Origin of the sequence: Microbacterium sp. Mcb102 (assembly GCF_024519805.1) — a bacterium.
GTDB lineage: Bacteria > Actinomycetota > Actinomycetes > Actinomycetales > Microbacteriaceae > Microbacterium.
The window spans coordinates 57,179-107,141 of the sequence record NZ_JALJRG010000009.1; the positions used below are offsets into that span (position 1 = coordinate 57,179).

Genomic DNA, 49,963 nt, shown 5'->3' on the forward strand with positions numbered 1-49,963 from the left:
AGACGCGGTCGTCGGTGAGGTTCGGGGCGATCAGCTGCTCGACCTCGGCGACCGGGCGGGCAGCGGTTTCGACGTCGACGACGGTCCAGTCCGGCAGGGCATCGCGCACTGCGGTCGTGAGGGCGGGGACATCGACTCCCGGGTAGGCGTCCACCAGCAGCACGGGGGCGGTGCCGGTCACGCGGGCGCAGGCCTCGGCCAGCTCGGCGGCGGCGTTCCAGCCCTCGGCGCCGCGGAGGATGCGCTCGCCCGGGGGGAGCGCCACGGTGGGCTGGGTGTCGTAGCGACCTCGGGTCGTGTGCCCTTCGTGCATGTCGCTGATCGGGGTGGTCACTGTTCCTCCTGCGGTGTGGCGGTGTGAATGGTCGTGGCGCGGGCGAGGACGCTGAGTCCGCGGGCGACGGAGAGCTCAGGCTCTGGGGGGACGACGAACTGCGGCGGCGTCATCGAGGGCCAGAGATGTTGGCGCACGTGGGCTTCGATCGGGGCGCGGACCGCATCGCCCGCGCGCAGGATCCCGCCGGACAGGATCACCACCGCCGGGTCGTAAGAGTGCACGAGCGACGTGACGACCGCGCCCCACACGTGCAGGAAGCGGTCGCGGATGCCGGGGTGCGCGTCGGTCGTGAAGACCTCGGTCATGGTGGTGCCGGAGGGGAGCGCCCAGGTGCTCGCCAGCGCCTCGCCGCAGCCGATGTTCCCGCACGGGCATATCGGTCCGTCGAGGTCGACCGTGAGGTGTCCGCCGAGGATGCCGGCGTGCCCGGTGCGTCCCCGCAGGGGCAGGCCGTCGATCATGGCCGCGGTGCCGATGCCGGTGCCGAGGGTGACGAGCACCGCATCGCCCTCGCGGGCTGCGCTGCCCGTCGAGGTCTCGCCGATCAGCGCCGCCCTGGCGTCGTTCTCGACCACGGCGGGGAGGCCGAACTCGGTGAGCGCCCAGCTGTTCAGGTCGAGGCCCTCGAGGAAGTCGTACTTCGCGTTGGCGTGCAGCATCCGTCCGCTGGTCGGGTCGACGACGCCCGGGACGGCGATGCCCACGGCATCCGCGGGGCGCGTGGTCTCGGTCAGGAGTCGGCGGGCTTCGGCGGCGGCGGCGGCCAGGTCGGCGGGGCTGCCGAGCACGGGGATGCTGCCCGAGGCGACGACACGGGTGCCGTCGATCACGGCGAGCTTGATCTCGGTGCCCCCGAAATCGATGCACAGCTCCATCCGGCCTCCTCGTCGCCTCATCCGACTGCTTCGTCGATGATTGGTAACGTTATCAACGCGGTGTGGGGGTGTCAACACCCGATCGGATGCGGGGAGTCCGGGCTCAGCGCACGGAGCGGAGCCACCCCTCATCGGCACACCTGCATGACCCCGCGGCCGCCTGCATGACGGTGCGTCGGTAATCACTCATGCATCCGGCGTGGAGTCATGCAAGTGGTGTCCGGATGGAGCGGGTGCCCGGACGGAGGTGCCTGGGCGCGGAGGAGGTCAGCGCACGGAGCGGAGCGACACCGGGAGCTCGACCTCGCGCGGCGCGGCGTCCCGGTCCCCGCCGTCGAGGCGGTCGAGCAGCAGGCGGGTGACCGTGCGGCCCAGTTCGCGGGGGTCGTGGTCGATCACGCTGATGGGCACGGGCGACAGCTCGGCGAGCTCGAAGTCGTCGAAGCTCATGATCTCGGGGAAGTCGGCCGCGGCGCGGGACCCGGCGTTGAGCTGGGCGCTGATCTCCTTGAGCGCGCCGATGGCGTTGCGGTTGTTCGCGCAGAAGATGGCGGTGGGCGGATGCTCGAGGCCGAGCAGTGCCCGGGTGGCTCCGCGGGCCTGGTCGACGGTCTGCTGGTTCGCGGCGACGATGCTCGGGTCGACGGCGAGTCCGCGTTCTTCGAGTGCACGCACGTAGCCCGCGTATCGGCGCTCACCGGTGAAGATCGACAGCGCATTGCCGAGGTAGCCGATGCGGGTGTGGCCGTGGTCGATGAGCGCGATCGTGCCGCGGTGCGCGCCGTCGTCGTCGGCGAGCACGACGCTGTCGACCGCGAGTCCGTCGATGCGGCGCGAGGCGAGGACCACGGGTACGCCCTGGCTCTGCGAGTGCGCGAGGTGGGCGGAGGTGGGGCCGGCGGGCACGACGATGAGTCCGTCGACTCGGCGGCCGAGGAAGTCGCCGACGAGGTCGGCTTCGCGCGCGGCATCCTCCGACGTGTTGCCGAGCAGGATGCGGCGGCCGGTGAGCGCGGCCTCCTCTTCGACGCCGAGCGCGAAGGTGCTGTAGTACGGGTTGGCGATGTTCGTGATCGCGACGCCGATGAGTCCGCTGCTGTGGCCGGGGCGGATGCTGCGCGCGTTCTCGTTGCGGTGGTAGCCGAGTTCGGCGACGGCTTCCATGACGCGCTGCTGCACGTCGGGCTTGACGTTGAGCCCGCCCGAGAGCGTGCGCGACACGGTCATGGGGCTGACGCCCGCTCGGGTCGCGACCTCTTTCACGGTCGGGCGGCGCGCTCGTTCGCTCATCACTGCCCTCCGGATGTCGTGCGTGCGATCTAGGGAACGTTACCAGCGGGCTCCGGGATCCGCGGGGTGCTGCCGGCGTCGTCCGTCGCGGTGCGCGTGCATAACTCAGGAAAATCCCGCCGATGGGGTCCGTCGGCGGGGATTCGGGCCGGATTCGGCACAGACTTCCTGAGTTGTGGGCGGCCTCGATCGCGCCCTCCCGCCCGGCGCGTGCATAACTCCTCAGAATCTCCGCCGGAAGGTGTTGCGAGCGCCGATTCCCGGCACAACGCGGCCGTTCTTGAGGAGTTGTGCACGCGGGCCGGGCATGCCCACCGTCACGGACGGAAACGCGAAGTGCGACCGGGCGAGACCGTCCGTAGATTGGTCGGACCCCGCTGTGAATGGAGTTTTCCCGTGCCCGAGATCCGTGCCCCGCATCTGTCCTGTACGGACGCTGTCGGCTGAGCCGGCGCGAACCCACGACCATGACCGCACATCCCTCCCCGCATCCGTTCGACGAACGTACCCGCCTCTTCCTCGACAGGCCGCAGAGCCGCAAGTGGAGTCTGCACCCCGGTCGTATCGGGGCGTGGGTGGCGGAGATGGACTTCGGGATCGCGCCCGAGATCGCGGCGGCGCTGCACCGGGCGGTCGACGACGAGAACCTCGGTTACCTCTCACCGCCGCAGGCCGCGGAGCTGGGGGAGGCCACCGCGGGATGGATGCGAAGCGAATACGACTGGGCGGTCGACCCGGAGCGCGTGCACCCGGTGTCGGATGTGATGGCCGCACTCGGGGTCGCGGTGCAGGAGTATGCACCCGCTGGCTCGCCGGTGATCGTGCCGACTCCGGCCTATATGCCGTTCCTGACATATCTGCCGGCGATCGGGCATCCGGTGATCGAGGTCCCCGGGGTCGAGGTCGACGGACGCTGGCAGCACGACCTGCAGCGCATCGACGAGGCGTTCGCCGCGGGGGCGCGGACGCTCGTGCTCTGCAACCCGCACAACCCGACGGGAACGATCGTCGGTCGGGAAGAGCTCGAGGCGATCGCCGAGGTCGTCGAGCGGCACGGCGGGCGGGTGTTCGCGGATGAGATCCACGCGCCGCTGCGCTACGACGGGGCGCCCTTCGTCCCGTACGCGTCGGTGTCGGAGGCGACGGCCGCGCATACGGTGACGGGGACGAGCGCGTCGAAGGCGTGGAACATCCCGGGGCTGAAGACCGCGCAGCTGATCACCTCGAACGACGCGGATCAGCAGCTGTACAAACGGTTCGGGTTCGCGGTGCAGCACGGGGCGTCGACCCTCGGTGTCGTGGCCTCGACGGCCGCGTATCGCGAGGGCAAGTCCTGGCTGTCGGACGTGCTCGAGTACCTCGACGGGTCGCGGCGGGAGCTCACCTCGCTCGTGCAGGAGCATCTGCCCGGAGCCGTGTACCGGGTGCCCGATGCCACGTACGTCGGCTGGATCGACACCCGTGCGCTCGGCATCCCGGGGCCGCCGGCGGAGTTCTTCCGCGAGCAGGCCGGGGTCGTGCTCACCGAAGGTCGGTTGCTCGGGCACGGTGCGGAGGGCTTCGTCCGGGTCGTGTTCGCGACCCCGCGCCCGATCCTCGAAGAGGCGTTCGCGGCGATGGGCGATGCGGTGCGGCGGGCCGGCCCCGGCGGCTGAGGCGACCGGGTCGGACACGTCTGCGGAGGGTGTCAAGGGGCTCTGTGGGTGTCGGTCGTGTGCCGTAGAAAGGGAGTCGAGAGAAGGGATCCCGCATGGCCGCAGGTGATATCGAGACTTTCCATCGCAATGGCATCTGGTTCAACCGCATCGAGGGTGAATCGCAGACGCTGGGCGCGAGCTTCGAGACCGAGGCCGATGCGGTGAAGGCCGCTCGTGGTGCCGCCATGGCGCGCCAGGTCGCGCACACGGTGCGCACCGAAGAGGGACCCTCGAAGGACGAGAGCGCGTACGAGCGGCACCCGCGCGACCTGATCGGATGAGCGTGCCGTCCGAGGGCGCGCGCGCAGCCGGTTCCGAGGGCCGGATGCTGTTGCAGGCATGTGTCAACGGCGCCAGGGATCCCGCGGAGCATCCGTGGTTGGGCCTCGACCCCGGCGTGGTCGCCGATGATGCCGCACGGGCGGTGGCCGCCGGTGCGCGCGAGGTGCATGTGCACCCGAAGGATGCGGCGGGGCGCGACAGCCTGGCCGCCGACGATGTGGCCCGGTGGGTGTGGGCTGTCCGTCAAGCCGCGCCGGGCGTGCCGGTCGGAGTGACGACCGGGGAGTGGGCCGAGCCCGACGTCGAGCGTCGTCTGGCCGCGATCGAGTCGTGGACGGAGCTGCCCGACCACGCATCCGTCAACTGGCATGAATCCGGTGCCGACGAGGTGGCGGCCCTGCTGCTGCGGCGTGGGGTGGCGGTCGAGGCGGGGTTGTGGGATGCGGCGGGCTTCGAGGTGTGGAAGCGCTCGCCCCTGCGCGACCGGTGCTTGCGGGTGCTGATCGAGCTGCCCGATGAGCCTGCCGAGACAGTGCGCGAGCACGCCGAGGCGATGATCGCGCACGTGTCGCTCGAGGAGCCCGACCTGCCCATCCTGCTGCACGGCGAAGAGGGTTCGACGTGGCCGGTGTTCGACCTCGCGGTCGAGCTCCGACTCGATGTGCGGATCGGCTTGGAAGACACTCTGCTCCTCCCCGACGGCAGCAGCGCGCCCGGGAATGCGGCGCTGGTGCGGGCGGCTGTGCAGCGGATGCGGGGAGTCTGACGCCCGGGGCGGCGTGGCTGCGGCATCCTGAGGCCATGTTCGGCGACAGCATCCTCCTCATCATCCTGTTCTGGTCTGCCGTGATCCTCATCGGCGTCCTCATCACCTGGCTGGTGATCTACTCGGCCGTGCGTGCGGCGCTCACCTCGCATCGGCAGGCGATGGCGCGGGACGGTCGCCCCGGCCAGGTCTGAGCAGAGGCCGGATCGGCAGGCGGCGGTGTCGTCGTCTGCCCCGGCATTCGGTCGCGCCTTCCGTGAGCGGCGGGCTCCGTCTGGCAGGGTCTCCCCATGACTGAAATATCGCCACCCGTCGATGCGCGCGCTCGCGCCCTGCCTTTCGCGATCGGCGTCGGCGGGGGTGTGCTGGGGATTCTGCCGTGGTTGATCGGCGGCGGCATCCTTCCGCTGCAGAACCTCTGGGCGTCGGCGACGATGCCGGAGGACATGCCGTTCGTGCTGCTGCCGCTGAGTCAGTACTTCGTGACGCTGCTCTTCTCGTTGTTGCTGCTCGGCGGGGTCTTCGCCGGGTTCACGGTGCACTTCGTGGCGCGTCGTCGTGCGATCGCCGTGTGGCCCGCGGCGCTCGGGGTGCTGCTCGTGCACGTGATCGCGGTGGTGCAGAGCTTCACGGTGCTGGCCGGCGGGCTCGGGCTCGGTCGCGGTGGCGACAGTCGGGTGACGCTCTACTTCGCCGGGCTCCTCGGCGGTGTGGTCGCGGCGATTCTCCTCGCGCAGCTGGGCTTCTGGATGACATCGCGGCGGTCGGTCGGCGTTGTCGCTCTCGGTGTCGTGCTCGCGGCGGTGCCGTTCGCCAACTGGGTGGGCCGCTGTTTCCTGGCCGTCACAGGCGACGCATTCCCGCCGGTGTTCCTGCCCTATCTGTCGCCCTGGCTGCCGGCGATCGTCGTCGGTGCGGCGCTGGTGTGGTGTGGAGTGCGACCGGCCTGGCGGATCGTGGTCTGGGTGGTCGGTCTCCTCGCGGTGTGGGTCGTACCGGCGTTGTTCACGGCGATCCAGTACGGACTCGGCATGCGGGTGCTCGACGGCGACGTTCCCGAGATGATGAGGGCGTCGGTGGGGGTGTTCCCGATGGTGCTCGCCGAGGTGTGGCAGCCGGTGATCGTGACGCTCGTGATCGGCGTGGTCGGCACGGTGGTGCGGATGATCGTGGAGCGGGATCGGACGCCGGCAGAGTCAGCGCGCATCCAGTGACTGCCAGAACTCCACGATGCCTGCCGCGAGCTCCGCGGGCTGCTCGACCGGCACGAGGGTGCGCGCGCTTTCGATGACGAGGGTCCTGGCGTCGGGGATCCGGCTGGCTGCGGCATCCATCACCTCGGGCGTCCATTCGCCGCGGTCGTCGCCGGTGATGAGCAGGGTGGGCGCGGTGATCCGCGGCAGGCGGTGCGAGGCGTCGCCGCGGTTGATGATGAACGATGTGACGGTGGCGGCGATGCTGCGACGCGGGGCGCGGTTCAGGGCGTGATCGATGACGGCAGTCATCGACCGGTCCTTGGTGTGCGGCGGTATCAGCTGAGCGTCGTGGATCACGTGCCGGAGGTGGGCGATGGGTCCGAAGTGGGCCAGGATCTGGTTGGCGATGATGAGCTTGATCCGGAACACCGGGTCGATCGGCTCCACCGGCGAGCTCACCGCGACCAGTGAGCGGACGGTGTCCGGGAAGAGCGCGGCCATGGTCATCCCCACGTGACCACCCCAGGCCGCACCCACCCAGTCGACGCGTCCGTCTCCCCCGAGCTGCTCGATGATCTGCGCGCCGGCTTCCGCGCACTCCTCGATCGAACTCACCCGTGACAACGGGGTGCTCGCGCCGTAACCGGGGCCGTCGAGCACGACGAGCGTCCGGTGCGGGGCGAGTGCCTCGACGACCGAACCCCAGGAGTCGCCGTCGACGAACATGCCGTGCCAGAGAACCGCATAGGGGCCACTGCCCATGACGGTCGCTGCGATGTCGCCGAGCGAGGTGCGGAACCGGGTCTGAACAGGGGCATCTGTGTGATTCATGTCTCCAGCCTCGGGCTCGAAGGATGCCTCGATCCTGGCTCTCGACCGAGTGCAACGTTCGTGCAATGATCGGCTGTGGCCACCGCGCGCGTGCAGCTTCTCGACCGGATCGAGGCGTCCGTCGACGGCGAGCGGGTGCCGGTCGGGGGTCCGCTTCCGCGCGCCGTCATCGCTCGGCTCGCTCTCGAACGCGGAGCGCCGGTCGCTCTGGAAGACCTCATCGACGACCTGTGGGCCGAGCCGCCCGCGCAGGCGCGGACGACCGCCCGGGCGTATATGTCACGATTGCGTGCGACGCCTCTCGGCGCCTGGCTCGAGGGTGGGCGGGCTGGCTACCGTCTCGTCGACGATCCCGGGATGCAGGTCGACCTCTGGACGCTGGAGGATGCCGAGGCCGGGGTCATCCCGTCCGACTCCGAAGAGGTGCGTTCGCTGCTGCTGCGGTGGCGGGACTCGCCGCTGCAGGGGATCGGCGATCCACCCTTCGCTGCCCTCGCGCGGGTGCGGGTCCGGACCGCCGTCGATCGGGCTCGGCTGCTCGGCGTTCGTGCCGACCTGGATGCCGGCGACAACGCGCGGGCGCTGGTGACGCTGCAGGGTCTGCGCGCGGCTCATCCCGATGATGACGACGTCTTGGCTCTGCTGCACACGGCGCGGGCGCGGGCCGACGCGGGGGATCGAGCGCTGGCGCGCCTGGGCGGTGGTGCGGTGTCGGAGCGTGACCGCAGCCCGGGCGCTCACTCGGTATCGAACCTCGCGGCGCACGCGGGGCGCATGTTCGGTGTGCCGGCGCCGATCGCCCCGATGGTGGGGCGTCGGGAGGAGCGTGCGGCGCTGACGGCAGCGCTCGATGTCGCGCGCCTGGTCACGCTCACGGGCGCGGCGGGCGTGGGCAAGACGAGGCTCGCGGTCGATTGGCTGGGCAGTGACGCGGTCGCCGGCGAGGATTACATCTGGTTCGTGAACGTCGGAGACGAGGTCGATGGCACCGTCGCGCCGGTGATCGCGTCTGCCGTCGGTGCCCCGGATGCGGCGCCGGAAGCGATCGCGGAGCATCTGGCCGACCGGCGCGGCATCCTCGTCATCGACGGGGCGGAGGGGGCGAGTGTCGGCGTGGCAGCCGTCGCTGTGGCCGTACTCGCGCGGGCGCGCGGACTCGCCGTGCTGTCGACGTCGCGGCGGACACTCGGCGTTCCCGGCGAGAGTGTGTTGCGGGTCGATCCTCTGCCCGCGGCGGACGCGCACGAGCTGTTCGAGACGAGGCTCCCTCCGGCGGCGCGCGCGGCGGATGCCGTCACGATCGGCCGGGTCGTCGACATGCTGGGCCGGCTGCCGCTGGCGATCGAGCTGGCGGCCGCGCGGACCGCCGTGATGCCGCTCGCCGAGGTCGGCGATTCGATGCTGCGGGAGATCGACCGGTCGGAGGAGGCCGGCGAACCGCGGTTGGCCGCGGCCCTGCGGTCGTCACTGGCGCTCCTGACGAGCGAGCAGCACGACACTCTGCGCTGCCTCGCCGGGTTCGCGGCGCCGTTCACCCGCGGTGCCGCCGCGGCCGTGTGCGGGGAGAGGCCGCGTGATCGCGACCTCGATCAGCTCGTGTCGTTCTCGCTCGTCTCAGCGGAGGAGGGAGAGGCGGAGCCGGTCTTCCGCGTGTCTCCGCTCATCCGGCGGGCCGCCGCGGGCGGTGAGACTCTGGATGAGCAGTGGTATCGGCGGCATCGCGCATGGTTCGCGTCGCAGGCTGCGGAGGCATCCGTCGCTCTGACGGCCGAGGGATCCGGGGTGGTGATCTCTCGGCTGCGGATCGAGTGGCCGGATGTCGTGGCCGCGTTCGACTCCGCGGTGCTCGCCGACGACGGGGAGACCGCGGCGACCATCGCCGGGGGTCTGCTCTGGTTCGGCGTGCGGGCGGGGAGGCAGCAGGAGCTGCTCGAGATGGTGCGCCGGGCGTCGGCGCTATCAGCCGCTCCTTCCCTCGAGGCGGCGCTGAGTCTCACGAGGGGGTTCCTCGCGTATCAACTGGGTCAGATGTCCGAGGCGGCGACGTGGATCTCGGCTGCGCGGATCCCGGCGGAAGCTTCCGGAGATCGTGCGCTGCGGGGACTCGCCGCGGCGTTCTCCGCCTACCTCTTCACGCTCAGTCCGGAGCCGGCGGGCGACCCGGTGGCCCAGGTGGCGGTCGCGCTCGCCGACGTCGATGAGATGCCGGATGCGGCGGCGGCGATGATCCTTCTCATCACTGGCCAGGTTCAGCGGGCGTCGGGGCGATCCCGGGTGGCGATCGAGTTGCTGGGTCGTGCCGGGGCGCTCGCGTCGCGGTGCGGTCACGAGTGGGTGATGCTCATGGCTCCGGTGGTGGCGGCGAAGGTTCAGCTCGACCTGCGTCAGGGGGCGGCGGCGATGGCCGCTCTGCTGCCCGCGGTGCGGCGGAGTGCGGCGGGCGGCGATCCGGTGTCGCTCCTGATCGCCGTCTCGGTCGCGGCGGGGGCTGCGGCTGCACTCGGTGCGGATGCGATGGGCGCGCGGATCATCGGAGCCGTCGATGCGATCGGCAGGCGCTACGGATTCGACCCTCGAGCTAACGAGCCCGCCGACTTCGAGCTGTATCGCCGTCGGGTGCGCGAGGGGCTCACGGCCGAGGAGTGGCGGCGGTCGTATGCTTCCGGGCTGCTCTGCGAGATGGACGAGCTGGTCGAGATGGCCGAGTCGCTCGCCCGGGTGTGAGGCGGTGAGCGGCTGTCAGTCGCCCGCGCGTTCCCATCCCGCCCAGTCGGGGCGGTCGACGATGCAGAACCGGTTACCTTCGGGGTCTTCCATGATCACGTAGTCCGCGTCGGCCGGGCGGTTGTCCCAGTTCACCTCGCGGGCGCCCAGCCCGGTGAGTCGGCGCACTTCGGTGGCCTGGTCCTCGGCGTAGATGTCGAGGTGGATGCGCGGCGGCAGCACGCGTTCGGAGTGGTGCGCGTCGAGGGCGATGCAGGGGGCGTCGGCGTCGCGGGGTTTCAGCACGACCCAGTCGTCTTCCGCCGGGTCGCGATCGACGTAGTCGAGGGCGGCCTTCCAGAAGCGGGACTGTGCGGGGAGGTCGTTCACGCGGATCACGATCGATGCGAGCTTCAGCATGCGGTCGAGTGTAAGGGCGACGAGTGCGGGCCTCAGCCCCCTTGCATCCGTGTCGGTAGGGTGCAGGCATGGATGCGAAACAGGGTTCGGCGGAAGAGCGTTCGGTCGAGAGTGCTCAGGCTCCTCGCACATCACAGGAGGACACCCAGCGGACGACAGTGCGGCGCCTGTCGTGGATGCTCGCCTGGGGGCTCCCGCTGGTGGCGCTGATCGTCGGTATCGCGCTCACGAACACCGGTGCGATCGAGCAGTGGACGCCGGCGGGCGATGAGATGTACGACGTCATCATGCTCGCGGTGTGGCCCGCCGGGCTGGTTCTGCTCGCGGTGGGGGCCCTGGGGCTGACCGCAGCTGCGTTGACAGCGGCGGTCCTCACGACCAGACGCTGAGCCCCGGGTCTGGGACACGCGAAACGCCCTGCTGTGTGGAGGCCTTCCCGAAACTGTTGCCACCGCGCCGACGACATGGGATCCTGGCCGCGTCGATTGTCAGGCTGATGGGGGAGCGAGCATGAGTGTCTCGGAGCACAGGAGCGGGGTCATCCGCACCCGACCGCACGTGGGGAGCCGTCTCGTGGTCCCCGCGGTCGCTGCCGTTCTCGCACTTCTTGCGGGCATCGCGACAGCGGCGGTGCTGCCGGATCTCACCATCCGCTACCTGAGTTTCGCGACGATGATCGCTGCGGTCCTCTCCGGTGCGGTCGCCGTGCGCCGCGGAACGGCGTGGGTGAGAGCCGTCAGCGCGATCGTCGCCGTCCTGACCCTCATGCTCGGGTCCACCTTCTTCGGCCTGACCTACTCGTAGACATCGCTCCGCCGTGGGGCGGGCACGGCAGTCGTCGGGGCGTGCCGAAATGGCCTGCCTCGGATACGCGAAACGCCCCCGCCGTTCGGGTCGGCGGGGGCGTTGGTTTCGCGGGTGCGGCTTACTGCACCGACCATCCGCCGTCGGAGGCGAGGATGGCGCCGTTGATGTTCACGGCGTCATCCGACAGCAGGAACGTGATGGATGCCGCGAGGTGCTCGGCCGTCGCGACGGTCGGGATCGCCTGCTGGAACGGAGCCAGGCGGCCGGAGCCGTACTCAGACATGTTCGGGGGCATCGGGATGCCGGTGGCAACGCCGCCCGGCGCGACGGAGTTCACGCGGATGCCCTTCGGCCCGTACATGAAGGCTGCCGACTTGGTGACCCCGATGATGCCGTGCTTGCTGGCCGTGTAGGCGTTGCCCGAGGAGTTGCCGCGCAGGCCGGCTTCGCTCGAGACGTTGAGGATGGCGCCGCGACCGGCGGCTTCCATGACGGGGATGACCGCGCGCATGAGCTTGAACGGAGCGGTGAGGTTGATCGCGATGACGCGGTCCCAGACGGCATCCGGGGTCTCGCCCGCGGGGGAGAAGTCGTCGTTGATGCCGGCGACGTTCGCGAGGCCGTCGATGCGGTCGCCCGCGGCGGCGATGACGGCGTCGATCGCCTCCTGCTTCGTGAGGTCTCCGGCGACCGTGACGATGTCGGCATCCGGGAGCTCGGCCTTGAGGGCGTCGAGCTTCTCGGCGGCGATGTCGCTGGCGATCACGCGTCCGCCTTCGCGGGCGATGCGCGAGGCGGTGGCCTTGCCGATGCCGGAGGCGGCGCCCGTGACGATCACGGTCTTGCCGGCGAAGCGGCCGGTGGTGACCTTCTCGGTCCAGCCCTCGGACTCGTCAGCTTCGGGGATCTCGCCGCCGTTGGCCGCGCGCACCAGGTCGTCGACGACCGACTGGGGGAGCTGGCCCTGGCTCATCGCGACGAGCTGCTGCAGGGGCAGGCCCAGCACGGGGGTGAGGAGTTCGGGGTCGGCGCCGGTCTGCTCGAAGAGTGCGCGGATGAGTGGCCCGCCGGTCGGGTCGTTCATCCAGTCGCCGATGGTGGAGTGTGCGGTGAGGGCCATGCTCTTTCTCCTTGTTCGAGTTTCGCAACGGTGCGTCTACTTATATTCCAGTGTACGCCTGAGTACGCTCGAAAGGTGCCCCGTCCCCGCAGTGAAAAAGCCCGTCAATCCGTGCTGGAGGCGATGCGGCGTGCGCTCGCCGCAGACGGGTACGAGGCCGTGACGATCGAGGGTCTCGCCGAGTCGGCGGAGGTCTCGAAGCAGACGATCTACCGGTGGTGGCCGTCGAAGGCCGCGATCCTCGGTGAGGCGCTGCTCGAGGGAACGCTGCCGGGTGCAGACGTGTCGGTGCCGATGACCGCCGACCTCGGGGCGGATCTGCGGGCGTGGTTCTCGGCGATGTCCGCCGGGCTGGCTCGGCCCGAGGGCGTGGCGCTGGCGCGGGCGTTGATCGAGGTGACGGCGGCCGATCCCGAGCTCGGCTTGGTGCTGAACGAGCGGCTGGCGGCGCCGATCCGCGAGTGGGTCGCCGAGCGGGTGTCGCGCGGGCGGGCCGACGGGGATGTGCGAGCGGATGTGGATGCTGCCGCGATCGCGGATCAGTTCATTGCAATGGCGTCATACTCCGCGCTGATCGGACAGCCGTTGAGTGCGGAGCGGGTCGAGGAGACGGTCGTGCGGTTGCTGCGGGGGATTGCGAAGTAGGCGAACGGTGAACTCCGGCCCGCCACAGAGTGAGTGGCGGGACGGATCGGTGAGGGGCTCAGGAATCGCTGGAGCGTCGTTCGCGCCAGATGATGCGCAGCACCAAGGCCAACGCTCCGACGATGAGGACGAGCGCTGCGAGCCAGAAGACCCACACGACGTCCTGGAACAGGGGCGCGTTGGCGGCGACTGGCAGCGCCCCGCCGACGAGGATCATTGCCATGACGATCGTCCGCTCGAGCGCAGTGCCGCGGACGCGTTGAGTCGTCACGAAATCATCGCCTTCGCTGCGCATTCCCCGGTCGTGGAAGGTTCGAAGATCGTCATTGTTGCTCCTTCGTTGATCGACCCCGCCCTGACAGTTAAGACGTTATCGCTGTCCCGAGCGCTGAGTGACGCGATGGTGGTGCCCCTGGATCCGCCGCAGACGAAGCATATCGGACTGTCCTCATATGTATGCTTTGATTGGTCGCATGAAGGTGAGCAGGCGACTTCGGAGCCCGCGGATGCATTTCGGTCCAGTGCGCGGTCGGCGTCGGTGGGCCGTCCGGGTACGGAACTGCTGAGCCCGAAGCCATGCTCTACGTCGCGGTAGGAGTAGCTCTTCTCCTGTGGGGAGTTTTGGCTGGACGAGCGGGGCGGAGGGTAGGCACTGTTCTCGCACTCATCCCTATTGCGGTGTGGTTCGGCTTCCTGGCGTGGTTCGGGTGGACAGGAGGCCTTGATACCCCAGCCGCAGATGCGCTTCCCGCGTACCTTGTGATCGGGCTGCTTGCTTTCTTTGTCGGATCGAACCTTGCTAGCGGGGCCGGAGCTTCGCGGAGAGCCCGTAGGGAGCAATGACCTGCTGATGGATTGGGAAGACGATCGTGACGATGAGTATCGAAGGCGAGATTCTGACGTACGTGTTGACGGCTGCTCTGGCCGTGAGCGCGGGCCTCGTGCTCGGAGGGGCACCATCGACGACCTATCGGAGGATGGGCTTCATCCCGGGCCTTCTGATCATGGGAGTGGTCGTCGTGGTGGGGTTCACTCTCGGGGCGCGCGCACCGTGGATGGGCCCGATCTTCACCATGGTTTCTTTGCTGACCAGCACGCTCGCGGCTGCGGCTGAGAAGAGGAACGAGTCGGCGTTCGCAAACGAGACCTTCTGGAACCGCGTGATCGCGGTGCTCAATGTGCGGCGCGGCGTGCCCCTTGACGAAGTCGGCCGCAATGTGCGGGATCCTGAACTGTGAACGAATCTGCCGTTGCGTATTCGGCCTTTCCTGAGGAGCGCGAACTATGACCGGGTCGATGTTCAGCTGGTGGGGTCTCCTCATCAGCGTGGTCGTTCTCGTCGTGATCCTGGCGATCGTGTTCTTCGTCGTGCGGGGGATCGTTCGGTTCTTCCTGCGGCGCGGGCCGGAGCGGCCCGGGCCGCCCAGTTCCTCTCCGGAATGAGCAGGCGACGGGTCTGGGGAGACGGTGGTTGAGTGTCCCGTTCGTCGAGCGAGCAGCGGGAGACGAACCCTCGCGCTCGATGCGGCTCAGGCGATTCGGTGAAGGAGGACCAGAACTCCTGCGGCGGTGTGGATCGAATCGTCGTCGACCGTCTTGTCGCTGATGAGTGCGAGAAGCATCCTCTCGATGGCCCGCAGGATGGCGTCGATCTCGGCGGCGCGGTGGGGGTCTTCCACGGCGCGGTCGTCCCACCGTCCCCGGAATCGTCGGAGGAGTTCGAGGATGAGGCCCTCGAAACTCGCGGTGTCGCCGCTGACGCCGAACTCGAGAGCGTCAGGCCACCACGGTTCGCCGATCATGTCGTGCAGTTCGCTGATGGCCGCGTCGAGCTCGTCGGGGCCGGATAGTCCGCGGCACGCGTTCAGGAAGTTGTTGCGGTCGAACTGGTCCCAGCGCGGTGAAGGTGTCAAGGGTGACGCGCTGGTCCGTGGGGGTGCGGTCTCGCGGCCCCATCCGCTTTCGCTCAGGCGGGTCAGGTTCGATTGGATGAGGGAGAGGCGTGCACGGACGTCGCCGGCCTGACTGTCGACGGCGGAACTCAGGCTCTCCAGGCGCGACTTGGTCTCGGTCGTCGTCCCGTCGATATGGGTCGCCTTGTCGCGCGTATCCGTGATCTTCTCGTCGACCTTCTGAACCAGCTTCTTCAGCGTGACTCCGAAGGCGCTGAACTCCGAGAGGTCGGGCCAGAGGAGCAGCAACACGAAGATGACGGCTGCGAGCACGCCGGCGCTCGTGAGGTCTGGTCCCGAACAGGTGCGGGTGAGTCCTTCCTTCTCCGATTCGACGACCTCGCAGACCTGGAACCATCCCGCGAGAGAGAAGTACACGGCGGCCCCGACGATCACCAGCACGAGGATGTACCGGATGAGTCGTCCGCCCGGACTCGTCAGCCCGTCGTGGAGCTTCTCGAGTGTCGTCCGTTCGCCTTTGGGTGGCACTGCGGGCGGAGCATCGTTGGGGGTCATGGCCCTCATGGTGGCAGAGCGCGGGGTGCCCGGGTAGACCTTTTCCGGGCACGTTCACTCCCCGTCAGCCCGCGGTGGTCGGATGTGGCTGTGCCTGAGTCCGCCCCTCCGCGAACCGCGCCTGCGCCCGGTCCTGACGCTTCCCGACCTCGACGAGCTCCGTCGCCTTCGGCAGCCCCATCGGCTTCGTCGAGACGTACACGCTCTCGGCGGTGTCGACGCGGAAGGTCTCGTGCCAGATTCCCACCGCACCCGGAGCCTTGCGGGCTGCGCGGTTGAAGGCGGTCCAGGCGGGGCGGTGTTCTTGGTTCGGGCTGGACGCGTAGGCGTAGAGCTTGTCGACGGAGGACCAGTACTGCACGACGTAGGGTCCGCCCGAGCCGAAGAGCAGGTGGTAACCGAGCATGCCCGAGTCGGGGTCGGTGCTGAGTTCGCGCAGCATCCCCGGCATGGCGAAGAAGGCCGGCATCCACAGGTCGGGGCGCCACCAGCGGTTGATCTGCATCCCGATGTGGAACACGACGAGCTCGCCCTCGTGGCGGTGGGTCATGCGGCCCGTGATGACTTTCGACATGGTGGCTCCTTGGTTAGATAGCGACACTATCCATAATGGATAGCGCTACTATCGAAGTCAAGAGGTGGCCATGAGAATTTCCGAACTGTCAGCCCAGACCGGTGTGACCGTGCCGACGATCAAGTACTACCTGCGCGAGGGGCTGCTGCCCGAGGGAGAGCGCAGTGCGCCGACTCAGGCCGCGTACGGCGAGAAGCACGTGGAGCGGCTGCGGGTGATCCGGGCGCTGCTCGACGCGGGGGTGAGTATCGCCGAGACGCGGCGGGTGCTGGCCGCGCTCGATGAGCCGCCGGAGAACGCGCACAACCTGCTCGGGATGGCGCATGCGGCGATCACCCCGCCAGTGGATGAGTCTTTGGATCTGACGGAGGCTGAGGCTCTTGTCGGGGGCCTCGGGTGGAAGCCGGGGATGTGCGACGAGGCGGTGCTGTATGCGGTCGCGCGGGCGCTGCAGGGGTTGGAGCGGGTCGGGTTCACCGTTCCGGATGCGGCGATGGCGGAGTACCTCGCGAGCATGCGGCGGATTGCGGAGGCGGAGATCGCGGGGGTGCCGGGGGAGTCTGCGGAAGCGGCGGTGCGGTACGTGGTGCTGGGGTCGGTGCTGGTGGAGCCGTTGTTGTTGGCGCTGCGGCGGGTGGCGCAGCAGGTGAGCTCGGGGGAGAGGTTTGGTCGGGGCGCGGGGTAGGGGGTTAGCCAGTGGCCTAGCGCGTGTGACCATCGGACGGCACGCCTCGAAGTCGCCTGATCACGTCCGCGTTCACCAAGTTTCCAATTTCGTCCCACGCGTCTCGATCTTGGACTCCCAATCCGATCCATACAGGTCATGAAACCGAACCAGATTCCGAGATCTCAGTGAGGTTCCATGTCAAGGCCGCTGCGGCGTCCTTCATGCGGCGTCCTTCATGTGGCGTCCCCGTGTGAGTTTGTCCAACGGGACAAAGGGGCGTTTAGTTGCTTGCTCGGGAGCCTTTGGGCTCGGAAGACGTTGCGAGCTCCCTGCACGTCCCAGATCAATGAGAAGTATGCGCTGATGCACTCGTTGCGAGGCGGGCGATCTTCCGGCGCGGCTGCATAAAGAAGCGTGCCGATGGTGTTCCTTGCAGCGGCGGTCTCCCCAGTGGTCAACGATGTGTGGAGGCCGGCCAGCGCCAGACGTCGTTCACGCTTCCGTATGCCGAGGAACGCTCCGCCGGCAAGCCACAGCCGTGACCACGGAGAGGAGAAGCGTGGCCCAGGATGCGACATCACCGGATTCAATGTTCACGGGCGGTCCTCCAGGCGCTTCGACGCCAGTGCAATGTGTGTGATGGAAGTCGAACGATTGCTAATCATCGACCGACTGGTCGCCGTTCTTCTTGAGGAATTCGTAGAGCATCGCCGGCAGTGCTTTGCTCAGCTCAGCGAATAGTCCGCCGTCGCTCAGCATGTCGTCTACGAGCATCGGTGTCTCATCGCGCACCTCGATCACGGCCTTCGCGAAGGCTTTGGGCAGCGCCGGCGACTCCGCGAACTGCTGAGGCGTGTTCACCTCAGCTTGCCGCGCGAGATCGTAGTCGACAGCCAGCTTGCCCATGATGTGGTTCACGGTCAGATCGACCGCGCCCACACCATACTTGTCACCGAACCGGTCGTTGAGCTTGCCGATGATCTCCTCGAGAGCGCTGCGGTGCTTCTCGTGAATCGCTCCAGAACCGATGGCGGTGATCGGGTCGAGCCCGGGCCCCTGCTCCAGGGTGAGTTTTACAGCTTCCCCGGCGGCGATGCTGTACTCGGTGAGTTGCACGTTCGAGATGTCGACCGGCTCCTCATACGTCGCCGTCGACAACTGCGGAAGGATGCGCCGCAGGAAGTAGTGTCGCCGCGGCAGATCGGTGTCCTCGAGGTTTCGTGCCTGCGAGATGAAGTCGTAGAACTTCACGTACTGGCCGGCGTCACTCTTGAACAGCTTGAGCTCGTCCTGCTCCGCCGTATCTCCGTCGAGCACGGCGTTCACCCACCGCTTCGAGTACCGATCGACCGCCGGTGCGGTCGCGGCACTCACTGCGCTGTTCGCGTTCACCCCGCCGGCCAAGGCGGCATCAATCGCCTGCCCTACCTCAGCCATAGTGTAGATCCCGGCGCCGTCGAGCTTCGTCACCAGGTCGTAGATCAGGTTCGGGTCGGTCGTCGCCGTCAGCGTCGCCTTGCGGTAATAGTCCTTGAACGCATCCAAGATCTCTAGGGGCTCGTTCACGAAGTCGAGCACGAACGTCTTGTCCTTGCCGGGGTACGTTCGATTGAGCCTCGAGAGCGTCTGCACGGCCTGAACACCACCGAGCTTGCGATCGACGTACATCGCCACCAGGCGCGGCTGATCGAATCCGGTCTGGTACTTCTCCGCGACAATCATCACGTTGTACGTCGAGGGCTTGAATGCTGCCGCCAGATCCGACGTCCATAGGTCCGGGTTCTGCGTCTTCTCCGTCAATCCCTCACCGACATCCTCCGGATCTTCAACCGTCCCCGAGAACGCGACGAGCGCCTTCACTCCCTGGATGCGTGAGTCGGACAGGTACGTGTCGAGGTACTTCTTCCAACGCACAGCTTCCTTGCGCGAACCGGTGACCACCATCGCCTTCGCCTTGCCGTCCAACAACGGCTGCGCGAACGCACGGAAGTGATCGACGACAATTTTCGCCTTCTGGCTGATATTCGTTGGATGCAGCCGCACATACTGTACAAGCGCCTTCACTGCTGTTGACTCGTCGACCTCGCCGGGCCCGTCGTAGTCCGAGCCAGGATGCTGCAGCTGCCACGCGACCTTGTAGGGCGTGTAGTTCCGCAGCACATCGAGGATGAAGCCTTCTTCGATCGCCTGCTGCATTGAGTACAAATCGAACGGCTCCGGCGTCTCCGCACCATCGGGGATCTGGCCGAACAGTTCCAGCGTCTTCGGCTTCGGGGTCGCGGTGAACGCGAAGTAGGAGATGTTGGACGCGTTGGCGGTGACCTCCATCGCCCACTGCAGGTAGGCCTCCGAGTCGATCGGAGCTCCCTCAGCCACGGCAGCTTGTTCCTGCGGGGAAAGCACCTTCGTGAGCGCGCCCGCCGTCGAGCCGGTCTGCGACGAGTGCGCCTCGTCCGCGATGACCGCGAACCGGCGACCTTGTAGCTCCGGCTTGGACTGGATCGCAGTGATCAGGGCCTCGAACGTCTGGATTGTCACGATCACGATTTGCTTGCCGCCCGATAGTGCGGCCGCGAGTTCAGTCGACTTCGACTCCCCGCTCTGGCGGGTAATCGACTGCACCACGCCGGCATGCTTCTCGAACTGCCCGATCGCTTCCTGCAATTGCTTGTCGAGCACCGTGCGGTCGGTCACGACCACGATCGTGTCAAACACCTTCTCGTTCTGCTCGTCGTGCAGTTGCGAGAGCCGGTGCGCGAGCCACGCGATCGAGTTCGTCTTCCCCGAGCCGGCGGAGTGCTGAACGAGGTAGCGACTACCTGCGCTCTCCGCGCGTGAGGATTCCACGAGTCTGTTGACCGCTCGCCACTGGTGGTATCGAGGGAAGAGAATCTTCTCGGTACGCGTCTTCTTGCCCGTGTCGGGGTCGACCTCGACCTCGACCTCCAGGTGCACGAACGACCCAAGCACCTGCAACCAGGCATCCCGCTGTAGCAGCTCTTCCCAGAAGTAGGAGGATGCCGAGCCTGCGGGGTTCGGCGGGTTGCCCGCACCCTGGTCGTAACCCTGATTGAACGGAAGGAAGCGAGTGCCTGCGCCGGCGAGTTTCGTAGTCATCTGCACCTCGTTGTTCGAGACGACGAAGTGCACGAGCGACCGCTTCGCGAACGCGAACAACGGCTCCCCGGCCGGGTTTCGGTCAAACCGGTACTGGGCGACCGCGTTGCTGATCGGCTGGGTGAAAACCGTCTTCAGTTCGACCGTGGCGACCGGGATGCCGTTGACGAAGAGCACCAAGTCGAGCGCCTTGTTCGGATGCTTCGTCGAGTAATGCACCTGCCGCATCACGCGCACGCGCATCTTGTCGTAGTCGGCGAGCGTCTTGGGGTTGTTGGTCGTCGCCGGGCGGAATTGCGCCATCCGGAACTTCACCGCGCCCCCATGCAGCGGCACCATCGAGAAGCCCTCGTGCAGAAGGCGAATCGTTCCACCGTTCTTCATCGGGTCGTTGTCGAGCGACTTCGCAAGCCGGGCGAGGATGCCGTGGGAGGCCGTCTCACGCTGCGCGACGGAGTCGAAAGGGCGAACGACCTTGTCGACTTCGGTCGGTTGTGTATCGATCAGCCAGCCGAGCACGTCCTCAGGGAACAACGCGAGCTCGCGGTCATAGCCTGCGTCAGTCGCCGAATACTCCCACATGTTTGCCGCCAGGTACTCGGCAATCTCGCTCTCTAGGACAGTTTCGAGGTGTGCACCGTTCACACCCTCCACCATGCCCTACCGCAAGCTTCGAGCGGTACAAGAAAGGGCGGCCATCCCCCTTCAACTCGGAGAGCACTCGCTTAACGCGTTGATCTCGCACAAGGATCTAACGAGATCGGTCACCCGCCTGCCTGTCGCGTCGGGCCGCATCGCGGCGGCGGCAAGCATCTCAAATGCTGGCCGCTTAAGAAAGCCGCGATCTTCCAGTTCTGGACACAGCTGAGCCCACCTCCCCAGGGCATCACGGGCATCGATGTTACTCACTATCTGGATACGGGCGTCGACGGCCCAGGCTGCAAACTGTTCGAGCCACGCCTCGTATTCAGCATTCAAGACGCTTTCCGTATATCGAAGACGGATCCTAAAGACGCTATCCCACGTTTCGAATTCAGGGCGTGAAGGAACGAACTCGATACTCCAGTTCGGGATGCTGATCGAGCCACCGGCTCCGAACGGCTCACTGCCGAGTAGCGAGATTCTCGCGGTCGGACCTTCGTGCGGGTTAACACATAGTCGAGGCTCGCCGTGGTCTCGAAGGATGTCCTCGTCCATCTTGAAACTGCTATTGCACCGGTCGCACATCGGAACCAGGTTTGCGAGGTGCGCCCCGAACAATGGATAACGAGATATCGGCAGATAATGGTCGAGCGCGTGGCGGGGAAAGCGTGGATGCGGTGGGTCAAACCTGTCAATGCCGCAAAATGGGCAAAAGTGACCGGGCATAAAATCATAAGCGCGACGATACAGCTGATCTCTAACGCTGATGCCAGCCTCCGATGAATGCTCCAGCTCCGCGAGCAAACCAAAACCAAAGGTAAACAAAGCCGCAAGGTCGGACGCGAAGTTCGACGCTGACCGCGACGTCGGGAGCGAGAATTCGCCGCCCAGAACTCGATCGAAGTAGTCGTCTAAATCGAGGTACTCCCGCAAGCTCTCCATATACTCCGCTCCGAGACCCGCCGTCGATTCGCATAGCGATTCGTAGCGGCGCCTAAGACCGTATCTACGTTTGAGGGCAACCCGCCTATCGCTGGGCACGATGTCGCCCCATGCGCGGGGATCACGCTGATCGATTCGCGCGGATATTGCTTCTCGCACGAGCGCAATCAAGAAGTCCTGGAACCAATTCCATACCGGTGGAACCGGAGGAAAGCTATACAGCAAGATCCGCATCCCTGAGTTTCAGCTGATTAATCCGATCGAGTAGAAAGGCTCTCTTGACCGAGGATCCGATTCCGGAGATCGCTTGCTCCATCTCGTTCACATCGTTGCTGGCCATCAAGCGCTCGATCTCCTCGCGAGCGACCTGCGAGATGGGCGGATTGATCTCAAAACAGTCTCGAAGAATCTGATCAAAGCTGGCACCAAAGGTCTCGGTGCGCGGGTTCCGGGCGGTCACCTTGGAGCCGTTCCGTTCTAGGACAACAACGCGCTCCCTTGGCATGTCGGACGGGACGAATGGAGCATGAGATGACAAAACCAGCTCACGAGAGGCGGAACTTGCCGAGGAAAGGTCCTGGATTCTCGAGACAAACTTGACTCGCCACTGGGGGTTAAAATGTGATTCTGGCTCGTCGAATAAAAAGAGCGCATTAGAATCAGTAATCATCGACAGAATTCCAAGGATCTGAGCCTGCTGATGCTCTCCGTCGGAAAGCGCGACATAGTCGATGGGGGTACCTTTGGGATCCTTGGGGCGGAACCGTACCTCCTCAAACCTGAAAACTTTCTGTTCATCCTGCGGTTCTGGGAGGCGCGCGGCGAATCTCCCGATCTCAATTTCGCGATTTACGCGCGCGCGCGCCTTCTTCGGAATGGCGAGATCGTTCAACATCGCAAGCTTGTGAAATGCGCGGTACAGATCGACCGCACTTCCCCAGTGTGCCGCGAATGCTTTGCGAGATTGGTCGTCGACCAGGAAGTCAAGGGTGTAGGTACCCGTGCTGCGGTCGTAATGTTGGCAGGTCGAGGCTGACCTGAGGTCGGCGATAATCTGCTCCAGTTCGGCAGTAAGCTTAACGCCACCTCTGCCGACTGTTGAGGGTTGCAGCTGGATCACGCAACGCCACGACGAAAGATCTGCGAGGTCCGCGTGGGAAAGTAGCTCTTCCGCTGCGACATGTGACCCGAGCATCAGATTCGCGATCAGGACTTCCAGGTTGGTCGCATAGTCCACCAGAAGGAGCCTGCTATCAGGCACGGTTTGCAACCGACGTGACGCATTGAGAGCTGTGGTTGCCACATCTCTCGCGTATGCGGCTCGACTGCGGAAAAAGGGGAGACTCAGCGTCTCATTGTCGCCGGAGGTGTAGCCGACAATGACGGGAGGTAGCAGCTCTCCGAAGCGGGGGTCGTTGGACTCGACTTCCTGCCATCGGCCGCCATCCTCGAGTTCGAGTCGGACATCGGAACGATTGGTCTGCGCAGCACTTCTATGCAGCCGCACCACCTGTCGACTCCCGGGTGCGCGCTCGACTTCGTAGACAATCTCGAAGTTCAGACCGTTGTTGGGGTCGGCCCTCTCTTGTTCCGGAGAGCACGTATGCCAGGCATCCTGGAATATCTCCGCGATCCGTTGAAGGAGTTGCGATTTACCTGCGCCATTGGCGCCGATGAGGCAGACGGTGGAGAGCATCTCACCAGTGGATCGGCCTCGGTCAAGAGTGAGTCGAAACCCGTCGAGGACGCTGCCATACAGGGTGGTGCTGTCGATCGACAGGTGAATTATCCTCATGCTGATCGCCGAAGAAGAATTGTCCCAGTGGGTCCGTCCCATTCTTGAGCCAGGACTGGTGGGTGGGACTGCAGCATTTTGAAAACTGCATCCCGGACAGTGTCGTAGTCAGCGACGATCTCCTCATAGAGGGCTCCGAAAGATATCGGTAGAGCGGGTGCTTTATCAAGCTGGCTGAGAAGAAGCTGGTCAATTTCTTCGGTGCTCGAAGTGTGTGCCTTTTTGCTAGACGGCGGTTTGGGCCCGACTTTTTCCCGATCAGGCACGACCTCTTGTCTCGTTTCAACAGATTGGCCCAGAAGGAGCGCGCGGCCCTGTTCACGCAACTTCACGACGTCGTTGTGGGCGACGGCGAGAGCGCTCTGCAGCGAACGCGTAGCGATGCGTAGCCTCGAGAGGTGGGCACCGACATTATCCTGCTCCTCTCGCGCCTTGTTCGGAACATGAAAGCTTGCGAGCTGGCTTGCGCTCAGGTTGAAGATTCCACTTGAAGAGCGGGGTGAAGTGCGCACAAGGTTTATGAACTCTACGCTTTGGAATAGCTCAAGCAAGTATTCACTCGAGACACTGGGTATTGGACGGACGCGAACCAGGTAGCCCGCGAATGCATACCCGTCGTACTCGGAAGTCACCATGGCGGACCTGCCCAGGAGCGAGAGGCTGCCGTTTGATCGAACGATCAGTAGGTCACCCTCGTTCACGCGATACTTCTCGAGCTCGCGCTCGTCCATTGGCGCATACTTGAGATCGCTCCCGTCGATGTTGCCGCCAGCAGCTATATTGGGGATCCGCAACACGGGCACGGCCCGGCTCAGTTCGTACGTGCTGCGTACAGATGTTCCGTAGTCAATCGCTGTCAGCAAGTCCGCCAGCGGCACAGGCTCATCACTGGGTGAGCCACCCCACAGCAACAGTGACCGAACCTGGTCGACCGCGAACTCCGTCGCGGTTTGCGAGGCATCCAAGACCGCCGCGAGCTTCGATGCGCATTCGGCAAGAGCTCGGTCCATGCGTCTTATGAGCTTTTGCTTTTCAATGGTTGGCAGCCGAGCACGGTAGCCCGCGATAGTGTCGAATGAGACTCGAGGTCTATCGCCAGTTGCTCTTTCATTAGCATAGTTCGTGAAGTGCTGGCTTAGCAGCAACATTAAGAGATAGTCGCCGTGAATGCGAGCTGAAGGGCGGAGAACGAGAACTTCAGGAGAGGCATAGCCGTCAAAATCGACTACAACTGCCTTCCGAAGGTACGGTCGCATGCGTGAGTAAAGAATGTCGCCGCGGTTAAACTTGGTAACGCGACTCGTAACATCAGCAATGATAGATTGTTTCAAGAGCCGTCCTGCATTGGGCTCGATACAGTCCAGGCCAACGTAGATCGAATCGGCTGGTAACTCTTCCGGCATGAAGGTCTGACGGACTCGATCTACCAGCGACCCGAGTTCGATCTCCGCCCCGGAAGCTTCGGCGCTCATTCTCTCTCCGGGTCTGCGCGCTCCAGCAAGACGTCTCCGGTTATGCTATCGACCACCCGGCTTATCTCGTTTAACGCGTCCTGAGCGTTGGCGATTTCCGTGGCAATCGAAGCAACCAGCGCTGCGAGGTCTAGGTCCGTCCCGTCACGCCTGTGGGCGAACTCGTTTGAGGTAGTCACTCCTGCTGCTCCTTCTTGCTGGGGTCCTCATGGCTGAAACATAGTCCTGCGGGGAGGCGCGGTTCAGTCCGAGCGGCTCATCGTACCCTCGTGGACACCGCGCCTAGTTACGGGCGCCTGGGTTCCTCCTGTAACCGCGGCAGAGATCAGCGCCGCGCGACGCTCACGTGCAAAGTCGGCTGCTCGCATCGCCGTACGAATCGCTGAATCTATCGCGCCAATTTCTTCGTGTAGGAACGTGGTGATCGCCTGCCGCTCCTCCGAGGGCGGCATCGCGAACTGGAGCGAGTGAAGCGTACCCGAAGTTAACTGGTTGATCGTCGAAGTCGTAAAAGACCCAATGCTCGAGGTAAAGATCGTCGAGTTGAGGACCCAGTGCAGATAGTCGTTAATCGGTGTTCGCAGTACCGCCATAAACGCGCCCCACGTGTGACCCGTAACCTCGTCGGTTGCTAAGGCGTTTTTACCGATGAGTTGAGCGCTGCCGTTTCGCACGCAGATGATGATGTCATCTGGGCGCAGCCTGAGCGCAGCTGGAATCGGCGTCGTGACATAGGTGCAGTCCTCAAAGGCCAGTTCGCCACGCTGGATGTTGCTAGCGCGTAGCACGAGCGTTCCTCCTTCATCCTCGCTGCAGACATCGTCAGGCGAGTACGTCAATCCGGTGATCGCCCGACCTACGTCGCGAATGCTACGGACCGTCCAGCCGACGGGAATCGCTCCGAGCGTGGCGACGCCGCTATCTCGGAGCTCAATATTCTCAGCGATACCCCTTGTCACGGCTGCAGCGATAACGGCGGCGCGGCGTTCGCCCAGAAGCGCGATCAGTTCATCGTTTTTCGCAATGAACGCGTCGATGTGCGCTGTTTCTCGGTCCAGGTGGTTGACGATCCCCCGCTGCTGAGCGATCGACGGGATCCAGACTCTGATGTTGCGGACTTCCCGCCAGTCAGCCCGCGGCATCCTGGCTCCGTTCGCCGATGCGATGACAGGCTCGAGGAAGGGTTCGGACAGCACCAGATAGGCCAGATATCGCTCCGTTACCAACGACTCGTTGGGCCGGTAGACATGGAAGTCTCCGACAGCATCCCCGGCCCTGTCTGCGAGCCATGCCTTTCGAAGATTCGGACGCAACTTGCCGAAGAGTACATCGCCGCGTTGGAACTCGATCCCGTCCCCCTCATATCGAACGTCCGGATCGAAACGCAACCGCCCCGTGCCTTTCTCAATCGCTTCGAGTCCAATGCGAAACTGTCTCCGCATGGCGGAGCGTCCGCTCATGAGTCTGACAACTCTTCCGAACCGAACTGTGCTCACCGCTCGACCTCAAGAAGCATGGCCCGCAGTTCGTCAATAGCGACCTCAAGATCACGGTCGATCTCGTCGAGTGAACGCGGTGGCACGTATCGGTAGAAGTGTCGGGCGAAGGGGATTTCTGCACCTTCTTTGGACTTAGCTCGGTCCACCCACGCGTCCGATGCGTGCGGCAAAATCTCACGACTCACATACTCGTCAACGTCCTCGTTCCAGGGCACATTCTCGGTGTCCCGCAGCGACGGGTCGGGCTCGACGTTGCCCTTCGAATCGCGGCACACGTCCGCGGTGTCGTCTTGTTCGCCGAGCCCCACCGTTATTGCCTTGACCAGCGGAGTGCTTAGACCGAACTCTGCCGCCCGTGCCGCATCCGTCAAAGCCTCATGAAATCGTGCTCGGTTCTTCCACGTGGTCTCTGAGCCGAGGCTTTCCAGGATGGAGCGCAGGGCCGCGGCGTCCACCTCGCTCAATTTCTGTGTCGTCTTCGCGGTGAAGACCGCATCAATCCGCTCGGCAGTCGCCTGCCAGTTGAGCTTTAGTGGCCGCTCGACGGTGATGGTGCGATAAAGGAAATCTTCGTTTCGGAAGATCTTTGCGCGCTCGTCCTGTTCGAATCCGGAGTAGAGCCTGACGATAGTCTCAATGTCCTTCGCAGAAAGTTGGTTGCGTTTTGACCCGTGGCTCTTTCGAAGCTTGGTGAACATCTCCCGGCCGTCAATGAGCTGAACGCGACCCGCGCGCTCGTTGTTCTTGCGGTTGCTGAGAACCCAAATATAGGTGGAGATGCCGGTGTTATAGAACATGTCCTTCGGCAACCCGATGATCGCCTCAACGAGGTCGTTGACGAGTAGCCACCTTCGGATATTTGACTCGCCCCCACCGGCGCCACCAGAGAATAGCGGCGATCCGTTAAGGACGATCGCGACCCGTGAACCACCATCTTCCTTCTTGCGCATCTTCGACACCAGGTGGAGAAGGAATAGCATCGCACCGTCGCTGACGGTCGGGGTTCCGGGACCGAACCGGCCGTTGAAGCCAAGCTGCGCATGCTCCGCTTCGACATACGAGCGCTGATCTTTCCAGTCGACGCCGAACGGTGGGTTGGAAAGCCCGTAGTCGAACTTCTTGTCCTCAAAGGCGTCTTCCGTGAGGGTGTCACCGAGGGCGATGTTATCGACATCCTGGCCCTTGATGACCATGTCGGCCTTACAGATCGCGTAAGAAGCATCGTTGTAATCCTGCCCGTACAGGCTGAGCTGGATTCCGGGGTTCATCCTGCGCAAGTACTCATCGGCCACCGAGAGCATGCCGCCGGTGCCAGCAGTCGGGTCATAGATCGAACGTACGGCGCCCGGCTTCGAGAGCGCGTCATCGTCGAGAGCGAACAGAAGCTGAACCATGAGGGTGATCACCTCGCGAGGCGTATAGTGGTCGCCCGCTGTTTCGTTCGAGCGCTCGTTCGCCGACCGGATGAGCTCTTCGAACACCAGCCCCATCTCAATGTTGCTGACAACCTCCGGGTGGAAGTCTGCCTGAGCAAATTTCTCCAAAACAGCATAGAGCTTGTTCTTCTCCGCCAGCTTGTTGAGCGTTTTATTGAACTCGAATCGCTCGAAGATGTCGCGCACGTTCTCGGAGAAACCGGCGAGGTAGACCGACAGGTTCGCACGGAGGTCTTGCGGGTCGGCGACGAGCTTTGCGAAGTCGAACGGGCTCGTGTTGTAGAACTGGAGACCAGCCGCTTCAGTCAGTCGGAGGTGCCGCAGCATGTCGGGCATCGACTCCGTCGCCTTCGCGACGTTCAGCACCTTCGGCTTGGTCTCAGAGAGTACCGCATCCAGACGCCGGAGCACCGTAAACGGCAGCACCACCGATCCGTACTCAGCCGGCTTGAATGGGCCGCGCAGAGACTCCGCGATGTTCCAGATGAAGTTGACGTGGTTGACCACTGAAGAGACTCCCGCTTTATCGTCCTCGGGCGCGAAGCCGATGGGCACACGCACTCTTCATCTTCCCCCACAGCGGTCAGTCTTCGGCGCTGTCCGACACGACAAGCACGCTTGTCAGCGGAATCTCCGCGCGCCACCGCTGGGGCAGTTTCTCGTAGTTCTCGAGCACCATCGAGACGAGATCCTCGCCGGTGAGAAGTCGAAGGCCAGGACGCTGTCGTTCGATTGCCAGGGCGTCGCGCGTGTAGGAGCCCAACGTGACGAAAAGCGACAGCTCCCCCAGCCCCTGGGTGCCGATGAGCTGCTGTACCTCGGGGGAGCCGATCGTGCCGGTGTGGTGCTTGCACTGCACCTTGATGAGTGGCGGCTCAACGCCGAGCGGATCACGATGTGCGATCACGTCGACACCGCCATCCTGCGAGTACTGCGTCACGCGAGCCTGGTAGCCCAAGGCGCGGAGAAGCGCAGCCGTGAAGTCCTCGAACTCCTGGTGAGTCAGCCGTTTGTGAAGCGCCTCCAAAACGAAGTCGCGCGTGTGACGCTCGATTCGAGACGCGCGCGGCTCGTCATCCGTGTCGTCTGCCGTCTGCGATTCAATGATCTTCTTCTCGACCGCCTCAGAAACCTGCTCGACCGAGCTGCCGTCACTGTTGAGTGCCGCGAGGAACTCATCGGTGTGGTTTCGGATGCGGAACACTGCGAGAACGGACCCGATCTCGTACAGGGCGGACTGTGTGAAGACAGTCCGGGGCAGACCCAGCTGCTTCCATTCGACCTTGTGGCGGTGTCGATGGACCGGCACGTCGGCTTCGAAGTAGTACGCGCTAGTGACGATTCCGATGTTGATCGTGGAGTTCGGCTTGAACGGAGCCACGATGACATCACCCACCTGCATCTCGTCGCGGAAGCGCACGAGGACCCCTGCCTGCCCTGCGATCGAACGCGGCTTCGCGTCGGGGTTGAGCTCGCTCAGACGCGACTTGATCCCCTCTCGACCGCCACTGATGTCTGTCAGCGAGCCGAGCTCGTCCCAGCCGATGCTGATGAACCCGGCATCGGTGAGTTCGTTGGTGAGCACGTTGTTGTGGACGCCCCAGACATTCATGCAGTTGCTCCTTGGTCGCGGAGGTGACGCCAGCGCTGGCGTTCCAGACAGTGTCATCCTGCCGCACTTTCGATCCCCATCCTGACGGGCAGAGTCGATCGCTTGCAGATCCCGCTCACCGCGGCGGTCCTCCTCTTCTCGACGGTGCGCAAACGTCGGCCCTCAAGGCTGGCTAGTTCGTTCGGCGCGCCAGGCCAGCGACGAGGGGAATGTGAGGACCGCGAACTTCGCTGGCATCCTCGGCGCGGCCTGCCGTCGATAAGGTGACGTCATGTCTTCGATTCCCGTGCCCTCGTCCGGCTTCGCGACTATCGACTTCGAGACGACGGGCTTCTATGCCGAGGGGACTGACCGGGCGATCGAGATCTCTGTGGTTCACTCTGAGCCGGACGGCACGATCACGGGTCAGTGGGAGACGCTCATCAACCCGGGCCGAGACCTCGGTCGGCAGGACATCCACGGCATCAGCGCCCGGGAGATCCTGCGAGCACCGCAGTTCCGGGGGATCACTGCCGACCTGGTCGATCTGCTCTCACAGCGCGTGGTCGTGGCGCACAACGCCTCCTTCGACATGCGTTTCCTCGAAGCCGAGTTGGGGCGCGCGGCCTACTGGGCAGGCGTGCCATTCGTCAGCCTCTGCACGATGCGACTGGCGCGCACCCACCTCGGCGGGAGCAGCACACTAGCTGATTGCTGTGCGGCGTTCGATATCGACCTCAGTGGGGCGCATCGTGCAGCCGTCGATGCGCGCGCGACGGCTGAGTTGCTCGGTGCTTTCGTGGCGAGCACGGAACAGTCCTCTTGGCGCGACCTACTCGGGCAGGCCGAGCGTCTGGCCCCGTACACAGGGGAGCGCGGAGAGTGGCTCGCGCGATCCAACGTCGAGGACTACTCGCCGAGCTTCTTGGAGCGGATCATCGACCGCGTTCCGGATGTGAGCGACTCCGACGAGCAAGCGGAGTATGTCGCCCTCGTCGAGCGGTGCCTCCTCGATCGCTACCTGTCGGAGCACGAGAAGGATGCCCTCGTCGCGTTCGCGGATCGAGTGGGTCTGCCGCGCGCAACGGTCGAGCGGCTGCATCGCGACTACCTCGCCGCGCTGGTCAAGATCGCCTGGGCAGATGGCGTGATCACTGAGGATGAGCGCGCCGACCTGATCTCGGTCGCGCAGCTTCTGGAGGTGCCCGTGGAGATCGTGCTGGATGCGGTTGCTCAGCCGGTCGAGATCGCAGTACCGCCGGCGACGACGGTGTTCACGTTGAATCCCGGGGACATCGTCGTTCTGACCGGTGAGATGACTCGAGCGCGCTCCGAGTGGGAGCAGCGCCTCCGCGAACACGGGATCGTAGCGAAGCCTGCTGTAACGAAGGCGGCGCGCCTCGTGGTCGCGGCCGACCCTGACTCGCTTTCCGGCAAAGCACGCAAGGCGCGCGACTACGGCATTCCCATCGTCGGGGAGTCCTGGCTCGCTGAGCGCTACGCCTGATCTACCCGGGTAGATCGGACAGACCCCTCCGGCCCCCTCTACTGCGTCAGCTTCACGAAGTACTCATACCGGTCACCCGGTGATGAGCTCGACACGTACTCCACCGGCCGCCCGGAGGTGTCGCTCGTCCACCGGTTGATCGTCAGCAGCGGGAACCCCTCCGCGACTCCCAGCGCCGCCGCCTGCTCGGGCGTCGCGGCCTCGGCGCGGATCTTCTCGCTCGCCTCTTTCAGGTAGATGCCGAGCTCCGCGAACAGCGCATACAGCGACTGGGTCCGCTCCAACTCCGAGGCCTTGAGCCGCGCACCGATCTCGTCGGGCACCCACGACACCATGAGGCAGAACGGGCGGTCGTCGTTCATGCGCACGCGGGAGATGCGCCAGAGGTGTGCTCCGGGCAGGAAGTCGGTGGCGTTGAGAGGCGGCGAGGGGTCGGGCTCGATCACGATGTCGCGGATGCCGGGCCGCAGGCCGAGGTCGCGCATCACGTCGGTGAAGCTGCGCAGGTCGCCGAGTGTGTGCGTCATGCCCTGCTCGCTGACGTAGGTGCCCGAGCCGCGCTGGCGCCGCAGCAGATTCACCTGCGTGAGCACGTTGAGGGCCTGGCGCACCGTGTTGCGGCTGACGCCGAAGAGCTCGCCTAGCTCCAGCTCGCCGGGGAGGCGTTCACCAGACTTCCACCGGCCGTCCGCGATCTCCTGTCGCAGCTGGTCGGCGATCTGCTGGTAGGCCGGCTTCGTCACCCTGTCACTGTGCCACACAGAAGATGTACCTACACATATTTTCAAATGTACCTACACCTGTTGAAGTTGTACCCACAACTTGGTATCGTCGCTTTCACGCTCGCACCCGACGTCACCATACAAGCCAGGCGAGCCACCCCCTCGATCAACGAAGAGAAGAGATCATGCAACGACGCACCCACTTCCGCCGCACCGCAGCGACGGCCGCCGCTCTGCTCGCCGCTCTCGGCCTTCTCGCCGCCTGCACGGCCCCCGACTCGTCCACCTCTCCCGGTGCGACCTCCGGCAGCGGCGACGGCGACACCCGCATCGCCTTCGTCTCTCAGGTTGAGGGCATCCCCTACTTCTCCGGCTTCAAGACCGGCGCCGAGAAGGCCGCCGAGGAGTTCGGCGTCTCGTACACGCAGTCCGGGCCCGCCAAGGCCGACTCCGCCGAGCAGAAGCGCATCGTCGACGGACTCGTCGCCCAGGGCTACGACGGCATCGCGATCTCGCCCCTCGATCCGACCTCGATGGACGGCTCGATCGCCGCGGCATCCTCCGCCGGCCTCGCCGTCATCACCTCGGATGCGGATGCTCCCAACAGCAAGCGCAGCGTCTTCGTCTCGCAGGCGAGCGACGAGGAACTCGGCCAGACGGCCATGGACCAGATCGCCGACCAGGCCGGAGGCAAGGGCCAGTACGCGATCGTCTCCGGCGCAGCGGATGTCGCGACCTTCAACTCCTGGTCGCAGGCGGCCGTCGATCGCCAGGAATCCGAGTACCCCGACATGGAGCTTGTGGGCGGCATCCGCCACACCGCCGACAGTGCCGAAGCCCTGCGCGAGGCCCAGGATCTGCTGACCGCCTACCCCGACCTCGCCGGCATCATCGCCGTGCCCTCGACCGCGGTCCCGGGCGTCGCCCAGGCCGTGCAGAACGCGGGCAAGGCCGGCGACGTGGCCGTGACCGGCTTCGGCAGCCCCAAGACCGTCGCCCCCTTCATCGCCTCGGGCGTCATGAAGTCCAGCGTGCTGTGGAACGTCGAAGACCTCGGCTACCTCACCGTCTGGGCGCTCACGCAGGTCATCGAGGGCAAGGACTTCGCCGCCGAGAACGACGTGCCGGGACTCGATGAGCCCGTCCGCTACGACGAAGCCACCCAGACCCTGCTGCTCGGCCAGCCGACCGTGTTCACCAAGGAGAATGTCGATGACTTCGACTTCTGACCCCACCCCGCTCCTCGCGGTCAGCGGCCTCTCGAAGAGGTTCGGCGCGGTCGTCGCGTTGGAAGACGTCTCCCTCGAGGTGCGCCGCGCCGAACGCCTCGCGATCATGGGCGAGAACGGCGCTGGCAAGTCCACGCTCATGAAGCTCCTCGCCGGGGTCTACAGCCCCGACGAGGGCTCCATGACCCTCGACGGCGAGACCTACGCCCCCGCCGACCCGCACGCCGCCCTCGCCCTCGGCGTCTCGACGGTGTACCAGGAGCCGGCCTTCTTCGCCCACCTCTCGGTGATCGAGAACCTGTTCATGGGCAACCTGCCCCGCACCCGGCTCGGCTCCGTCGACGCCAGGGCGATGCGCCGCGAGGCCACCGCGCTGCTCCGCCGACTCCACCTGCCGGAGAAGCTCCTCGACCGGAAGATGGGGGAGTTGTCGCTCGGCGAGCAGCAGCAGGTGCTCATCGCCCGCGCCGTGCGGGTCGACGCGCGCATCCTCATCCTCGACGAGCCGACCTCGATCCTCACCCGAGCCGAATCGGAGCGCCTCTTCGACATCGTCGACACGCTGATCGCCGCGGGCACCTCGGTCGTCTCGATCACCCACCGCTTCGACGAGCTCGAGCGCCTGGGCGACCGGTTCATCGTGCTCCGCGACGGCCGGTACGTCGGCGAGACCGACGACCCCGCCCAGGAGCCGCTCCTGAAGATGATGGGCGGACGCTCGGGCGCTGCCCTGGCCCCGCTCGCCGCCGAAGAGCGCCCGCCCCTTCCCGCGGGCACCGCGCCCACGCTGACCGTGGACGGTCTGACCGTCGACGGACAGTTCGCCGACATCTCGTTCGAGGTGTTCCCCGGACGCATCACGGGTCTGTACGGACTCGTCGGCGCCGGCCGTAGCGAGGTCGCCCTCACGATCTTCGGCGCGACCGGCGTCACCTCCGGCGCGATGACCCTCGGCGGACGCCCGTTCACCCCGCGGAGCACCCGCGACGCGCTGAACCACGGCGTCGCCTACGTCCCGGAAGACCGCAAGACCCAGGGCGTCTTCCCGTTCATGAACGTCACCGAGAACCTCACGGCATCCACGCACGAGAAGATCACCACGACCGGCGTCATCCGCGTCGCCAAGGAGCAGGGGTTCGTCTCGTCCTGGATCACGAAGTTCTCGATCAAGACCGCGACCAGCCGCGCCGGCATCCTCACCCTCTCGGGCGGAAACCAGCAGAAGACGCTCCTCGCCCGCGCCGTCGCCACCGAGCCGCGGCTGCTGATCCTCGACGAGCCGACCCGTGGCATCGACGTCGCCACCAAGGCGGAGATCCACCGGGACATCCGCGAGCTCGCCGCGACCGGTGTCGCCGTGCTCGTCATCAGCAGCGAGCTGCCCGAGCTGATCGCTCTGTCCGACCACGTCCACGTCCTGAGAGAGGGGCACATGACCGCCTCGTTCACCCGCGAGCAGGCGACAGAGGATGCCGTGCTCCGCGCCGCCGTCGGAGCGGGGGTGAGCGCAGATGGCTGACTCCCGAACCCTCCGGCGCGTGCAGCTCGCGCTGCTTCCGGTGCTCCTCGTCGTCGAGTTCATCGTCTTCTCGCTGCTGTCGCCGCGCTTCTTCACCCCGGAGAACCTCGCGAACATCGCCTACAACTCCGCCGACCTCGCGCTGGTCGCCGCCGGCGTCACGCTCGTCGTGATCCTGGGCGGCATCGACGTCTCCACCGGCTTCGCGGTCGGCATCGTCGCCTGGACCGTCGCGAAGCTCAGCGGCGCAGGGCTCCCCGCCTTCGTGGTGGTCTTCGCCGCCCTCGTCGTCGGCGCCCTGCTCGGCGCGATCAACGGGAGCCTCGTCACGTTCGGCAAGGTACCGCCCATCATCGCGACGCTCGGCACCGCGGCGATCTTCCAGACCGCGCTCTTCGCCCTCTGGAACAGCAACGACCTGTTCGCCAGCCCGATCGCCCCGATCTTCTCGGGCGAACGCGTGCTCGGCGTGCCCATGGTCGTCGGCCTGGTGATCGTCGTCTACGCCTTCCTCGCCTGGTTCATGCACAAGCGCCCCTCGGGCCGCGAGCTGTATGCGACCGGCTCGAACCCCGAGGCCGCCCGCCTGGCCGGCATCCGGGTCCGCAGACTCACGTTCCTGAGCTACCTCACGATCGGTGTGCTCGTCGGACTCGCGGGCCTGATCTACGTCGGCCGGGTCGGCGTGGTGCAGGCCTCGAGCGGCAACGAGCTGACGCTCCTCGCGATCGCCGCGGTCGTCGTCGGCGGCACCTCGATCCTCGGCGGCGAAGGATCCGTCCTCCGCACCCTCGGCGGCCTCGTCTTCATCGTCGTGCTGCAGAACGGGATCGTCCTCGCCGGCGTCCCGCCGCTGTGGAACGGACTCATGGTCGGCACCACGATCATCCTCGCCGTGGCCATCGACGTCCTCGCCGCCCGCAAGGCCAACCGCCCCATCCTGAGAGGTCTCGCATGAACCGCGTGATGAGGTCTGTTCCGTGGAGTGACCGCCGCGTCTCGCTGGCGCTGCTCATCGTCATCGCGGTCGTCGTGATGAGCCTGCTGTCGCCGTACTTCCTGCGCCCCGACAACCTGCTCTCCATGACGCAGTACGGCGCCGTGCTCGGCCTGCTCGCCCTCGGGCAGAGCATCGTCATCCTCGGCGGAGGCGGCGGCATCGACCTGTCGGTCGGCTCGACCATGAGCCTGTCGGGCGTGGTCTTCGGACTTCTCGCAGTCAACGTCGGACTCGATCCGTGGGTCGCAGCGCTCGGCGCGATCGCGGCCGGAGCCCTCTTGGGTGGCGTCAACGCGGCGCTCATCACCCTGCTCCGCATCCCGCCGCTGATCGCGACGATCGCCACGCTGTACCTGTTCGCCTCCGCGGCGCTGGTGCTCACGAACGGCATCGACATCAACGGATTCGACCGCTCCGGCTTCGCGTTCCTCGGTCAGAGCAAGATCGCCGGCTTCCCGACGCAGGTCATCCTGGTGCTCCTGCCCGCCTACGTCATAGCCGCGATCGTCCTGTCGCGGACACCCACCGGACGCCGCATCTACGAGACCGGCAACAACGCGCAGGCAGCTCTCCTCACCGGAGTGAACGTGCGCGCCACCCGCGCCGGGCTCTACATCACCTCCGGTGCGCTCGCCGGTCTCGCGGCCGTCGTCAACGCCTCGTGGCTGCTGAACGCGAAAGCGGCGGCGGGCGCGGGAATGGAGCTGCAGTCGATCACCATCGCGGTCCTCGGCGGCATCGTCATCACCGGCGGCATCGGCCGGGTGTCGGGGACACTGCTGGGCCTCGTGCTCGTCGTGATCCTGAACTCGGGCCTGCAGCTGGCGGGCGTGAGCAACACCTGGCAGATCGGACTCCTCGGCGCCGTCCTCATCGTCAGCGTCCTGATCGACACCCTGCGAGTACGGAGGCAGCGCACATGAGCGAGCTCAGCACCCTCATCCCCTCGACCCCGGTGCGGGGCGAGCGGGCGATCGACCTGCTCGTGGTCGGAGATACCGGCATCGACCTCATGGTCGACGTCGACACCCTCCCCGGTCGCGACGCGAAGTCCATCGGCCGGAGCCTCGGCATCCACCCCGGCGGCATGGGCGCGAACTTCGCCGTCGCCGCGGGGCTGGCCGAACCGCTGCTGCGCGTCTCGCTGTTCTCGCGGGTCGGCGACGACCCGTTCGGCATCGGATGCATCCGCGCCCTCGCCAGCGCGGGGATCGCGACCGACCACGTCGAGGTGATGGCAGACGAACTCACCTGGTGGTGCGCCGTCGCGGTCGCCGCCGACGGGGAGAAGAGCCTCCTCGGCGGTCGCACGCCCGCTTCGCTGCCGGACGCTTCGCGTGTCGGGGCGGACGTGCTGGCAGCGACCCGCTGGCTGCACGTGCTCGCCGACGTGCCCGGCTCGGACGACCTGATCCAGCGCGCGCGAGCGGCCGGAGCGGGGACCAGCGTCGACGTCGAAGGCAGTTTCGTCGCCGAGGATCCCGACCGGGCCCGAGCGCTCATCGCGCTGGCCGACCTGGCCATCGTGAACACCGGCGCCGCCCAGACGCTGACCGGCACCACCGACGACGAAGCCGCGCTCCGAGCTCTGCTGCAGGACACGGGGCACCGCGTGGTCGTTCTGACTCGCGGTGCCGGAGGTTCCCTGCTCGGGGCATCCGCCGGCGACGGCTCGATCGCGATCTGGTCGCAGCCCAGCGTGCAGGTACCCCGCGTAGTCGACACCACCGGAGCGGGCGATGCCTTCGCCGGCACGGTGATCGCGGCACTGCTCGCGGACCGCAGCGTCGACCACGCTCTCACAGCCGCGGCCGCCCACGCGGCCCGCGCCATCAGCCACCTTGGCTCCCGCTCCGGCGGGTTACCCGGGTGGCCGCATTCCCACGACTCACAAGAAAGAGGAGACATCCATGACTGAACCGACCGCCACGACCCCGCAGACCGACCCGACGCGGTTCACCCGCCTCGAGGACAAGATCCTCGGATCGCTCGCGACCGCGGTGATCGGTGATGCGCTCGGCGCGCCGACCGAGACGCGGAGCATCCCGCAGATCCGCGCGCTCTTCGGCGGACCGGTGACCGAGTTCCACAAGCCGCTGGCCGACTCGCCCTACTCCAAGGGGCGTCACGCCGCGCAGATCACGGACGACAGCAGCCAGCTGCTCATGCTCGCCGAGGTCTTCATCCGAACGGGCACCGCGATCACTTCGCGCGACGTCGCCGACATGATCCTCGAGTGGTCGACGAACACCGACTACTTCCCGCACTTCGCCGGCCCCACGACCCGTCGTGCCGTGGCCGCGCTCAAGGAAGGGGCCGACCCCGAAACGATCGGCGCTGCGGGTGACGAGGCCACGACCGGGGCGAGCAACGGTGCCGCGATGCGCGCCGGTGCGGCCGGACTCGCCCACCCGGGCGACGTGAACGGCGCTGTGCAGGCGGCGCTGATCACGGCACGCCCCAGCCACTTCACCTCGGTCGGTGTCGCCGGAGCAGCGGCCGTCGCGGGTGCCGTCGCCGCGGCGCTCGTCGACGACGCGACCGTGACCGATGTCGTGGACGCGTTCCTCTGGGCTGCCCTGGAAGGCGAGCGACTCGGGCGTGAGCTCGGCCGCGAGGTCCCGGCCCCCAGCGTCTACGAGCGGGCCAAGCGCGCCGCCGAGATCGCGATCACCGAGCGCGACCAGGACCGACTCGTCACGCGCATCGCCGCCGAGATCGGCACGGGCCTGCCGGCCGCCGAAGCGGTTCCCGCCGCACTCGGCTTCTTCGTCGCCGCTGCGGGCGACCCATGGCTCACGGTGCAGGCCGCCGCGAACGCGGGCGACGACACCGACACGGTCGCGTGCATGGCCGGCTCAATCGCCGGGGCGTTCTCGGGCTTTGCCGCGGTGCCGCGCGACAAGTACGCGCAGGTGCTGGAGGCCAACCCGATCGACATCGCCGACGTCGCCAAGCGATTGTACGAGACCGTTCGCTGACCCGCAGCGGACAGAGAGGGGCCGGGCCGCTGCGGTCCGGCCCCTTCTTCGTCGCTACTCGAATCCACCCGTCAACCGCCCGCGCATCCGCGAACTACTCTCATTCATCCCGTCGATCTCCACCGTCTTCCCCAGCGCCTGGTACTTCGTCTCGATCGCATCCAACGCGGCAACGGTCGACGCATCCCAGATATGCGACCCCGACAGATCAACAACAACGCGAGATGGATCATCTGAGTACGAGAACAACGTCGTCAGGTCGTTGCTCGACGCGAAGAACAGCTCCCCCTCCACGACGTACGTCACAACGTCACCCGCCGCACCGAGAACCCGAGTCACCGACACGAAGTGCGCCCCCCGCCGCACGAACAGCACCGACGCGACCAGCACCCCACCGACGACCCCGACCGCCAGATTGTGCGTCAGCAAGACAAGAACAACGGTCGCCACCATCACGAACGTCTCGCTCTTCGGCATCCGCTTCAACGTTGACGGTCGCACGCTGTGCCAGTCGAACGCTCCGATCGCGACCATGATCATCACGGCCACGAGCGCAGCCATCGGGATCGTCCCGACGAAGTCGCCGAACACGACCACGAGCAGGAACAGGAAGATCCCGGCGCAGAAGGTCGAGATGCGGGTCCGCGCACCCGAGGCCTTCACGTTGATCATGGTCTGACCGATCACGGCGCAGCCGCCCATGCCGCCGAAGATCCCCGACAGCACGTTCGAGACGCCCTGACCCCACGCCTCACGACTCTTGCGCGAGTGGGTGTCGGTGATCTCGTCGACGAGCTTCGCGGTGAGAAGCGACTCCATCAGCCCGACCAGCGCGACCCCGAGCGCGAACGGCGCGATGATCGTGAACGTCTCCCACGTGAGCGGAACGTTCGGGATGAACAGCTCGGGCAGGCTCTTCGGCAGCTCGCCCTGGTCGCCGACGGTAGGCACGGTGATGCCGAACGCGAGCACGACGCCCGTCACGATCACGACCGACACGAGCGGTGCCGGCACGATCTTGGTGATCTTCGGCATCAGGATCATCACGACGATCCCGAGCGCGACCAGCGGATACACCAGCCACGGCACGTCGACCAGCTGCGGATACTGCGAGCTGAACACGAAGATCGCCAGCGCGTTCACGAACCCGACCATGACGCTGCGGGGGATGAATCGCATGAGCTTCGCGACGCCGATCAGCCCGAGGATCACCTGGAAGATGCCGGCGAGGATGACCGTCGCGATGAAGTAGTCGAGCCCGTACATCGGGGCGACGGGCGCGATCACGAGCGCCACGGCTCCGGTCGCCGCGGTCACCATCGCCGGACGCCCGCCGAGGAACGCGATCGACACCGCCATGATGAATGACGAGAACAGCCCCACCTTCGGGTCGACGCCCGCGATCACCGAGAACGCGATCGCCTCGGGGATCAGCGCGAGCCCCACGACGAGTCCGGCCAGCACCTCGCGGGTCAGCATCCGCGGATTCTTCAGCGCCTGAAGCACCGTGGGATTCGCCCGGTACCGGGCACGATCGTCGATCGTCGTTGCAGACATGGATGCTCCAGGGGAAGGCGCCTCGAGATGAGGCAGACGTTCCAGCGTAGAGCGGATGCTGCGGATGCGGGGCTCCTCCGCCCTTCCTTCCCGCGGACTCCTCCGACATGATGAAGAGGACCGATCTCGAAGGAGTCCTCCGTGTCACCCACACCGCCGCCGGCCCCGCAGGCCGACACCGCCGTCACCGGGCTGCCCGGCGCTGTGGTGATCGCGGGCATCCGCAAAATGCTCATCTGGACCGTCGTCGCCGGAGTCGTGTACTCGGTCTTCATGAGCGGCAGCAAGGGCATCTGCCCGGGCGGCATCGACGCCAACGGTGGGTTCATCGATGCCGACGGCCGCTCGGTCGAGCAGGCGCCGCTCTGCGTCTCGTTGTCGCTCCACCCCAGCGTGTTCGTCTACGTCGGCATCGCACTGATCGTCCTGATCGCGCTCGGCCGCGTCACCAAGGCAGTCGACGCGCGCGCGGCCCTGCGGACGATGGAACGCGCGATCCAAGGAGCCGGCCTGCTCGTCGCCATCGCGCTCGTCGTGTCGCACGTGTGGTTCCAGCTGACCCCGCTCGAGCACTTCTCCTCCGGCTCGTGGACGTACTTCAGTCCGTTCCCGCTCGGGGTCATCGACATTTCGACCAACCCGATGACAGGGCCCTGACGGCGGCATCCAGCACCTCGTAACCCGTCCACCCGACGGCCGGACGAGTACACCGGTATTCCCTGGAGGGGCATCCGCCCGTCTCCGTTCCGTCGCCGGAAGCTGTCCATACAGTGACGGCATGCAGCTCGGATCCGTCGCAGACGTCGTCACCGCACTCACCGCCATCGGAGCCCTCATCGCCGCCGTCTTCGGCGCGAAGAATGCGGCCCGTCTGTTCGGTATCGAAGCGAAGCGGGATGCCGCCGTGGCAGCGCGCGAGGTGCAATCGCAGGCCAGTAAGGCATTCGCGTGGGTGGCGACCCGGATCAGTAAACGAGAGTTCTACGGGGTCGTCATCGTGAACTCCTCCGAGCAGGCGATCTACGACGTCGTCGTCCGCGTGACGGGCGCCGACGAGGTGGAACGGACTCCGGTGCGGCTCACGATCCTGCCGCCCGGTGCGTACTACCTCGAGGAGAGCCCGCAGGCCTATGGCTGGACGTTCGCCTCACGATTGCGCTCGTTCGACGAGGAGATCCGTCCCGTGACGAAGTCGAGGAAGCGCCGCGTCGTCGGGATGTCGTTCCGCGACAGTTCGAACGTCGCCTGGGTTCGCGACGCCGAGGGTCTGCTCGCGCGCGGATAGTGGGAGGGGCACGCGATCGACGTGGGCCGATCGTAGGTCGCTCCCGCCGATCGGGGTCCCCATAACGAAGCAGCAACGCCACTGATCCGGCTCACAGCGTTCTGCCATCATGAGCCCATGACAACACCGAATACCACTCCCGCTGGCTGGTACGACGACGGTTCCGGTCGTCAGCGCTGGTGGGACGGTCAGCAGTGGGGAACTTTCGCCGATGAGCTCAACGCTCCGGCAGCCACGATGACCGCCGCTCCGATCGCGTCCGTGGAGCCCGTCCCGAAGAAGCTCAATGTTCTCGCGCTCGTTTCTGCCATCGTCGCTGCGGTCGGGTTCATCTTCGCCTGCATCCCGGGCGCCCTCATCGTCGGTTGGATCCTGCTGCCGACCGCCTTCGTGCTCAGCATCGTGTCGCTATTCCTGAAGGGCGACAAGAAGTGGCTCGGCATCGTCGGCCTCGTGCTGTCGATCGTCGGCACGATCATCGGGGTCGTCGTGTTCGCCAGTGTCCTCGCGGCCTCTGTCGATGACGCGTTCGGGAGCGGTGAGACGACGGTCACTGAACCCGGCGACTCGGAGAAAGAAGCCGCCCCGGCAGAGGAGGAGTCCACTGACGCAGAGGCCGGCACGCGAGACAACCCGCTGCCGCTCGGATCCAAGATCAGCAACTCCGACTGGACCGTTGTGGTCAACTCCCACAATCCTGACGGCAACACGATCGTCGCCGAAGCCAACCAGTTCAACGAGCCGGCGCCGGCGGGGTCTCACTACGAGATCGTCAACTACACGATCACGTACACAGGCGCGGACTCGTCCTACTCGATGGAGGTCATGGTCGATGCCGTCACCTCGGCGGGCAACGTCATCGACAGCTACGACAGTTTCGTGAGCTTGGCGGACGACTTCTCGCTGGACGAGCTGTATTCGGGCGGGAGCCTCACCGGCTCACAGGCGTTCCTGGTCCCGGACGGCGAGGCGGTCCTCGTTCGTGTGCAGCCCGGATTCCTGGCCGATGAGGTCTTCATCAAGCCGTAGCGGTTTCGCAGTCGCATCGAACCGAGGCCCCGGCTAGCTCATGCTGTCGGGGCCTCGATTTGTAAGCTGACTTACCGCCCCGCCCGCACCCGCAGCCCGAAAGCGACCCCCGCCAGCGCGATCACCACGACCCCGTATCCGACGCACACGGCCTCGAGCCCGACCACACCGACCAGCGCTCCGGCGATCACGGCCGGCACCCCGAACGCCAGGTACGCCAGCAGGTAGATCACGGCGAAGGTGTCGGCGCGCTGCGTCGCCGGGATCCGCGGGGCGAGTGAGGCGACCACTCCCGAGAACGCGGTGCCGAAGCCCATTCCGGTGACCGCGGCCGCGACGAGGTAGAACGGCAGCGACCCGACGCCCAGCGCGATCAGCGACAGCAGAGTTCCGACCGCGAGCGCCGACGTGCCGAACAGCACCATCGACCGCGCGGCGATCTTCCGCAGCACGAACGCCGTCACGGCACCGACCCCGGCGAGCAGCACGACCCCGAGCCCCTGCCACACATGCGCCTCGCCACCGAGCTCGCCCCGCACGATGTTCGCGCCCAGCGACAGGAACAGTCCGCCCGTCGCCCATCCGGCGATCACGGCCGGAGCCCCTCGCCAGAAGTCGGCCCGAATCGCCGGCGGGATCGACAGCCGGAAACTCAGCGACGCCCACACCCCCGGCTTGCGCGGAGCCGTCTCGGGCACCAGGAAGAACAGCGCCGCGAGCAGGACGTACGCCGAGCTCAACGGCGCGAACACGTCGAGCAGCGCCTCGCCGCTGAGGTCGAGCACCACGGCCGATACGAGTGCTCCGAGCGCGAGTCCGATCCCGGGGCTCAGAGCGTTCCACAGCGCCGCGACCCCCGCGCGCCCGCCCGGCGCGAAGTCGAGCACCGTCGCCGACAGCGCCGAGATCAGCAGACCGCTCGCGAAACCCTGCAGGATGCGCGCGAGGAACAGCATCGCGACGGCATCCGCGTGCCAGAACAGGAACATGCTCCCCGCCAGCAGCAGGAACCCCGCGATCGCGACGGGTCGACGGCCGACGTGGTCCGAGAGCGACCCGGCGGTGAGGAGGGTCAGCAGCAGCGCCACCGCGTACACGGCGAACACGGCGCTGATCACGATCGCCTCGAACCCGATGCTCTGCGCGAGCACCGGGTAGAACGGCGACGGCGCACTCGCTCCGACCATCATCAGGATCTGCGCCACGATCGCGAGCACGAACCCGAACCGCGCGCGGGGAACGACGGTGCTCCCGCCGAGTTCCTGTGCCTGTCGAAGGGGCGTCGACGGGCGGACGATCGGCTCGGTGCTGGTCATGGCGACTCCTCTTATGGTTCGAGAATCATCGAACTATCGGAGCGTACTCGCCATCCGTCGATTGTTCAACTATTCTCGAACCATGCCTGGCGATCTTCCGCACCCGGAGCGCTCCGAGATCCAACTCACCGACGTGCTCTTCGCGCTCAGCGACCCCGAGCGCCTCGCCATCGCGCGCCAGCTCGCCGACGGTCCCCTCGACATGGCCGCCTGCCACTCCACCGACCCGAACCTCCCGAAGTCGACCAAGTCGCACTTCATGAAGGTGCTGCGCGAAGCCGGCATCATCCGCAACGAGCCCAACGGCCGCCGACGGATGCTGACGCTGCGCCGCGACGACCTCGACGCGCTCTTCCCCGGGCTGCTGGACTCCGTGCTGCGCTGACCGGCGCGCTCCGGGACCTCAGTGCCGCACGCGATCAGCCCTTCCTCCGATCTCGGCGCCGACTTCGGTCCATCTCTGGCAGCGCAAGGGAGAGCGTTAGTACGTTGGTGTCCGGGGATGAGCAGACCAGGAGGGGCATGATGCGTATCAAGGAACCGGCCGCCAAGCTCGGTTATGTCGTCGCCGTCGCCATCGGACTCATGCTCACGACCGTTCCGCTCGCGGCCGTCAACCTCGACCTCGGGTTCGCGTGGGGAGTCCTGGCCCTCGTGGCAGCTGTCGTCGTGGCGGCTCGAACCTTCCGCAGCGCAGGAGAATCCGATGCTCCTCGACCCTGGTGGAAGATGACGAGCACACGAGGGGGCGGAATCCTCCTCGCCGCGCTGTTCTTCCTTCAGGGAGTCACCACATCCGTCGGCGTCTTCACCGTGTCGAACCCGCCACTCGCGCTCGTCGGCGCTCTCGTGGCGCTGACGCTGTCGGCCTTCTCCCTGAACTCGGCGATCAGGACTCGACCGGTCCCGGCATCGACCTGACTGGCCCGCCCCTTGCAGCTCTCGGCAGGGTGAGTGTACAGTCACTCATATGCCCAGCGCCCGCAGTTCGATCCTCTCCACGGCCGACGCTCGCCGGCCCCTCGTGGCCGCGGCGGCGTTGGCGGCGTTCGCGCGCAGCGGCTATCACGGCACGACCGTCGCCGACGTGGCGCGCGAGGCCAAGATCTCCCCGGCCTACGTCTTCAAGCTGTACTCCGGCAAGGAGGCGCTGTTCGTCGTGGCGCTCGAGGCGTGCTTCGACGCAATCGTCTCCGCCCTCGAAGAAGGGGCGGATGCTGCCGCCGACACCTCACCCGAAGGCGTGCTCGACGCGATGGGCGACGCCTACGCGCACCTCATCTCGGACCGGAAGCTGCTGATGCTGCAGGTGCACGCGCAGTCGGTCGCCGAGATCCCCGCGATCGGGGAGGCGCTGCGCGCGGGACTCGAGCGCGTCACCACGTTCGCGAAGACCCGTTCGCGGGCGAGCGACGACGACGTGCAGCGCTTCATCGCCTACGGGCAGCTCTGTCACCTGATCGTCACCACGCAGCTCGACGGACGCCCGGGGGACTGGGTCGCCCTGCTGACCAAGGGGATCACGCACCCCGATTGATCCACCCCCCCCGGGGCGTCAGCCCTTCTTCATGCCCGCAAGAGTGAGTGAGTAGTCACTCATCCAACCAATGTCGAAGCAGCACGGACAAGAACACAGAAAAGGAGCACGTCATGACCACCCTCACCTCCCTCCCGGCGCTCGCCGCACCGCGCAGTACGCGCCGGTGGCTCGCCCTCAGCGTCCTCGCCCTCGCGCAGTTCCTCGTGGTGCTCGACGCCTCGATCGTGAACATCGCCCTCCCCGTCCTCGGCCGGCAACTCGGCATGGATACCGCCGCCCTCGCCTGGGTTATCACCGCTTACGTGCTCGCGTTCGGCGGACTGCTCCTCCTCGGCGGACGCCTCGCCGACCGCTACGGACACCGCCGGGTGTTCCTGATCGGAACGGCCGGATTCGTGGCGGCATCCGCCCTCGCCGGGCTCTCGGTGTCGAGCGAGATGCTCCTCGCCGCCCGCGCCCTGCAGGGCGTCTCGGCTGCGCTCCTCGCCCCTGCCGCCCTCGCGCTGCTGACCCAGCTGTTCCCGAACGACGCCGAGCGCACCAAGGCGCTGGGTGTGTGGGGAGCCGTCGCCGGCATCGGATCGGCCGCGGGGGTGCTGCTCGGCGGAGTGCTCACGGCGACCCTCGGTTGGCAGTCGGTGTTCTTCGTGAACGTGCCGGTCGGTGCGCTCGTGCTCATCGCCATCCCGCTGCTCATCACCCGCGACGGCATCCGAACTCCCGGGCGCCTGGATGCCGCCGGCGCCGTGACCGTCACCGCCGCACTGGTCGCGCTCGTCGGCGCTCTCAGCGCAGTCGAGCAGGTCGGCTTCGTGCACCCGCTCCCGCTGGGCCTGCTCGCCCTCGCGCTGATCCTCGGCGTCGCCTTCGTGGCGATCGAACGTCGCGCTGCCGAGCCGCTCGTCCCGCTCCGCGTGTTCCGCAACCGCAACCTCGCCCTCGGCAACATCGTCATGCTGCTCGGCGGCGCCACCATGGTCGCGCTCTTCTTCGCCCTCTCGGTGTACATGCAGGCCGTGCTCGGCTACGACGCCCTCACCGCAGGCCTCACGCAGCTGCCCCTCGCCGGCGTGCTCGTGATCGTCGCCGGTGGCGTGCCCGCCGTGATCGCCCGTGTCGGCACGCGGCCGGTGCTGATCGGGGCGCTGCTCGTCCTGGCCGTGGGGCTCCTCTGGCTCGCCGCATCCCCGGCGGATGCCGTGTTCCTCACGCACCTGCTCGGCCCGACCATCCTGATCGGGGTCGGGCTCGGCGGCGCGGTCGTCGCGACGACCCAGCTCGCGGTCGACGGCGTCGAGGGCGGAGAGGCCGGACTCGCCGGCGGACTCGTCAACACCAGCCAGCAGATCGGCGGCGCGATCGGACTGGCCGTGCTCGGCACGGTCGCCGGTCTGCGCACGGCAGCGCTGTCGGCAGAGGGGGCGTCGTCTGCCGAGGCGCTCACCGGCGGATTCTCCTGGCTGTTCCTCGGAGCAGCGGGACTGGCGGTCGTCGGCGTGGGGATCGTCGCGGTCTGGCGTCGCGACTGAGGTCGTTTCAGGGTGGGCCCGTGGAGCGCGTCTCGATGCGCTCCCCGGGCCTCTCCTTTTGGTGTGAGAGCGATATGACATCTACTGATCGCTGGGAGCTACGATAATGACATCCATCTGGGGTCTCGTGATTGTCATATTGCTCTCCGATTTGGAGCGGATGCCGTGAGAGGCGGATACTTCTCGCATCCGGACGGCCCCCAACTCGGCCGGGGAATCGACATGCAGACCTCCTCTTCACTCGCGCCAGGAACGACCATCGCCATCGTCGGCGCCGGTCGTCTCGGACGCGTGCTCGCGCGCTCCCTGCGCACGGCGGGGTTCGACGTCCTCGGCCCCCTCCGCCGCGATCAGTCGATGCCGAACGCCGACGTCGCCCTGCTCTGCGTTCCGGACTCCGCCATCCCGGCCGTCGCGTTCGTCGCTCGACCGCATGTGCGGCTCGTCGGTCACGTCTCGGGTGCCACGCCGCTCGACGACGTCGACTTCAGCATCCACCCCCTGCAGACGTTCACGGGCGCGGAGACTCCCGATGTGTTCCACGGCATCGGCGCCGCGGTCGCCGGCCGCACCGACGATGCCCGCGCCGTGGCCGAGCAGTTGGCCCGGGCTCTCGGTACCCGACCGTTCACGGTCGACGACCGCGCGAGGTATCACGCGGCGGCGTCCTTCGCCTCGAACTTCGTGCTGACGGTGGTCGATGCGGCCGAGCAGCTGGCTGCGGCCGCGGGCATCCCCTCGGATGACGTTCGCCAACTCCTCGCCCCGCTCGTCCGGCGGTCGGTCGAGAACTGGGCGGATGCGGGAGCGCAGGACGCCCTCACCGGACCGATCGCCCGCGGCGACGCGGAGACGGTCGCCCGGCAGAGGTCGGCTGCCGCAGAGCTCGACCTTCAGGACCTGTTCGACGCCCTCGCCGCCGCCACCCGGGCGATCGCCTCTCGCGCCGACGACCCGGTACGGATGTCGGGAGAAGGGACGGATGCCGGGAGAAACGCCGCCGATCGGCCCGACATTCGTCCCTTCTCCCGACAAGTGGACGGCGCGGTGACCGGAGAAGCGACCGTCGAGGTGACAGGCGAAGCGACCGGCGAAGTGACCGGCGAAGTGACCGGAGAAACGACCGGCGAGCCGAAGGAACCGTCCGCATGAGAGTCCTCCGCACCATCCCCGAGGTGCGCGCGGCCGTCCGCGAGGCTCGGCTCGCGAACGGCTCGGTCGGCCTCGTCCCCACGATGGGCGCCTTCCACGACGGACACCTCTCTCTCATGCGGGCCGCGCGCGCGACATCCGATCTCGTCGTCGTCTCGCTCTTCGTCAACCCGACCCAGTTCGGCGCGAACGAAGACCTCAGCTCCTACCCGCGCGATGAGGTCCGCGACGCGGCGCTCGCCGAGGCCGAGGGCGTCGACATCCTCTTCGCCCCGGCGGCATCCGAGATCTACCCCGACGGGTTCGCGACGAACATCCACGTCGCCGGCCTCACCGATGTGCTCGACGGTGCGAGCCGCGGCGCGCACCACTTCGACGGCGTCGCCACGGTCGTCACGAAGCTGTTCGGGATCGTCCGGCCGGATGCCGCGTACTTCGGACAGAAGGATGCGCAGCAGGTGCTCGTCGTGCGCCGCGTCGTGTGCGACCTCGACCTCGACGTGCGCATCGTCGCCTGCCCGATCGTGCGAGAGGCCGACGGACTCGCCATGAGCTCGCGCAACGTCTACCTCGACGATGCCGCGCGGCTGCAGGCGACGGCGTTGAACCGGGCGCTGGATGCGGCGGCCGAGGTGTTCGCGGCGGGGGAGCGCGAGGGTGCGGGCATCCTGTCGGCGGCACGGCGCGTGCTCGAAGACGCCCGGATCTCTGTGGAGTACCTGGAGCTCCGCGATGCCGAGACGCTGAACCCGGTCGTCCGCGTCGAGCGGGACGCGCTGCTCGCGGTCGCCACACGCGTCGGCGCCGCCCGGCTGATCGACAACCATGTGCTGTCCGTTACCGACGTCGCTGATCGGGGTGCCGCTGAACCGGACGTCGCTGAACCGGATGCCGCTGAACCGGACGTCGCTGAACCGGATGCCGCCCTCCCGGATGCCGCCGACCCACACGCCAACGACCCGAAGGGCGATGCCTGATGCGACGCACGATGCTGAAGTCGAAGATCCACCGCGCGACCGTCACCGCCAGCGATCTGCACTACGTCGGCTCGATCACGATCGATCCCATCCTGCTCGAAGCTGCCGACATCCTGCCGCACGAGCAGGTGCACGTCGTCGACGTCGACAACGGCGCGCGCTTCGAGACGTACACGTTGGTGGGGGAGCGCGGATCCGGCGTCATCCAGGTCAACGGCGCCGCGGCCCGCCTCGTGCACACCGGCGACACCATCATCGTCATCTCCTATGCCGACTATTCGCGCGAAGACCTCGCGAGCTACGAACCGGTCGTCGTGCACGTCGACCGGGACAACGCGATCATCCAGGTCGACGACGACGTCGACCGCCTGCTGACGGAGGCCCGCGCATGAGCGCCCACGCCGCCCCGCGCAAACGTGTCACGCTCGCCGCTCTCGCCGCGAAGAAGGATGCCGGCGAGCCGATCGTCATGGTCACCGCCTACGACCACCCGAGTGCGCAGATCGTCGAGGCTGCCGGTGTCGATGTCGTGCTCGTGGGCGACTCGGCCGCGATGACCGTGCTCGGCTACGACAGCACCGTGCCGGTCACGGTCGACGAGATGCTGATGCTGACGAAGGCGGTGCGCCGCGGGCTGACCATGCCGTTGCTCCTCGGCGACCTGCCGTTCGGGTCGTACGAAGCCTCGGACGAGCTCGCCATCGCCACCGCGCAGCGCTTCGTCAAGGAAGCCGGCTGCGACCTGGTGAAGATCGAGCGCGGCGGCACGACCGTCGACCGCGCTCGGGCGCTCGTGCAGGCCGGCATCCCCGTGGTCGGGCACGTCGGGCTCACCCCGCAGACGGCCACGGCGCTCGGCGGCTACCGCGCACAGGGCCGCACCGCCGAAGCGGCGCTCGCCGTGATCGACGACGCCCTCGCCCTGCAGGCCGCCGGCTGCTCGATGCTCGTGGTCGAGGCGGTGCCCTCCGAGGTCACCGCCGCCCTGGTGCCGCTGCTCGACATCCCCGTGATCGGCATCGGAGCCGGAGCGGATGCCGACGGGCAGGTGCTCGTGTTCCACGACCTGCTCGGGCTGTACGACGGCGGGGTGGCCAAGTTCGTGAAGCGGTACGCGGAGTTGCGGGCGGCTGCGATCGGCGGCGTGGAGGCGTATGCGGCGGAGGTGCGCGGGGGTGTGTACCCAGCGAGCGAGCACGGGTATGCGATGCCGGCGGGGGAAGCGGCGCGGCTCGAGGAGTTGCTCGCGGGGCGCTGAGGTGATTCGTGGATAAGTACGTATCTGGGGTGCTTGTGGAGGAGTGTTCCCCGGGGGGCGCTGTGGCGTATTTCTGCGACATTCTGGGATGTGATGCGGAGATAGCTTCGAAGGTAGCGTGTTACCGGGTTAGAATGGAGCATGTCCACTTTGACCGGGTTGCACGAGGCGATGAGTCGCCTCGATGCGG

General features: G+C 66.5%; 50 protein-coding genes (1 of these 50 only partly in view). 30 read left to right on the forward strand and 20 right to left on the reverse strand.

Annotation, left to right across the window (positions count from 1 at the left end):
- The 3 genes from OC372_RS18765 to OC372_RS18775 all read right to left on the reverse strand — a co-directional run.
- Nucleotides 1-334, reverse strand: partial view of a class I mannose-6-phosphate isomerase gene (locus tag OC372_RS18765; protein WP_262003722.1) — the 5' end (the start) only. It extends 1,505 nt beyond the left edge of the window; the window shows 334 of its 1,839 coding nt (coding positions 1-334); the start codon lies at nucleotides 332-334; its stop codon lies off the left edge, out of view.
- Nucleotides 331-1,212 carry an ROK family protein gene (locus tag OC372_RS18770; protein ID WP_262003725.1) on the reverse strand — a complete coding sequence of 294 codons (882 nt, stop codon included), beginning with the start codon at nucleotides 1,210-1,212 and terminating at the stop codon, nucleotides 331-333. The genes OC372_RS18765 and OC372_RS18770 overlap by 4 nt, the downstream gene beginning before the upstream one ends.
- Nucleotides 1,213-1,479: 267 nt before the next feature.
- Nucleotides 1,480-2,502 carry a LacI family DNA-binding transcriptional regulator gene (locus OC372_RS18775; RefSeq protein WP_262003727.1) on the reverse strand — a complete coding sequence of 341 codons (1,023 nt, stop codon included), beginning with the start codon at nucleotides 2,500-2,502 and terminating at the stop codon, nucleotides 1,480-1,482.
- 467 nt (nucleotides 2,503-2,969) lie between these two features.
- On the opposite strand from OC372_RS18775, the gene OC372_RS18780 reads away from it, so the two are divergent.
- The 5 genes from OC372_RS18780 to OC372_RS18800 all read left to right on the forward strand — a co-directional run bounded on the left by OC372_RS18780 (nucleotide 2,970) and on the right by OC372_RS18800 (nucleotide 6,461).
- Complete coding sequence (locus OC372_RS18780) at nucleotides 2,970-4,157, forward strand: MalY/PatB family protein (protein ID WP_262003730.1); 1,188 nt, start codon at nucleotides 2,970-2,972, stop codon at nucleotides 4,155-4,157.
- Nucleotides 4,158-4,252: 95 nt separating this feature from the next.
- Nucleotides 4,253-4,480, forward strand: coding sequence for a DUF2188 domain-containing protein (locus OC372_RS18785; RefSeq protein WP_029263966.1), 228 nt, complete (start codon nucleotides 4,253-4,255; stop codon nucleotides 4,478-4,480).
- Complete coding sequence (locus OC372_RS18790; RefSeq protein WP_262003733.1) at nucleotides 4,477-5,247, forward strand: 3-keto-5-aminohexanoate cleavage protein; 771 nt, start codon at nucleotides 4,477-4,479, stop codon at nucleotides 5,245-5,247. The genes OC372_RS18785 and OC372_RS18790 overlap by 4 nt, the downstream gene beginning before the upstream one ends.
- A gap of 35 nt (nucleotides 5,248-5,282) precedes the next feature.
- On the forward strand, nucleotides 5,283-5,441 hold the full coding sequence (locus OC372_RS18795) for a hypothetical protein (RefSeq protein WP_156027153.1): 159 nt from the start codon (nucleotides 5,283-5,285) through the stop codon (nucleotides 5,439-5,441).
- A gap of 96 nt (nucleotides 5,442-5,537) precedes the next feature.
- Nucleotides 5,538-6,461, forward strand: coding sequence for a hypothetical protein (locus tag OC372_RS18800; protein WP_262003737.1), 924 nt, complete (start codon nucleotides 5,538-5,540; stop codon nucleotides 6,459-6,461).
- Here the strand turns inward: OC372_RS18800 and OC372_RS18805 are convergent.
- Nucleotides 6,444-7,274 carry an alpha/beta fold hydrolase gene (locus OC372_RS18805; protein WP_262003738.1) on the reverse strand — a complete coding sequence of 277 codons (831 nt, stop codon included), beginning with the start codon at nucleotides 7,272-7,274 and terminating at the stop codon, nucleotides 6,444-6,446. The two genes, OC372_RS18800 and OC372_RS18805, sit on opposite strands and share 18 nt — an antisense overlap.
- A gap of 75 nt (nucleotides 7,275-7,349) precedes the next feature.
- On the opposite strand from OC372_RS18805, the gene OC372_RS18810 reads away from it, so the two are divergent.
- Nucleotides 7,350-9,998, forward strand: a complete 2,649-nt coding sequence (locus OC372_RS18810) for an ATP-binding protein (protein ID WP_262003740.1) — start codon at nucleotides 7,350-7,352, stop codon at nucleotides 9,996-9,998.
- A gap of 15 nt (nucleotides 9,999-10,013) precedes the next feature.
- On the opposite strand, the gene OC372_RS18815 is transcribed toward OC372_RS18810, so the two are convergent.
- Nucleotides 10,014-10,397 carry a VOC family protein gene (locus OC372_RS18815; RefSeq protein ID WP_262003742.1) on the reverse strand — a complete coding sequence of 128 codons (384 nt, stop codon included), beginning with the start codon at nucleotides 10,395-10,397 and terminating at the stop codon, nucleotides 10,014-10,016.
- Nucleotides 10,398-10,465: 68 nt separating this feature from the next.
- On the opposite strand from OC372_RS18815, the gene OC372_RS18820 reads away from it, so the two are divergent.
- Nucleotides 10,466-10,786: a hypothetical protein gene (locus OC372_RS18820; protein ID WP_136025686.1), complete on the forward strand. Its 321-nt coding sequence runs from the start codon at nucleotides 10,466-10,468 to the stop codon at nucleotides 10,784-10,786.
- Nucleotides 10,787-10,907: 121 nt separating this feature from the next.
- Nucleotides 10,908-11,201, forward strand: coding sequence for a hypothetical protein (locus tag OC372_RS18825; RefSeq protein WP_262003745.1), 294 nt, complete (start codon nucleotides 10,908-10,910; stop codon nucleotides 11,199-11,201).
- A 121-nt stretch (nucleotides 11,202-11,322) separates the two neighbouring features.
- On the opposite strand, the gene OC372_RS18830 is transcribed toward OC372_RS18825, so the two are convergent.
- Nucleotides 11,323-12,324, reverse strand: a complete 1,002-nt coding sequence (locus OC372_RS18830; protein ID WP_262003747.1) for an SDR family NAD(P)-dependent oxidoreductase — start codon at nucleotides 12,322-12,324, stop codon at nucleotides 11,323-11,325.
- Nucleotides 12,325-12,399: 75 nt separating this feature from the next.
- On the opposite strand from OC372_RS18830, the gene OC372_RS18835 reads away from it, so the two are divergent.
- The gene (locus OC372_RS18835; RefSeq protein WP_262003749.1) at nucleotides 12,400-12,969 is read left to right on the forward strand and encodes a TetR/AcrR family transcriptional regulator; all 570 of its coding nucleotides are present in this window, start codon (nucleotides 12,400-12,402) and stop codon (nucleotides 12,967-12,969) included.
- A 58-nt stretch (nucleotides 12,970-13,027) separates the two neighbouring features.
- On the opposite strand, the gene OC372_RS18840 is transcribed toward OC372_RS18835, so the two are convergent.
- Entirely contained in the window at nucleotides 13,028-13,240 is a 213-nt protein-coding gene (locus tag OC372_RS18840) for a hypothetical protein (protein ID WP_262003751.1), read from the reverse strand.
- 604 nt (nucleotides 13,241-13,844) lie between these two features.
- Here OC372_RS18840 and OC372_RS18845 point away from each other — a divergent pair.
- Nucleotides 13,845-14,207 (forward strand): hypothetical protein, encoded by a 363-nt coding sequence (locus tag OC372_RS18845; RefSeq protein ID WP_262003753.1) that lies wholly within the window; start codon nucleotides 13,845-13,847, stop codon nucleotides 14,205-14,207.
- A 46-nt stretch (nucleotides 14,208-14,253) separates the two neighbouring features.
- Nucleotides 14,254-14,412, forward strand: coding sequence for a hypothetical protein (locus OC372_RS18850; protein ID WP_262003755.1), 159 nt, complete (start codon nucleotides 14,254-14,256; stop codon nucleotides 14,410-14,412).
- Between the two features lie 86 nt (nucleotides 14,413-14,498).
- Here OC372_RS18850 and OC372_RS18855 read toward each other — a convergent pair whose 3' ends face one another.
- The gene (locus OC372_RS18855; protein ID WP_262003758.1) at nucleotides 14,499-15,437 is read right to left on the reverse strand and encodes a hypothetical protein; all 939 of its coding nucleotides are present in this window, start codon (nucleotides 15,435-15,437) and stop codon (nucleotides 14,499-14,501) included.
- A 64-nt stretch (nucleotides 15,438-15,501) separates the two neighbouring features.
- On the reverse strand, nucleotides 15,502-16,011 hold the full coding sequence (locus OC372_RS18860; protein ID WP_262003760.1) for a DUF4188 domain-containing protein: 510 nt from the start codon (nucleotides 16,009-16,011) through the stop codon (nucleotides 15,502-15,504).
- Between the two features lie 70 nt (nucleotides 16,012-16,081).
- Between OC372_RS18860 and OC372_RS18865 the strand changes: the two genes are divergently transcribed.
- Complete coding sequence (locus tag OC372_RS18865; RefSeq protein ID WP_262003762.1) at nucleotides 16,082-16,696, forward strand: MerR family transcriptional regulator; 615 nt, start codon at nucleotides 16,082-16,084, stop codon at nucleotides 16,694-16,696.
- 639 nt (nucleotides 16,697-17,335) lie between these two features.
- Here the strand turns inward: OC372_RS18865 and OC372_RS18870 are convergent.
- From OC372_RS18870 to OC372_RS18905, 8 genes are all read right to left on the reverse strand, one after another.
- On the reverse strand, nucleotides 17,336-20,440 hold the full coding sequence (locus OC372_RS18870) for a type I restriction endonuclease subunit R (protein ID WP_262003764.1): 3,105 nt from the start codon (nucleotides 20,438-20,440) through the stop codon (nucleotides 17,336-17,338).
- A 60-nt stretch (nucleotides 20,441-20,500) separates the two neighbouring features.
- Nucleotides 20,501-21,613, reverse strand: coding sequence for an HNH endonuclease (locus OC372_RS18875; RefSeq protein ID WP_262003766.1), 1,113 nt, complete (start codon nucleotides 21,611-21,613; stop codon nucleotides 20,501-20,503).
- A complete protein-coding gene (locus OC372_RS18880; RefSeq protein WP_315985405.1) occupies nucleotides 21,594-23,216 on the reverse strand; it encodes a restriction system-associated AAA family ATPase in 1,623 nt (540 codons plus the stop codon). The genes OC372_RS18875 and OC372_RS18880 overlap by 20 nt, the downstream gene beginning before the upstream one ends.
- Nucleotides 23,171-24,646, reverse strand: coding sequence for a hypothetical protein (locus OC372_RS18885; protein WP_262003768.1), 1,476 nt, complete (start codon nucleotides 24,644-24,646; stop codon nucleotides 23,171-23,173). Before OC372_RS18885 ends, OC372_RS18880 begins: the two co-directional genes overlap by 46 nt.
- Nucleotides 24,643-24,825: a hypothetical protein gene (locus OC372_RS18890; protein WP_262003770.1), complete on the reverse strand. Its 183-nt coding sequence runs from the start codon at nucleotides 24,823-24,825 to the stop codon at nucleotides 24,643-24,645. Before OC372_RS18890 ends, OC372_RS18885 begins: the two co-directional genes overlap by 4 nt.
- Before the next feature lie 63 nt (nucleotides 24,826-24,888).
- Nucleotides 24,889-26,106 (reverse strand): restriction endonuclease subunit S, encoded by a 1,218-nt coding sequence (locus tag OC372_RS18895; RefSeq protein ID WP_262003772.1) that lies wholly within the window; start codon nucleotides 26,104-26,106, stop codon nucleotides 24,889-24,891.
- Between the two features lie 32 nt (nucleotides 26,107-26,138).
- On the reverse strand, nucleotides 26,139-28,136 hold the full coding sequence (locus OC372_RS18900) for a class I SAM-dependent DNA methyltransferase (protein ID WP_315985406.1): 1,998 nt from the start codon (nucleotides 28,134-28,136) through the stop codon (nucleotides 26,139-26,141).
- A 28-nt stretch (nucleotides 28,137-28,164) separates the two neighbouring features.
- Entirely contained in the window at nucleotides 28,165-29,193 is a 1,029-nt protein-coding gene (locus tag OC372_RS18905; protein WP_262003775.1) for a restriction endonuclease, read from the reverse strand.
- Between the two features lie 271 nt (nucleotides 29,194-29,464).
- Between OC372_RS18905 and OC372_RS18910 the strand changes: the two genes are divergently transcribed.
- Entirely contained in the window at nucleotides 29,465-30,679 is a 1,215-nt protein-coding gene (locus OC372_RS18910) for an exonuclease domain-containing protein (RefSeq protein WP_262003777.1), read from the forward strand.
- A gap of 38 nt (nucleotides 30,680-30,717) precedes the next feature.
- On the opposite strand, the gene OC372_RS18915 is transcribed toward OC372_RS18910, so the two are convergent.
- Nucleotides 30,718-31,422: a GntR family transcriptional regulator gene (locus OC372_RS18915; RefSeq protein ID WP_262003779.1), complete on the reverse strand. Its 705-nt coding sequence runs from the start codon at nucleotides 31,420-31,422 to the stop codon at nucleotides 30,718-30,720.
- Nucleotides 31,423-31,586: 164 nt separating this feature from the next.
- Between OC372_RS18915 and OC372_RS18920 the strand changes: the two genes are divergently transcribed.
- From OC372_RS18920 to OC372_RS18945, 6 genes are read left to right on the forward strand one after another with little or no spacing between them, the layout of a single operon-like run.
- Entirely contained in the window at nucleotides 31,587-32,630 is a 1,044-nt protein-coding gene (locus tag OC372_RS18920) for an autoinducer 2 ABC transporter substrate-binding protein (RefSeq protein ID WP_262003781.1), read from the forward strand.
- On the forward strand, nucleotides 32,614-34,149 hold the full coding sequence (locus OC372_RS18925) for a sugar ABC transporter ATP-binding protein (RefSeq protein ID WP_262003783.1): 1,536 nt from the start codon (nucleotides 32,614-32,616) through the stop codon (nucleotides 34,147-34,149). Before OC372_RS18920 ends, OC372_RS18925 begins: the two co-directional genes overlap by 17 nt.
- Complete coding sequence (locus tag OC372_RS18930) at nucleotides 34,142-35,107, forward strand: ABC transporter permease (RefSeq protein ID WP_262003785.1); 966 nt, start codon at nucleotides 34,142-34,144, stop codon at nucleotides 35,105-35,107. Before OC372_RS18925 ends, OC372_RS18930 begins: the two co-directional genes overlap by 8 nt.
- A complete protein-coding gene (locus OC372_RS18935) occupies nucleotides 35,104-36,072 on the forward strand; it encodes an ABC transporter permease (RefSeq protein ID WP_262003786.1) in 969 nt (322 codons plus the stop codon). The genes OC372_RS18930 and OC372_RS18935 overlap by 4 nt, the downstream gene beginning before the upstream one ends.
- The gene (locus tag OC372_RS18940; protein ID WP_262003789.1) at nucleotides 36,069-37,067 is read left to right on the forward strand and encodes a carbohydrate kinase family protein; all 999 of its coding nucleotides are present in this window, start codon (nucleotides 36,069-36,071) and stop codon (nucleotides 37,065-37,067) included. Before OC372_RS18935 ends, OC372_RS18940 begins: the two co-directional genes overlap by 4 nt.
- Complete coding sequence (locus tag OC372_RS18945) at nucleotides 37,060-38,130, forward strand: ADP-ribosylglycohydrolase family protein (RefSeq protein ID WP_262003791.1); 1,071 nt, start codon at nucleotides 37,060-37,062, stop codon at nucleotides 38,128-38,130. Before OC372_RS18940 ends, OC372_RS18945 begins: the two co-directional genes overlap by 8 nt.
- Before the next feature lie 54 nt (nucleotides 38,131-38,184).
- Here the strand turns inward: OC372_RS18945 and OC372_RS18950 are convergent, their stop codons facing one another.
- Nucleotides 38,185-39,687 (reverse strand): SulP family inorganic anion transporter, encoded by a 1,503-nt coding sequence (locus tag OC372_RS18950; protein ID WP_262003793.1) that lies wholly within the window; start codon nucleotides 39,685-39,687, stop codon nucleotides 38,185-38,187.
- 141 nt (nucleotides 39,688-39,828) lie between these two features.
- Between OC372_RS18950 and OC372_RS18955 the strand changes: the two genes are divergently transcribed.
- The 3 genes from OC372_RS18955 to OC372_RS18965 all read left to right on the forward strand — a co-directional run bounded on the left by OC372_RS18955 (nucleotide 39,829) and on the right by OC372_RS18965 (nucleotide 42,001).
- Nucleotides 39,829-40,344, forward strand: a complete 516-nt coding sequence (locus OC372_RS18955) for a hypothetical protein (RefSeq protein WP_262003795.1) — start codon at nucleotides 39,829-39,831, stop codon at nucleotides 40,342-40,344.
- Nucleotides 40,345-40,465: 121 nt separating this feature from the next.
- Nucleotides 40,466-40,972, forward strand: a complete 507-nt coding sequence (locus OC372_RS18960) for a hypothetical protein (protein ID WP_262003797.1) — start codon at nucleotides 40,466-40,468, stop codon at nucleotides 40,970-40,972.
- A 117-nt stretch (nucleotides 40,973-41,089) separates the two neighbouring features.
- The gene (locus OC372_RS18965) at nucleotides 41,090-42,001 is read left to right on the forward strand and encodes a DUF2510 domain-containing protein (protein WP_262003798.1); all 912 of its coding nucleotides are present in this window, start codon (nucleotides 41,090-41,092) and stop codon (nucleotides 41,999-42,001) included.
- A gap of 71 nt (nucleotides 42,002-42,072) precedes the next feature.
- Here the strand turns inward: OC372_RS18965 and OC372_RS18970 are convergent, their stop codons facing one another.
- The gene (locus tag OC372_RS18970) at nucleotides 42,073-43,317 is read right to left on the reverse strand and encodes an MFS transporter (RefSeq protein WP_262003799.1); all 1,245 of its coding nucleotides are present in this window, start codon (nucleotides 43,315-43,317) and stop codon (nucleotides 42,073-42,075) included.
- A gap of 82 nt (nucleotides 43,318-43,399) precedes the next feature.
- Between OC372_RS18970 and OC372_RS18975 the strand changes: the two genes are divergently transcribed.
- The 8 genes from OC372_RS18975 (at nucleotide 43,400) to panB (ending at nucleotide 49,773) form a co-directional block, all read left to right on the forward strand.
- Nucleotides 43,400-43,702: an ArsR/SmtB family transcription factor gene (locus OC372_RS18975; protein ID WP_262003801.1), complete on the forward strand. Its 303-nt coding sequence runs from the start codon at nucleotides 43,400-43,402 to the stop codon at nucleotides 43,700-43,702.
- 137 nt (nucleotides 43,703-43,839) lie between these two features.
- Complete coding sequence (locus OC372_RS18980) at nucleotides 43,840-44,238, forward strand: hypothetical protein (RefSeq protein ID WP_262003803.1); 399 nt, start codon at nucleotides 43,840-43,842, stop codon at nucleotides 44,236-44,238.
- A gap of 49 nt (nucleotides 44,239-44,287) precedes the next feature.
- Nucleotides 44,288-44,854, forward strand: coding sequence for a TetR/AcrR family transcriptional regulator (locus OC372_RS18985; RefSeq protein WP_262003804.1), 567 nt, complete (start codon nucleotides 44,288-44,290; stop codon nucleotides 44,852-44,854).
- A 113-nt stretch (nucleotides 44,855-44,967) separates the two neighbouring features.
- Nucleotides 44,968-46,386: an MFS transporter gene (locus OC372_RS18990; protein ID WP_262003805.1), complete on the forward strand. Its 1,419-nt coding sequence runs from the start codon at nucleotides 44,968-44,970 to the stop codon at nucleotides 46,384-46,386.
- Nucleotides 46,387-46,608: 222 nt separating this feature from the next.
- Complete coding sequence (locus OC372_RS18995; RefSeq protein WP_262003807.1) at nucleotides 46,609-47,538, forward strand: DUF2520 domain-containing protein; 930 nt, start codon at nucleotides 46,609-46,611, stop codon at nucleotides 47,536-47,538.
- Entirely contained in the window at nucleotides 47,535-48,515 is a 981-nt protein-coding gene (gene panC, locus OC372_RS19000) for a pantoate--beta-alanine ligase (RefSeq protein WP_262003809.1), read from the forward strand. Before OC372_RS18995 ends, panC begins: the two co-directional genes overlap by 4 nt.
- Nucleotides 48,515-48,907 carry an aspartate 1-decarboxylase gene (panD, locus tag OC372_RS19005; protein ID WP_105711808.1) on the forward strand — a complete coding sequence of 131 codons (393 nt, stop codon included), beginning with the start codon at nucleotides 48,515-48,517 and terminating at the stop codon, nucleotides 48,905-48,907. The genes panC and panD overlap by 1 nt, the downstream gene beginning before the upstream one ends.
- A complete protein-coding gene (gene panB, locus OC372_RS19010) occupies nucleotides 48,904-49,773 on the forward strand; it encodes a 3-methyl-2-oxobutanoate hydroxymethyltransferase (RefSeq protein ID WP_262003811.1) in 870 nt (289 codons plus the stop codon). Before panD ends, panB begins: the two co-directional genes overlap by 4 nt.
- Nucleotides 49,774-49,963 lie beyond the last annotated feature (190 nt).

What these genes read in the sequence shown, in the direction of transcription:
- OC372_RS18805 (WP_262003738.1), bottom strand. Translation starts at nt 7,274, where the DNA reads ATGAATCACACAGATGCCCCTGTTCAGACCCGGTTCCGCACCTCGCTC.
- OC372_RS18790 (WP_262003733.1), top strand. Translation starts at nt 4,477, where the DNA reads ATGAGCGTGCCGTCCGAGGGCGCGCGCGCAGCCGGTTCCGAGGGCCGG.
- OC372_RS18895 (WP_262003772.1), bottom strand. Translation starts at nt 26,106, where the DNA reads ATGAGCGGACGCTCCGCCATGCGGAGACAGTTTCGCATTGGACTCGAA.
- OC372_RS18785 (WP_029263966.1), top strand. Translation starts at nt 4,253, where the DNA reads ATGGCCGCAGGTGATATCGAGACTTTCCATCGCAATGGCATCTGGTTC.
- OC372_RS18965 (WP_262003798.1), top strand. Translation starts at nt 41,090, where the DNA reads ATGACAACACCGAATACCACTCCCGCTGGCTGGTACGACGACGGTTCC.
- OC372_RS18930 (WP_262003785.1), top strand. Translation starts at nt 34,142, where the DNA reads ATGGCTGACTCCCGAACCCTCCGGCGCGTGCAGCTCGCGCTGCTTCCG.
- panD (WP_105711808.1), top strand. Translation starts at nt 48,515, where the DNA reads ATGCGACGCACGATGCTGAAGTCGAAGATCCACCGCGCGACCGTCACC.
- OC372_RS18935 (WP_262003786.1), top strand. Translation starts at nt 35,104, where the DNA reads ATGAACCGCGTGATGAGGTCTGTTCCGTGGAGTGACCGCCGCGTCTCG.
- OC372_RS18885 (WP_262003768.1), bottom strand. Translation starts at nt 24,646, where the DNA reads ATGAGCGCCGAAGCTTCCGGGGCGGAGATCGAACTCGGGTCGCTGGTA.
- OC372_RS18820 (WP_136025686.1), top strand. Translation starts at nt 10,466, where the DNA reads ATGGATGCGAAACAGGGTTCGGCGGAAGAGCGTTCGGTCGAGAGTGCT.
- OC372_RS18780 (WP_262003730.1), top strand. Translation starts at nt 2,970, where the DNA reads ATGACCGCACATCCCTCCCCGCATCCGTTCGACGAACGTACCCGCCTC.
- OC372_RS18910 (WP_262003777.1), top strand. Translation starts at nt 29,465, where the DNA reads ATGTCTTCGATTCCCGTGCCCTCGTCCGGCTTCGCGACTATCGACTTC.
- OC372_RS18995 (WP_262003807.1), top strand. Translation starts at nt 46,609, where the DNA reads ATGCAGACCTCCTCTTCACTCGCGCCAGGAACGACCATCGCCATCGTC.
- OC372_RS18830 (WP_262003747.1), bottom strand. Translation starts at nt 12,324, where the DNA reads ATGGCCCTCACCGCACACTCCACCATCGGCGACTGGATGAACGACCCG.
- OC372_RS18925 (WP_262003783.1), top strand. Translation starts at nt 32,614, where the DNA reads ATGACTTCGACTTCTGACCCCACCCCGCTCCTCGCGGTCAGCGGCCTC.
- OC372_RS18850 (WP_262003755.1), top strand. Translation starts at nt 14,254, where the DNA reads ATGACCGGGTCGATGTTCAGCTGGTGGGGTCTCCTCATCAGCGTGGTC.
- OC372_RS18865 (WP_262003762.1), top strand. Translation starts at nt 16,082, where the DNA reads ATGAGAATTTCCGAACTGTCAGCCCAGACCGGTGTGACCGTGCCGACG.
- OC372_RS18860 (WP_262003760.1), bottom strand. Translation starts at nt 16,011, where the DNA reads ATGTCGAAAGTCATCACGGGCCGCATGACCCACCGCCACGAGGGCGAG.
- OC372_RS18945 (WP_262003791.1), top strand. Translation starts at nt 37,060, where the DNA reads ATGACTGAACCGACCGCCACGACCCCGCAGACCGACCCGACGCGGTTC.
- OC372_RS18940 (WP_262003789.1), top strand. Translation starts at nt 36,069, where the DNA reads ATGAGCGAGCTCAGCACCCTCATCCCCTCGACCCCGGTGCGGGGCGAG.
- OC372_RS18800 (WP_262003737.1), top strand. Translation starts at nt 5,538, where the DNA reads ATGACTGAAATATCGCCACCCGTCGATGCGCGCGCTCGCGCCCTGCCT.
- OC372_RS18880 (WP_315985405.1), bottom strand. Translation starts at nt 23,216, where the DNA reads ATGGGACGGACCCACTGGGACAATTCTTCTTCGGCGATCAGCATGAGG.
- OC372_RS18795 (WP_156027153.1), top strand. Translation starts at nt 5,283, where the DNA reads ATGTTCGGCGACAGCATCCTCCTCATCATCCTGTTCTGGTCTGCCGTG.
- OC372_RS18825 (WP_262003745.1), top strand. Translation starts at nt 10,908, where the DNA reads ATGAGTGTCTCGGAGCACAGGAGCGGGGTCATCCGCACCCGACCGCAC.
- OC372_RS18950 (WP_262003793.1), bottom strand. Translation starts at nt 39,687, where the DNA reads ATGTCTGCAACGACGATCGACGATCGTGCCCGGTACCGGGCGAATCCC.
- OC372_RS18855 (WP_262003758.1), bottom strand. Translation starts at nt 15,437, where the DNA reads ATGACCCCCAACGATGCTCCGCCCGCAGTGCCACCCAAAGGCGAACGG.
- OC372_RS18875 (WP_262003766.1), bottom strand. Translation starts at nt 21,613, where the DNA reads ATGCGGATCTTGCTGTATAGCTTTCCTCCGGTTCCACCGGTATGGAAT.
- panB (WP_262003811.1), top strand. Translation starts at nt 48,904, where the DNA reads ATGAGCGCCCACGCCGCCCCGCGCAAACGTGTCACGCTCGCCGCTCTC.
- OC372_RS18980 (WP_262003803.1), top strand. Translation starts at nt 43,840, where the DNA reads ATGATGCGTATCAAGGAACCGGCCGCCAAGCTCGGTTATGTCGTCGCC.
- panC (WP_262003809.1), top strand. Translation starts at nt 47,535, where the DNA reads ATGAGAGTCCTCCGCACCATCCCCGAGGTGCGCGCGGCCGTCCGCGAG.
- OC372_RS18990 (WP_262003805.1), top strand. Translation starts at nt 44,968, where the DNA reads ATGACCACCCTCACCTCCCTCCCGGCGCTCGCCGCACCGCGCAGTACG.
- OC372_RS18985 (WP_262003804.1), top strand. Translation starts at nt 44,288, where the DNA reads ATGCCCAGCGCCCGCAGTTCGATCCTCTCCACGGCCGACGCTCGCCGG.
- OC372_RS18970 (WP_262003799.1), bottom strand. Translation starts at nt 43,317, where the DNA reads ATGACCAGCACCGAGCCGATCGTCCGCCCGTCGACGCCCCTTCGACAG.
- OC372_RS18815 (WP_262003742.1), bottom strand. Translation starts at nt 10,397, where the DNA reads ATGCTGAAGCTCGCATCGATCGTGATCCGCGTGAACGACCTCCCCGCA.
- OC372_RS18770 (WP_262003725.1), bottom strand. Translation starts at nt 1,212, where the DNA reads ATGGAGCTGTGCATCGATTTCGGGGGCACCGAGATCAAGCTCGCCGTG.
- OC372_RS18920 (WP_262003781.1), top strand. Translation starts at nt 31,587, where the DNA reads ATGCAACGACGCACCCACTTCCGCCGCACCGCAGCGACGGCCGCCGCT.
- OC372_RS18960 (WP_262003797.1), top strand. Translation starts at nt 40,466, where the DNA reads ATGCAGCTCGGATCCGTCGCAGACGTCGTCACCGCACTCACCGCCATC.
- OC372_RS18905 (WP_262003775.1), bottom strand. Translation starts at nt 29,193, where the DNA reads ATGAATGTCTGGGGCGTCCACAACAACGTGCTCACCAACGAACTCACC.
- OC372_RS18975 (WP_262003801.1), top strand. Translation starts at nt 43,400, where the DNA reads ATGCCTGGCGATCTTCCGCACCCGGAGCGCTCCGAGATCCAACTCACC.
- OC372_RS18775 (WP_262003727.1), bottom strand. Translation starts at nt 2,502, where the DNA reads ATGAGCGAACGAGCGCGCCGCCCGACCGTGAAAGAGGTCGCGACCCGA.
- OC372_RS18845 (WP_262003753.1), top strand. Translation starts at nt 13,845, where the DNA reads ATGAGTATCGAAGGCGAGATTCTGACGTACGTGTTGACGGCTGCTCTG.